Source organism: Acinetobacter sp. WCHA29 (genome assembly GCF_002165335.1).
In the GTDB taxonomy this organism is placed as follows: domain Bacteria; phylum Pseudomonadota; class Gammaproteobacteria; order Pseudomonadales; family Moraxellaceae; genus Acinetobacter.
In genome coordinates this window covers 1-57,671 of the sequence record NZ_NHRQ01000006.1, presented here as the reverse complement: position 1 = coordinate 57,671, position 57,671 = coordinate 1, and the positions used below count along the sequence as shown (strand labels likewise).

Here is a 57,671-nt window from a genome sequence, read left to right as displayed (position 1 = left end):
GTCAAGATCGTGAAGAAGACCGCCGCTACGAAAATCGTCGTTCTTACGATGAGCGCCGTTACGACAACCGTCGTTCTTATGATGATCGTAGATACTATAAATCTCGTCATCATTACCGTCATGATAATGGCTATCACCGTGGTTGGTATAAAGATTAATCATCAAATCCTAACACTTTCTCTTTTGGCGCCTTCGGGCGCTTTTTTGTTTTATCCAATTCGCAACAAATATCGACAATATTCGATATACAAAAACAAGCCAATATCGTATTATTTCGATATATGATTTTGAGAGTTAAAAAATGAAGTCACTACAAGAGATCAAATTTTCAATTTTGGAGTTAGCTCCTGTCAGAGACGATAAAAGTATTGAATTTTCACTTCGTCATGCACTAGAAGTTGCTCAACACGCTGAAAAGCTAGGTTATGAACGTTTCTGGTTAGCTGAACATCACAATATGGATGGAATTGCGAGTTCCGCAACGGCAGTTTTACTAGGATTCATCGCAGCAAATACAGACAAAATTCGCTTAGGTTCTGGTGGCATCATGTTACCTAATCACGCACCATTAGTTGTTGCAGAACAATTCGGGACTTTAGCAACACTTTATCCAAATCGTTTTGAACTTGGTTTGGGGCGTGCTCCAGGAACTGATCCAATGACCATGCGTGCATTACGACGCGGGCATCAAGAAACCGAAGATCAATTTCCTCGGGATGTAATGGAAATTTTGCAATATTTTAAAGACCCACAGCCCAACCAGAAAATTATTGCCACCCCAGGTCAAGGCACTCATGTACCTGTCTGGTTGCTAGGCTCAAGTCTGTTTAGCGCACAGCTTGCTGCAAAGTTGGGACTTCCCTATTCTTTTGCATCACATTTCGCTCCACGTATGTTAGGTCAAGCAATCGAAATTTACCGTGAGAATTTTCAAGCATCTGAATATCTTGATAAACCTTATGTGTCAATGGGCGTACCAACAGTCGTTGCGGCAACTGATGAAGAAGCACAATATTTAGCTACCAGTTCTTATCAGCGTATTTTAAACCTGATTCGGGGGCACAGTCTAAAACTCAAACCGCCAACTGAATCAATACAAGGTCTGGCAAGCAGCGCTGAGCAACTCGCCATCCAGAATTTCTATGCAATGGCTCAAATTGGTTCACAGGAAACTGTCAAAACAGGACTGGAAAAAATTGCCGCGCAATATGATGTAGATGAGTTTATCTTCACCTGTGATATTTACGATACACAAAAACGTCTGGAAAACTTTAGCTTGCTCATGGAGCTAAAAAACCAGTAGGCAATCCTATTTTCAAATAAGCATTGCCTCGTTCCGCAATGCTTATTTCACAACGCCCATGTATTGATAGGAGGTATTTTTCTTGCCGTAACTTAGATACTTTCCTTGAGGTTTATAGTTTTTATCCAGCAACATAATATAAATATTATTCTTCAAGCTTTTGTCTGTACGGATGTCATCAAGTGTCTCATCCGAGCTTTCATGTTTTTTACAGTCAAAATCGACCTGAATGGTATCAAGCGGTGCTTTATGAGGTTCCCAATCTTATTTCTTCAAAATAAAAAAATAAAAAAGCGTAGCCCATCCTCTACGCTTCTCATTTAAAGATACTATTTAGCCAATACGACGTTTTAAACCAGTCAACTGTAAAATACGCGTTGAAATTTCTTCAATCGACATTTCAGTGACGTTCAAATACTTAATACCTTCAGAAATATAAATACCCTCTATGGCACGTAATTCCATTTGGCACTGACTAAAACTTGCATAACGACTATTGGCTTTTCGTTCGCTACGAATAGCGACCAATCGCTCAGCATCAATCATTAAACCAAAGAGCTTATTTTTATGTGCTCGTAGCACAGCAGGTAGACGATTATCATCTAAATCTTCTTCAGTTAAGGGATAGTTCGCAACACGAATTCCAAACTGTAATGATAAATAAATCGAGGTTGGTGTTTTCCCAGATCGAGAAACGCCAACTAAAATCAAGTCAGCTTTATCATAATGACGAGTTCGAGCACCATCATCATTGTCTAATGCAAAATGTACTGCATCAATACGAGCCTTATAAGATTCAGAATCTGTTACAGCATGGGTCTGTCCAACTAAAGTTGTTGGTGGTGTACCCAACTCTTGCTCAAGTTTACTAATTAATCCCTCGAAAACATCCAAATTTACGGCTTTAGCTGTATTAATAATTTCACGAACATGTGGGTCTACCAATGTGTCAAAAACAAGTGGTAAACATCCATCTCTTGATTGGCATCCATTGATGTCAACCACCACATTCATTGCAGCTTCTTCAGTGGTAATATAAGGCATAATATGAATATCAAAATCGACATTCGGAAATTGCGCAAGTAGTGAATGTCCAAGGGTTTCTGCGGTAATTGCAGTACCATCCGAAATAAAAAATACACTCCGTTTAATTTGTTTACTTTCGGGCATCAAAATTCTCCTTAAACATTTGTCTTAGTGCTCTATAATCTTTATAGTAAACTCATCTAACATGACTGTCGCTTAGTAAAATACTAAATCTAAGCACATTCGTATAATTTCATACCAATGATGGTCATTCATACTGCAAAAAAAGTGGAGTAAATACTTTGGAAGCGCGCGTAATCGGTCTGGAAAAATTAGGGAAACACGATGTCGAACTCGTAGGTGGGAAAAACTCATCTTTGGGTGAAATGATCAGCCATTTATCCAATGCTGGTGTATCGGTACCTGGTGGTTTTGCAACAACTGCTGCTGCCTATCGTGAGTTCTTGGATCAAAGCGGCTTAAATGCTCGAATTCAGGCTGAACTTGAGCAGCTAAATGTTGATGATGTAAACGCACTTATAGAGACAGGCGCTAAAATCCGTAAATGGATCGTTGATACCCCACTTACTGCTAATTTAGAACAAGAAATTCGTGACGCATTTACAGCACTTTCAAACGGTAATCCAGACATCGCTGTTGCTGTACGCTCTTCTGCGACTGCTGAAGATTTACCTGATGCTTCTTTTGCAGGACAACAAGAAACTTTCTTAAATATTCGCGGAATTGATAACGTTCTTATCGCGATTAAAGAAGTTTTTGCTTCGCTTTATAATGACCGTGCCATCGCGTACCGTGTACACCAAGGTTTTGAACACAGTGTTGTTGCCCTATCTGCGGGTGTACAACGTATGGTTCGTTCAGAGACTGGTGCTGCAGGTGTAATGTTTACGCTTGACACAGAATCTGGTTTCCGTGATGTGGTATTTATTACCGCATCATACGGTCTGGGTGAAATGGTTGTTCAGGGAGCTGTCAACCCTGACGAATTCTATTTGTCAAAACCATTGTTAAATGCAGGTAAACACTCAGTTTTACGCCGCAATCTCGGTTCTAAACACCAAAAAATGATTTATGGTGAAGAAGGCGCTGCAGGTAAATCCGTTGTTGTGGTTGATGTTGAAAAACCAGAGCGTCAACAATTCGCATTAAATGATCATGAATTACATGAACTTGCTAAACAAGCATTGATTATTGAACAACATTACGGCTCGCCAATGGACATCGAATGGGCGAAAGATGGTGATGATGGTCAAATCTACATCGTTCAAGCACGTCCTGAAACTGTTAAAAGCCGTCAAAATGTCGGCACAATGGAACGTTACCTATTAAAACAACGTGGCACTGTCATCTGTGAAGGTCGTTCAATTGGTCAACGTATCGGTTCGGGTAAAGTTCGTGTCGTCACCTCAATTAAAGAAATGGATAAAGTACAAGACGGTGATGTACTTGTATCAGACATGACTGACCCAGATTGGGAGCCAGTCATGAAACGTGCCGCAGCGATTGTGACCAATCGTGGTGGCCGTACTTGTCACGCTGCAATCATTGCACGTGAGTTAGGTGTACCAGCAATCGTGGGTTGTGGTAATGCAACAGAAGTATTAACCGATGGTCAAGAAGTCACTGTTTCATGTGCTGAAGGTGATACAGGCTTTATCTATGAAGGCGCATTAGATTTTGAGGTGCAACGTAACTCAATTCACTCAATGCCAAAACTTCCATTTAAGATTATGATGAATGTTGGTAATCCAGACCGTGCATTCGACTTTGCTCAAATTCCAAATGAAGGGATTGGTCTTGCACGTCTTGAATTCATCATTAACCGTATGATCGGTGTACATCCTAAAGCGCTTCTCAATATTGACAGCCTACCACGTGAAACGCGTGCTGCTGTAATGACACGTACATCAGGTTATTCTTCGCCAATCGAATTCTATGTAGAAAAGTTAGTTGAAGGTATTTCAACACTTGCAGCTGCATTTGCTGAAAAACCAGTCATCGTTCGTATGTCTGACTTTAAGTCAAATGAATATGCAAACTTAATCGGCGGTAAATTATACGAGCCAGAAGAAGAAAACCCGATGTTGGGTTTCCGAGGTGCAAGTCGTTACGTATCTGACAACTTCCGTGACTGTTTTGAGCTTGAGTGCCGTGCTTTGAAGAAAGCCCGTGATGAAATGGGTTTAACCAATATTCAAATCATGATTCCATTCGTGCGTACAGTGTCTGAAGCAAAACGTGTGATTGAGTTGCTTGCTCAAAATGGTTTAAAACGTGGTGAAAATGGCCTCAAAATCATTATGATGTGTGAGCTTCCAACCAATGCTTTATTGGCTGAACAGTTCCTTGAACATTTTGATGGTTTCTCAATTGGTTCAAATGACTTAACACAATTAACACTTGGTCTTGACCGTGATTCTGGTATCGTATCTCATTTATTTGATGAGCGTGATCCAGCGGTTAAAGCCCTTCTTTCTATGGCAATTCATGCATGCCGTAAAGCAGGAAAATACGTTGGTATTTGTGGTCAAGGTCCTTCAGACCACCCTGACCTTGCTAAATGGCTCATGGAACAAGGTATTGAATCTGTGTCACTTAACCCTGACTCAGTGCTTGATACTTGGTTCTTCCTTGCTGAAGAACAAATCAAGAAAGCCTAGTCTTTTTAAAAAAAGGCCCTTTCGTAGGGTCTTTTTTCATCTTTAGTCATTGAGAATTTTTAATTATGCAAATTTACTTGGCTCGTAATAACCAACAAGCTGGACCTTATAGTTTAGACCAACTGAACCAAATGCTTTCTAGCCAACAAGTATTACTTACAGACTTGGTTTGGCACGAAGGTATGAGTGAATGGAAAACTCTTGGCGAACTCACTCAAGGAAAACTTGTCTACGAACCTGTAGGTTATTCATCATTCAATCATCAAATTAACAATCAAACTGAGCAGTCAACTTTTAAAATAAAAGTTGAACAAAAAACATCTGAACTCGCCTCATTTCATTCTCGTGCACTCGCTAAGGTGATTGACTTAACACTTTGGCTGCCGATGGCTGCTATACCATCTTTTTTCTTTAACGAAAGCCAGTACACAGAATTATTTAAAATTCAAAAGCAATTACAAGCAAGCCAAGTCGCTTCAAGTGAAGCAGCTGAGTTGCAGCATCAACTTATGCAGCTTATTCCAAATGAAGCATGGATGAGTATTTTTGTTTATTTGATCCTAATGTTGATACTGCAAGCTTTTTTAATTGCGAAGTCTGGACAAAGCATTGGTAAAAAAATAACCAAAATTAAAATCGTAGATGCTGAAACACATACGGCAATCAATACGATTAGAGCTTTTTGGTTGAGAAGTGCTTTATTTATCATTCTGAATCTATTGTTTATGCCATTTATTACAATTATCGACTATGCTTTCTTTGCATTTAATAAAAATCGCCAAACTTTGCACGATAAATTGGCAAAAACTAAGGTCGTAAAGCAATAATTTTTAATTAACTAAGCAAAAGAGGATTTATTCCTCTTTTTTGCTCTATAAAATTGATATTTATAGAAAAAATACACATTTCAACAACAATTCCTACAAAATAAATCAGGTTTCAAAACAAGTATTTCTGACTGTGTTAGATGTAGCTTAGTTTTTCAATATGAGGCATAATGCCCAACAACGTAGCGGTGTCGCATGATTGCTAAGCATTTCACAAAAAATTCTTATCAATCATGCGACACTTTAATCGCTATCCCATAATTTAAATTAGGGAATGGGACTCTTCACCGAGGTTGTAAAATGAGACAAACGATTTTAGCTGTATTGTCTTTATCAACGATGGCTGCGCTCTTGACAGGGTGTGGCGGTGATATGGTACTACTAAACAATAAAGGTCCAGTAGGTCAAGGTCAAAGTAGCCTGATGATGACTGCGATCTATCTAATGCTATTGGTGGTGATTCCATCAATTATCATGGCATTATGGTTTGGTTGGCAATATCGCGCATCGAATAAAGATGCAGACTATAAACCTACTTGGGCACACTCTACGACAATTGAGATCGTTGTTTGGGGTGTTCCTGTCATTATTATTGGTATTTTAGCTTGGTTAACTTGGTGGGGTTCCCACAAGTACGACCCTTACCGTCCGTTAGAGTCAGATAAAGCGCCTTTAACTGTTCAAGCCATCGCTGAACAATTTAAATGGATTTTTATCTATCCTGAGCAAAACATTGCAACGGTAAACGAAGTACGCTTCCCAGAAAAAACGCCTGTAAGCTTTAAGATTACTTCTAACTTTACGATGAACTCGTTCTTCATCCCACAGTTAGGTGGTCAGATCTATGCAATGGCGGGTATGCAAACTCATCTTCACCTTTTAGCAGATGAACCAGGTGTATTCCGTGGTTTCTCAGCTAACTATTCAGGTTACGGTTTCTCACAAATGCGCTTCAAGGCACATAGTGTAACTGAACCAGAGTTTGCACAATGGGTAGAAGCTGTTAAAGCGGGTAATGGTACAAGTATCAATGCTGAAGCAATTCAAAAAGGTACACTTGACCAAGCTGAATTAGCGACACTTAAAGATGGCGATCGTTCTAAACATCAGATCGAAATTCTTGTAAACCGTGCTAAGGCTGCTGGTGATGAAGAAGCACTTGCTAAAGCTGAAGCTATGAAACCGTTCCCGAACAAGCCACACCCTGTGACTTATTACTCTTCAGTTGAGCCAAAATTGTTTGAAACAATTATCAACCACTACATGAGTAATTATCACGGTGCTGACCACTCTGCTGCTGGACATGCAACAGCAGAAACTCATGCTGCAGCTGAACACGCTGCTCAAGGGGAATAAGACATGGATATGATTTTTGGCAAATTAGGCTGGGATTCTATTCCAACAGAGCCGATTGTACTCGTTACCATGGTCATGATGGCTCTTGGTGGCATTGCAGTTCTAGGCGGTATTACCTATTTCAAAAAATGGGGATACTTATGGAACGAATGGTTCACATCAGTAGACCATAAGAAAATTGGTATCATGTATATCATCGTATCAGTAGTCATGCTTCTGCGTGGTTTCGCCGATGCGATCATGATGCGTTTACAACTTTTCCTCGCTAAAGGCGGTGGTGAAGGTTACTTACATCCAGACCATTACGATCAGATCTTTACAGCACACGGTGTAATCATGATCTTCTTCGTGGCTATGGGTCTCGTTGTAGGTATGATGAACATTTCTGTTCCATTGCAAATCGGTGCTCGTGACGTAGCATTCCCATTATTGAACTCTTTAAGCTTCTGGTTATTTGCGGGTGCTGCTGGTTTGATGATGGCTTCACTTGTTTTAGGTGAATTCGCTGCGACTGGTTGGATGGCATACCCTCCTCTTTCAGGTATCCAATATTCACCAGGTGTAGGTGTTGACTACTACATTTGGGCACTGCAAGTTTCAGGTTTAGGTACGCTTTTATCTGGTGTTAACTTCTTTGTTACCATCATTAAAATGCGCGCACCTGGCATGAAATTAATGGACATGCCTATTTTCACATGGACTTCACTGTGTACGGCTGTATTAATCATTGCATCATTCCCTGTATTAACAGGTACGCTTGCAATGCTTACTTTAGACCGTTACTTCGGTTTCCATTTCTTCACTAATGAGCTTGGCGGTAGCCCAATGCTTTACGTGAACTTGATCTGGACATGGGGTCACCCTGAAGTATATATCTTGGTATTACCAGCATTTGGTTTATACTCAGAAATCGTTGCAACCTTCTCTCGTAAAGCGTTGTTCGGTTACAAGTCTATGGTGTATGCAACTATCGCGATTACTGTACTTGCGTTCGTTGTATGGCTTCACCACTTCTTCACCATGGGTGCTGGTGCGAACGTTAACGCGTTCTTCGGTATCATGACCATGGTTATTGCGATTCCTACAGGTGTGAAAATCTTCTCTTGGTTATTCACGATGTATAAAGGTCGCATCACCTTTACTACTCCAATGTTATGGACGCTTGGCTTCCTAGTAACATTCGGTATTGGTGGTTTAACTGGTGTACTTATGGCTGTTCCGCCTGCGGACTTCCTTGTACACAACTCACTCTTCTTGATCGCTCACTTCCATAACGTAATTATCGGTGGTGTGGTGTTTGGTATGTTTGCTGGCATCATCTTCTACTGGCCGAAAATGTTTGGTTGGAAGCTCAACGAAGCATGGGGTAAAGCTGCGTTCTGGTTCTGGTTCTTCGGTTTCTATTTTGCATTCATGCCACTTTATATCCTTGGTTTCATGGGTATGACTCGTCGTTTGAATACATATGACAACCCAGAATGGGATCCATACTTAGCGATCGCATTATTTGGTGCCGTTCTTGTTGCTATTGGTATTGCATGTTTCTTAATGCAAATCATCGTTGGTTTCTTACAACGTAAAGACAACATGGACTACACAGGCGACCCTTGGGATAGTCGTACACTTGAATGGTCTACGTCATCTCCTGCTCCATTCTATAACTTTGCACATGTACCAGAAGCTAGCGGCGTTGACCGTTTCTGGACTGACAAAGAAAATGGCGTAGCATATGCACGTAACACTAAATATGAAGACATCCACATGCCGACTGATCGTGCTGCTGGTTTTGTCATTGCAATGTTCATTACTGTTCTTGGTTTTGCATTGATCTGGCATATTTGGTGGCTAGTCGTTGTTTCATTCGTTGCTTCAGTTGTTAGCTTGATCGTAAGCTCATTCACTAAGAATGTTGATTACTACGTACCTGCTGCAGAAGTTGAACGTATTGAAAATGAACGCTATGCGTTACTTGAAAAACACTTGAAGAAGGACTAAGGAAATGGCTGAAGTACTTCATCACGACAACCACGGTCATGACGGTCATCACGAGCACGATGACACAGACTTAACGGTCTTTGGTTTCTGGACATACTTGATGAGTGACTTGATTCTTTTCGGATCACTCTTCATTGCGTTCGCTGTATTAAGCAGTCATATTCCGCCTGGTACTCCAAGTGCGAAAGATCTTTTTGGTGATTCTTTAGGTTTTGTATTAACCGAAACTTTTGCCCTCTTGATCTCTTCGGTAACATTCGGATTTGCAGTTCTTGCATCTTATAAAAAGAATGTAAACCAAGTGATTACTTGGTTATTCATTACTTTCTTATTTGGTGCATCGTTTATTGGTATGGAAATCTATGAATTCCATCACCTTGTACATGCTGGCCACGGTCCGACTCATAGTGCATTCTTATCAGCATTCTTTACTTTAGTTGGTACACACGGTATTCACGTAACTTCTGGTTTAGTGTGGATGTTAGTATTGATGTATCAGATCAAAAAGAATGGTTTGACACTACCGAATACACGTCGTCTTGCTTGCTTAAGCTTGTTCTGGCACTTCCTTGACATCGTTTGGATCTGTGTATTCAGCGTCGTTTACTTACTGGGAGTTCTCTAATGAGTGGTCATGACCATAATGCTGCAGGTGCATCACACGGTAACTTTAAGCAATACACTGTTGGGTTTATCCTATCTGTTATCCTCACCATCATCCCATTCGGGATGGTGATGTCGGGCGGATTTAGCCGTGGCATCTTAGTTACTGTTATTGCAATCGCTGCTGTTGCTCAGGTAATCGTACAACTTGTGTATTTCTTACACATGAATACATCATCTGAACAACGCTGGAACCTTATTGCATTTATCTACACAATCTTATGTATTGCTGTACTTCTAGTCGGCTCTGTGTGGATTATGAATTACCTACACTACAACATGATGATCTAAACTGATTGTCATGTGGAAAAAGTATTTATTCCTGACTAAACCAGGAATTCTCTTTGGTAATTTTATTACCACCTTGGGCGGCTTCTTTTTAGCCGCCCAAGGCTCTATAGACTTCCTCTTATTATTAATTACATTACTTGGAACAACTTTTGTGGTTGCTTCTGGTTGTGTAGTCAATAATGTTATTGATCAAGACATCGATCAAAAAATGCAACGCACAATGAATCGTGCTCTTGTTAAGAAAACCATATCTCCTTCTATTGCAATGTTTTATGCTCTTGTATTAGGTGTGATTGGTTTTAGCATGCTCTGGTTCTATGTGAATGCCTATGCATTTTTATTCGCAGTCATTGGTTTTGTCGTCTATGTCGGTTTTTATAGTTTGTGGACAAAACGTACCACGATCCACCAAACCGTGATTGGTAGTATTTCTGGAGCGAGTCCACCTGTTATTGGTTATACGGCTGTAAGTCATCATTTCGATATGGCTGCTCTTCTCATTTTTATTGCATATGCCTTATGGCAAATGCCGCATTCATGGGCAATTGCGATTTATCGTTTTGAAGATTACAAAAACGCAGGTGTGCCTATTTTACCTGTTGCACGTTCTATTCATAGAACTAAAATCGAATCGCTGATCTATGTGATTTTATTCACTATTGCGATGAATGCTTTGTATATATATGGATATACCAATATTATTTTCTTGGTCATCTGTAATGCACTTTGTATTTACTGGTTTTACATTGGTATTTTAGGATTTAAAGCTGAAGATGATCAGCTTTGGGCAAAACGCTTTTTCCTTTTTTCAGTAATCTTAATTACTGTGATCAGTTTGAGCTTTAGCTTTACATTTAAAAGCCCTGCACCCTTCCTCCCTATTTTTTAAAAAGATAGAGACTTCTCTGTCTTTTTATTCCCCACTTCAGTTGTTATCATTTCGTGCAATAAAAACATTTCACCCTTTATTGCCTAAATGAAACTACAAAATAAATTTATATTCAAATCAATTGTCTATTCTTCGCTTTCACTGGTCATTTACTATAGCCCAATCACCTATGCTGGTGTAGAGCAATTTTGCGAGCCAAACCTTGCCATAAATGACAAAAATTTAAACGGCTGTAGCAATCTTCCTGTGTTATATCCAGCAAATGATAGTCAAACCAATATGACACTATTACTCAGCGACTTAGGGCTTGCAACAATTAAGCCGATGACAGCAGATGGTAATTTATGGGATGCAAACTACGGTACGGTGCCTTTTGATGCCGCAAATATTTCCGCTTTGACTGAAAACAGGATTTTAAATCAGCGAGAAAAATTATCGCAAAAAGATGAAATCATTTTTGATGAACGTTGCTACAGTTTTAATTCTGGCAATGCTGCTTTTATTAGTCAGGTTAAAATCAATAAGAATATTCCAGCAAATGAAAAACAATTGCTGATTAATGAACGTCAAAAAATGAATCAATGTGGTGATAAAATTGCATTGATTGCCGTTGATCCAAATTGGTCAGTCACAACACGTCAATACGCCTCTTACTTAAACGCCAGTATCCTGTTTTATAATGCAAACTACTCTGCCGCGACCAAAATTTATACGGTATTAAGTACTGTTGAGGATACATGGCTAAAAGAAACTGCACTATATATGCTGATTCGTACCAGCCTCAACTCAGCCTATACAACAGGTGTGGATCAATATGGTGATGTATATCTGGACAATATCAATCAAAATTTACTTAAACAATTTTTAGATCATATTACGGTTTATTTAAAAGCTTATCCAAATGGACAATATATCGCGAGTGCGCGTGGTTTTATGCGTCGTGGTTTTTGGCTTTCAAAACGCCAAGATTTATTGGTTAATGAAATTGTCTGGCAACTTAAAAATCCGACATCAAAATTTTATAATTTGGAAATGAGTGAACTTCCCGCCGAAATTGATCGCCGAGTGTTCGATAGCTCAGCTTTTAATCTGAGCAATCTAAAAGACCCTTTCTTTTTGGCAGTATATGATTTGATGCATATGCGTGAATCGAATTCTGAGAATTATCATTCGATTTCTTGGGCACAACTGAATGCACAAAAAGATTTTTTCAGAACCCAGCCTGAATTATTTCAGTATTTACAAGCTGCTCACTTATTTTTTGTTCAAAATAAAGCTCAAGAAGCTCAAAATTACTTAGCTAAAGCAAATGCTAAAAATGGTAGTTATTTGCAGTTAAGCCAAACTTTTTTGAGAGGACAAATTTTAGAAAAAATTGGACAACCTCAAAATGCTGAAGAATATTGGCATCAGGAACTTACACAGGCCAAAGACAGCTATCAACGCAGTTTATTTGAAACAGCATTATCCAACCATTTGGCAATAAAACAGGACTATTCAGCATTTATTGGAAAAAAAGCTCAAATTACTCAGCCGAACCTGCAGAGAAATTTTATTACTCAAATCGCAAATACAAACAGTTTGCAAAAAATTATTCAATCTGATCAAAGCAATATCAATCAAAAACAAGCTGCGATCTACACCCTTTTGAGTAAAAGCTTAGTACATCAACAATTCGAATTGTTTAAACAAAGCTATGCTTTTATGCCCAAAAATGCCATGCAATATCAAGGTTATAACAGTGACAATGAACAATTGAAGAATAAGCCAGATTTTTCTAATTTCATTTGGAATGGAGCACACATTACACCACAACTAAAATGCTCAAATTTAGAGACTTTAGTTAATCAATTGGCTCAAACACCTAAAGATTCATTATTAAATGTTTGCTTAGGAGAATATTTCCGTAGTGAACAAGGATATTCGTTACAGCAACTTTCTTATAATGAAAAACAAACATCAAATTTTTCAGGAAAAATTTTTGCTCGTGGTCAGATTTATCAAGATCTCATCAAATCATCAAGCAAAAGCGATTTACAAGCTTACGCCCTTTATCGCGCAATTCAATGTTATGCGCCAAGTGGTATTAATGATTGTGGTGGTAATGAAGTAAACAAATCTGTCCGAAAACAATGGTTTGATAAAATCAAAACAGATTATCCAAATACCAGTTGGGCAAAATCACTGAAATATTATTGGTAATTGACGATGTTGAAGTGGCTGAAAGCAATCATTTTCACTTTTTTTATTTTTAACTTATTTGCTTGCCAACCTGCACAATCTGCAACGTCAACAATTGATGCCAATCATTTCGATTCTTTTTGGATTTGGGGCAACATTCAATCTGCGCCTTACTTAAGTAAGGCGAAAGAACTGTATATTTTGCAAGGAGAAATTCGATATTCAAAACAAAAACACAGCTCTATATTGATCCCACAAGGTGTTTCTATCCTAAAATTACCCCGTCAGAAAATTTGGTTAGTTTTTCGCACACATCATCTGGCTTGGAACGAACAAAACTATCAAACTGTTTTCAAACGTTTAGAACATTGGAGAAATCAAGGGAATCAAGTTCAGGGAATTCAAATCGATTTCGACAGTCGAACCCATGATTTAAAAGAATATGCCCTTTTTCTAGAAAGTTTCAGAAAAAGACTCCCTCCCTCCTATCAACTTAGCATTACAGGATTACTGGACTGGACAAATTTTAAGGATCAGAAAACTTTAACTATTTTGAGAAATAATATCAGTGAACTTGTGATCCAAACCTATCAAGGTACAACCACCATTCCCAATTACCCACAATATTTAAAACGTATCTCTGCAATGCAACTGCCTTATAAAATCGGTTTTGTACAAAATGGGTTACGTCAAAATAACGCAAACGATTTTAATGACCCTCATTTTAAAGGCTATATCATCTTTTTACTTCGATCTAAAACATGAATTTACTTGCGATTTAAATGAAATGTGTCTAAAATCCCAGCTTCGCAATTTGCGACATAACTTTTTAGTTATGACTCCTTGCTTCTGACTTTTTAGTTGGGGGCTGCTTAAACCGTAAGGAGCTGACAATGCGTCACTACGAAATCGTACTATTGGTACACCCAGACCAAAGCGATCAAGTTGTAGGTATGGTTGAACGCTATATCTCTCAGATCAAAGAAGCTGAAGGTCAAATTCACCGTTTAGAAGATTGGGGCCGTCGCCAATTGGCTTACCCAATCAACAAGATTCACAAAGCACACTACATTCTTATGAATGTTGAATGTGGTCAAACGACTCTTGATGAATTAGAAGAATTGTTCCGTTATAACGATGCAATCATTCGTAACATCATCATCCGTCGTGAACACGCAATTACTGAAGAATCTTTACTTGCTAAAAGTGCTGAAGAGAAACGTGCGCGTAAAGCTCAACGTGAAGAAGCACAACAAGCAATTCAAGAAGCTGAATAAGGAGAACCTCAATGGCACGTTTTTACCGTCGTCGCAAGTTCTGCCGCTTTACAGCTGAGAATGTTGCGTACATCGACTACAAAGATATCGACACTTTAAAACAGTACATCACTGAAAACGGCAAGATTGTTCCTAGCCGTATTACAGGTACTAAAGCTCGTTATCAACGTCAATTAGCGTTAGCTATTAAACAAGCTCGCTATTTGTCTTTGATTCCGTACACTGACAACCATAAGTAAGTGAGGTGAGCTGTGGACGTTATCTTATTACAACGCATTAAGAACCTTGGTAAATTAGGCGACAAAGTATCAGTTAAAGCTGGTTACGGTCGTAACTTCTTGATCCCTCAAGGTAAAGCTGTAGCTGCAACTGAAGCAAATACTGCTGCATTTGAAGCTCGTCGTGCTGAACTTGAGAAACAAGAAGCTGCTATTTTAGCTGCTGCGAATGCACGTGCTGAACAATTGAACGAAGTAAATATCGTTATCACTGCTAAAGCTGGTGATGAAGGTAAACTTTTCGGTTCTATCGGTACTCGTGATATCGCTGACGCTTTAACGAACGCTGGTCTAGCAGTAGACCGTGCAGAAGTTCGTTTACCAAACGGTGCGCTTCGTCACACTGGTGAATTCAACATCGCAATCCAATTGCATCATGATGTTGTTGCTGAAGTTCTCGTTACTATCGTATCTGAGTAATTTCTGCAAAGAAAAGAGCATGTTTTTACATGCTCTTTTTTTATTCCTAAAATTTTATATTTTAGTACACCCTACTTTTCCAGCAATTAAACAATTTTCTTCCAATTAAATTCTCCTGTCTGCGTTCATTTGGATTAAGATAGTCAGTCGTTACAGTTTCATCTTTTTATTAGGTCTTGTTATGTCACAGGCGAATGCCAATTTTACGAAAAATTCTCCAAACACAGAGAGTAAAGTGAGTGACTCAGGTCAATTAAAAGAATTTCGTACACCACCGCACAATCTCGCAATTGAGCAAGCTGTGCTCGCGGCATTAATGACGGTTGCCGAATCATTTGAACAAGTCAGCGATTTACTTAAAGAAAATGATTTTTATGCAACACGTCATAAATATATTTATCGTGCCATCGAAAAACTAGCGCAAGAAAACTCGCCTTATGATGCTGTATTGGTCAATGATTGGTTACTCAAACAAAACCTGCTTGATGCAATTGGTGGTGAAGAATATTTGATGCAATTGATGGCAGATTCACCTTCAAGCTTTTACAATCTTGAAATCTACGCCAATAAAATTAAAGAATTTTCAACACTACGCGCAATGATTAAAGTCAGTAGTGATATTTTGCAAAATGCTTATGACACCAAAGGTCGCCCTGTCAGTGAAATCCTAGATTTAGCCGAAACCAGTATTTTCTCTTTGGCCGAACAACATAACAACAACAAGAAAGATTCAGGGCCAAAATCGATTAGCTCTGTCACTGCTGATGTGATTTCTAAACTCGATGAACTTTCTAAATTAGACGGCAATATTACAGGTTTAACCACAGGTTTCTTAGAGTTAGATAATAAAACCTCAGGTATGCAACCTGGGGATTTGATTATTGTTGCAGCCCGTCCTTCGATGGGTAAAACCACCTTCGCCATGAACTTAGTTGAAAGTGTACTGCAATACAACCGCTTACCTGCTCTCGTATTCTCAATGGAGATGCCAGCAGACTCGATTGCTATGCGTTTGATCTCAGCAATGGGTAAAGTACATCAGGGTCATCTACGTTCAGGTAATCTCGATGCAGATGAATGGACCAAAGTCACAGGAACTATTCTTCAATTACAAGAAATGCACCTCTATATCGATGATTCCTCTGCCCTACCACCAACCGAACTTCGTGCACGTGCGCGACGTATTGCCAAAATGCATGATGGAAAAATCGGCTGTATCATGGTCGACTACTTACAGTTAATGAAAGTGCCGGGTATGGGCGATAACCGTGTAGGTGAGATTTCGGAGATTTCTCGAAGCTTAAAAGCACTAGCTAAAGAAATGCAATGCCCTGTCATTGCACTGTCTCAGCTTAACCGTAGTTTGGAGAACAGACCCAATAAACGCCCTGTCATGTCAGACTTACGTGAATCAGGCGCAATCGAGCAAGATGCCGACTTGATCATGTTTATTTATCGTGATGAAGTCTATAACAAAGAGTCTAAAGAAGCTGGTACAGCCGAAATTATTATCGGTAAACAACGTAATGGTCCAATTGGTTCAGTTCGTCTTGCCTTTGAAGGTCAATACACTCGCTTTAGTAACCTTTCACCTGAGTTCTATGCTCAATACGATGACGAGGAATAATCCCTCGGTTATTGATCTGCCTTAAAAACTTTCCATGTCGACCCAAAGGAGAAATCAGGGTGCGCCAAGCAACAGTTTATATTGATAGTGATGCACTACAATATAATTTAAACCGCGTTAAACAACTTGCTCCACATTCACAAATTGTTAGTATGGTCAAAGCAAATGCTTATGGACATGGAGTTAAAGACTGTTTAGCCGCCTTGGATGCAACAGATGCCTTTGGTGTCGCCTGTTTAGAAGAAGCTTTAGAGATCAGGCAACTGGGATATTCTCAACCCATCACTTTGATTGAGGGCATATTTTCAGAAGACGAAATGCAACAAGTAATTGAGCACAAACTCGAATGCCTGATTCATCAAAGTCAACAAGTTGAATGGTTGATTCAGCATAAACAAGCTTATAATGCTTTGGGCTTAAAAGTGTGGGTCAAACTAAATAGCGGAATGAACCGTTTAGGCTTTAAAGTGACTGAAATTATCGATGTCATTCAACGTTTAAAATCAGAAGGCTTTAGCTGTGTCCTTACCATGCATTTTGCCAATGCAGATGCCGATCACCCTTTAAATGAACAACAAAAGCAGCAATTTCTCCATGTCAAAGAAGCATGTGCCCCTATCTTAGCATCATGTTGTAACTCCGCTGCGATCTATAAATATCCTGAATTACATTTCGATTTTGTTCGCCCAGGTATCATGCTTTATGGTGCAAGTCCATTTGCTGAAAAAAATGTAGATGAACTCGATTTAAAGCCTGTAATGACCTTTAGTGCAGAAATCATTGCGCTTAATCAAATTCAACAAGGTGAATCTGTAGGTTACGGTTCAACGTTTACAGCAACACAGCCTATGAATATTGCCATTGTCTCCATTGGCTATGGTGATGGTTATCCAAGAGCATATATCAAACCAAATTTCGTTGCGATTGATGAACAACTTGTTCCTGTTATTGGTCGTGTCAGTATGGATATGATTGCGATTGACGTTACTCAGGTTAAAGCTGAATTAGGTACTAAAGTAGAACTATGGGGCAAACATCGACTCGTCGATGATGTCGCTGCCGCAAATGGCACGATTGGTTACGAATTATTATGTCGGTTAAGTAATAGACCCATTCGAAAAGTGATTTAAAACAGATAAAAAATCCAAGCCTTTGCTTGGATTTTTTCTTATATGATTACAAACCATAATCAGTCGTAGGCTTTGGTAACTCTTGAAGTCCACGGCGTAAGGTTTCAGACCATTGCTTACTAATCTGAGTAAAATAAGGATCATCTTCTCGGATGCGTTTCCCTTCAGGAATTTTAAAACTATCTTTATGATAAACCAAAGCGTCTAAAGGCAATCCGACAGAAACATTAGACCTTAATGTTGAATCAAAAGAGATCAAACTGCAACGTAACGCATCATCTAATGGCATCGTATAGTGCAGTGCACGATCTAAAATTGGCTTTCCATACTTACTTTCACCAATCTGGAAATATGGGGTATCGGTAGTCGCACAGATAAAATTACCTTGTGGATAGACATTATACAGTTGCATTTCCTCACCCTGTATCTGCCCACACACCAAAATACTACACGAGTAGTTCATCTGTTCCTGAGTATCAGTCGTAACATCCTCGAGTACCTTACGCAAAGTCTTTCCAATTAATTCAGCAACTTCAAACATGGTATTTGCGCTATATAAATTTGGCTCTTGATGTAATGCTAAAGCATTTTGTAAATGACCAATAACAGCTTGTGTTGTTGCTAAATTACCTGCTGTTTGCAATGCAATAAAACGCTCACCTTCAACACCAAAGGTATGTAATTTACGAAATACAGAAATATGATCGACCCCTGCATTAGTTCGAGTATCACTAATCAATACCAAACCTTGCTCTAATCTTAATGCACAACAATAGGTCATCTCTTCTTCTCTTACCTTCAACAAGCCAAAACTTGAACCGTAGATATCATACTTTCCACCCCACCTTGCTCACGGATACCTCGAATTGGTGCAACATCTAGATAATCACGACCAACTGCGACATAAATATGATTTTGGGGGGTAAATATCTGGTTACTTACATCGAAACAATACCACTCATTTTCTACAAAAACCTCAGCCCATGCATGACTGGCTAGGTGCGGTTGATTTGCATCATATATATAGCCAGACACATAACGAGCTGGTAAATGTAATCCACGGCACATTGCAATTAAAATATGTGCATGATCTTGACATACACCTTGTCTTGCATGAAATGCATCAATTGCAGCAGTCGTCACTGAGGTGGTCTCAGGCTGGTACTGAACTTGTTGTAAAATTTTCTCAGATAAAAGTATTAAATGCTTACGATCTTTTACTTTGACCACCGCCTGAGCAAAATCAAGCATACTTAGATCGCAACACGTCATCATGGTACGCTGCAAAAAAAGCATTGGAGAAACATCCGTTTCTACATAGCCGAGTTCTGTTGCATATAAATTAACGACACCTTGCGCCATAATGGTCAAGTAGCGATATTCATGTCTCTGAGTTGCAGTGATCCATAAATTATTAAATGCGTCTCTTTGACATGAATATTGCCCAGGCACACTAATATGCCAGTTTTCTATGCTTTGGTGCATAGAACTCTGCGGCATCATTTTAATCGATTGCACACTATTTCGAGCAACTTGCGTATAACGATAGTGCGTTTGATGATTCACCATGAGTTTCATGAGAATGCCTCAAATTGATTTTCTAAGTTATAGGTAAAGGCATAAAACTGATTTAAATTAGGTTGCTCTTTTAAAATCTGCCAATTTGGCTGCAAGTCATCCCAACCTAGTTCAAATAACTGTTCAATAATCGGATCAATCGAAGCTATAACATCCTGAATATTATGTTGAAAACGGAAATGCGTATCAATTTTTTCAATACATTGTCCAACATGAAAGAATAAGAAAACATCGTTTTGTTCTGTTTTTAAAAGAGCACAACACTTCCCTACGACGGCTTGAATCTCTTCACCATCTGATACTGCATTTTTAATTATATGATTCAGCTCAGCATAGGTTTGAGCTGACAGTAAACCACGTAATTCTTGAATATTATCTCGAGCAATCTCAAGCTGGCTCAATAAAGAATAGGGTTGTTGATGATCTAGCATAAAATTATTCAGATTCTCAGCATCATCGATATGTAAACAAAGCGCTTGAGCAAAATCTGCTGCTTGTTCATCATCACAAAATGGCAAATGGCTAGCAACATGACCAATTCTAAATAAATAACGACCTAACCAATAAATATGATGAGCGCTTGAGCTAAGTAAAAGCATAAATTTCCTCCCTTATATATGATCAAAATCCCCAAAGTACGGCACTAGGCTAGAGACTTTGGACTAAAACTCTTAAGGAAAGCGTTCAAGAATGCAATGTTTCTACAACCCATGTATCTTTGATACCACCGCCTTGAGAGGAATTAACCACTAAAGAACCCGCTTGCATTGCAACTCGAGTCAGACCTCCTGGCACAATCTCAGTACGATAAGGCGAACTCAAAACGAATGGGCGTAAATCGATATGTCGTTCAGCAACCCCTTCGGACGTTAATGTTGGTGCTACAGAAAGTGCCAGAGTGGGTTGTGCAATATACAAATGTGGTGTTTCAATAATTTTTTGTCTAAATAGTTCAATTTGTTGTTGATCTGCTTGTGGTCCAATCAACATCCCATATCCACCCGAACCTTGTGCCTCTTTCACGACCAATTTTTCTAAATTACCAAGTACATAATCCAAGTGTTCCTGATCACGACATTGATATGTCGGAACATTACTTAAAATTGCTGTTTCACCCAAATAAAATTGAATCATTTTATCAACATAAGGATAAATTGATTTATCGTCAGCAACACCTGTACCTGGTGCATTTGCAATCACAACATTTTTTTGCAAATAAGCCGACATCAAGCCTGCTACTCCTAATGTACTATCAGGTCTAAAAGTTAACGGATCAAGAAAGTCATCATCGACACGGCGATAGATCACATCAACTTGCTGACGACCACGAATTGTTTTAACAAAAACTCGATCATTTTCAACAAATAAATCTCGACTCGTGACTAATGGCACATCCATTTCTCGTGCTAAAAATGAATGCTCATAATAAGCACTGTTAAAACGACCTGGTGTTAATACCACAATAAGTGGCTTATCCACATAAGCGTTCTCTTCTAAAATTGTTCTTAATAAAGTTGGGTATTGTTCTATGCCTTGCAAATTGTTACTGATGCACAAATCAGGCATTAGTTTTTGACTAATCTTACGACTCTCAATCATATAAGATACGCCAGACGGTGTTCTTAAGTTATCTTCAAGTACGAAGAAATCACCCTGACCATCACGAATAATATCAATACCGCTAATTTGTGAATAAACCTTCCCTTTAAGATGATGATTTAACATATGTGGCTGAAATGCTTCATGTGCAATCACTTGATCAGCAGGAATAAGCCCCTCTTTTAAAATATGTTGCCCATGATAAATATCATCCAAAAATGAATTGAGTGCTTTCACGCGTTGTGCACAACCTGATGAAATTTTTTCCCATTGTTTCTTTTCAATCACTCTTGGAATCAAATCATAAGGAATGGTTCGCTCAGCACCCTCTTGATCGCCATACACATTGAATGTGATTCCCTGATAAAGGAAATGTTGCTTCGCTTGATTCCCAAGTGTTCGTAACTCATCAAGGCTGCGAATGCTCAACCACTGTTCAATTTTTTTTGAAGCTTCCGCATTAAAACTTTTGTCATCAAGCATCTCGTTAAAAAACTCAGATTTAAGCTGCTCAAACAAGTTTGTACTGACACTAAGCGGTGGGATAAATGTAGACGAATGGACTGATACTGCTGCCGTTTGCTCTTGAGTATAATAATCCGCACTGGCATGTAGGTTGTGTTCTTGTTCTGACATAGAAACCTCGTCTCATCATTTATTTATATCTTAAATAAGCAATTTCAATGCCACCTATATAAAACGATTATTTTTTCATCAGGATTAAGATCATTCAATAAATCGACAGTTGTTTCAGTCGTAAATACGTAATCTCAAGATCTTGGGCTTGCTAAATAGTGCTAGTTTTTTTATTGTGTCTGCTTTAGACCATTAAATTACGTATTTCGCTTATGTCATCCGTACAAGAAAAAGAAACTTCCAATAGCCTTTATCGCCAATGGCAGATATTGTCTCGTCTTTCTACAGGGAAATGGATGGGGACACGTGAATTACAAGAAACATTACAACGTGAAGGAATCGAAATTAGCCTTCGAACCATTCAGCGGGATTTAAATCAGATTGCTCAACGCTTTCCCATTGAAAGCAATAAGACTGTACCGCAAGGTTGGCGTTGGCGTTCAGATGCACCAATCCAAAGCTTGCCACATATGACCAGCTCTCAAGCTGTCACCTTTATGATGGTAGAAGAGCATTTAAGACACTTACTTCCGCCAAGTTTACTTGAAGAAATGACACCTTGGTTTGATCTGGCAAAACGCAGTTTGTCTACACAAAACAATGTCAGACAATGGATCAATCGAGTTCGTATTGTTCCTGCTTCGCAACCATTAATCCCTCCGATGGTTGATAAACAAGCTCAACAAGCAATTTATGAAGGCTTACTACAAGATAAACAAATTGAATGTATATATCGAGCACGGACCAATTCAGGCGAAGATAAATCCTATATTTTAAATCCTTTAGCTTTGGTTCAAAAAGGTGCAGTAATTTATTTAATCTGTACCAGAAATGATAAAACTGAAGTACAAACTTTTGCCCTGCACCGTTTTAAAGCAGCAACTGTACTTGATAACCGTGCTCTACATCCCGTAAATTTTGATATTGATAATTATATCGAATCAGGCGCGTTGGGCTTCCGTGTAGATTACAGCAAACCGACCGAACAAATTCAGCTCAAACTAACGATGACTGAAAGTACAGCAAAAAGCTTTTATGAAAGTCAGTTAAGTAAAGACCAAAAGATTACGCCGTTAGAAGAAAATATTGTTGAGGTTAGTGCAACAGTCGCTTTTACCTCTCAACTAGTTTGGTGGCTCAGAAGCTTTGGCAAGAAACTACTAAATATTGAACCTACTGCTGCTTATAATGCAGTGAAAGAGGTTGAGGAAAATACTGAATAAAAAAAGAGAACCTTTCAGTTCTCTTAAATCTTTTATCAGTCTTATATTTAAGCTTAAGGTTGGTTCTTATTATATTAAACACAGTCAAACCAATTTCTCTCCCCGCCTGATTAAAATTGGTCTGTACCTTTTTGCTCTTTTTGACATGAATTAACATTGGCATGCTAATTCATATCCATTGTAACGGATTCTCTTTTTCGTCATCATTAAAGCCCTCTTTGTTTGAATGTATAGTTAATATAACGAGGATTTTTTAAGCTGTGAAATAATAAAGATTGAAATCAAAAGCTGATTTTTTGCTAGGTCGTTTGAATAACTAAATCTATAAAATAAAAAAGCTCCCATACAGGAGCTTTTCAATCGTCACATCAGCTTATGCTGAAAATGGATGACGTAAAATAATGGTTTCTGCACGGTCTGGACCTGTAGAAACAATATCAATTGGGCATTCAATTAACTGCTCAAGACGTTTTACATAAGCTAACGCATTTGCAGGAAGTTGATCAATTTGAGTTAAGCCTACTGTAGACTCACTCCAACCTGGCATTGTTTCATAGATTGGTTTTAAGCTTTCAAATGAAATTGCATCAGAAGAACCTGCACAACCTGAATCCACATCTTCATAGCCTACACAGATCTTGATTTCTTCTAAACCATCTAATACATCTAGCTTAGTCAAGCAAATACCAGACAATGAGTTCACTTCAACTGAACGACGTAGAATTTCAGCATCGAACCAGCCACAACGACGTTGACGACCTGTAGATGCACCAAATTCGTGACCCACAGTACCTAAATGACGACCAATCGCATCACCTGTATCTGTAGCAGCATCGTAATGCAACTCAGTTGGGAATGGACCAGCGCCTACACGTGTTGTATATGCTTTAGTAATACCTAATACATAATCTAAATGTAATGGCCCCATACCAGAACCAGAACTTACGCCACCAGCGGTTGTATTCGAACTTGTTACAAACGGATAAGTACCATGATCGATGTCAAGTAACGAACCTTGAGCACCTTCAAACATAATTGACTTACCTTCTTTGCGGTAATCATGTAACACTTTGGTCACGTCAATCACTAATGGTGCAAGCACTTCACGCCATTGATTACAAAGCTCAAGTACATCTTCAAACTTCACTTCATCAACACCATAGAATTGAGAAAGTTGGAAGTTATGAAGCTCTAGCATTTCCTTAAGTTTTTCTTCAAGTAATGCGCCACCACGAATCAAATCAGCTACACGTACAGCACGACGAGCAACTTTATCTTCATAAGCTGGACCAATGCCACGACCTGTTGTACCAATTTTGGCATTACCACGTTTTTTCTCACGTGCTTGGTCTAGTGCAATATGGTTAGGCAAAATCAAAGGACAGTTTGGTGAAATACGTAAACGCTCTTTAACAGGTACGCCTTCCGCTTCCAAAATTGCCATTTCTTTGATTAATGCTTCAGGAGAAAGAACAACACCATTCCCGATTAAGCACAATACGTTTTCACGTAAAATACCTGATGGAATGAGGTGTAATACAGTCTTCTTACCACCGACGACAAGTGTGTGACCTGCATTGTGTCCACCTTGATAGCGTACGACCGCAGCCGCCTGATCTGTGAGCAGGTCGACGATCTTACCTTTACCCTCGTCGCCCCATTGGGTACCCAGTACCACAACATTTTTGCCCATAATAGCCTCATTACATCATGCTGTTAAAATTGGAAGCTAAGCTTTTTCAACTTAGCAATTAAATTTTTTCAATTAACCATTGCCCATTTTGCAACACCATTTGATGCGTCGCATAAGGTACAGAGCTTAAATCATCATTACCTAACAATTGCACTACACTTAAACCTTGAGTACGTGCATCAGCAATTGCATTCAATAAATCTTGTTGATTGCCTTTAGGAGCGACAACTGTTTCAATTTCAGTAAATTGTGTAGCACCTAAAGCATATAAATCACAACTAAAACCTGTTGCTGGACGAGCACGACCAAAGTGCTCACCAATACCATCATAACGCCCACCCTGAGCAAGTGGCGCAGCGCGATTTGGCGCGTAAATGGCATACATTAAACCCGTATGATAGTGGTAACTACGCAGCTCAATAACATCTATACCAATATCAAGACTAGACCAACGAGATCTTATTTCTGCAAAAGTTGTTCTCAATGCATCAAACGCATTTTTAAAATCAACATCATTTAAAACATCTGGACTTAAATGTGCTCGCAAAGCTTCTAGATCGCTCGCATAACGACCAAGCGCATAGAAATCTGCACCCATTACCAAGTCTTTGGTAAACGCTTCCAGTTCTGGCAATGCCTTGCGTTGGTATAAATCAGAAAGCTGGCTTTCAGTGTTTTTATTTAAACCAGCACGTTTCACCAGACTGCGGAATAAACCAACATGACCTAAGTCTAAGTGAACACCTTGTAAACTATCTGTTTTTTCCAACAAACCAAGCATAACATCAATCATTTCGACGTCAGCTTCGATGCTGTCATGGCCATAAAGCTCCGCACCCAACTGCAAAGGTGCGCGTGTTGCATTAAAATTCTGTGGTTTTGTATGCAAGACTGTACCAGCATAGCAATAACGAGCAATACCTTCGATCGGACGAACATGCGCATCAATACGAGCAACTTGTGGTGTCATGTCTGCTCGGACACCAAGCAAACGACCTGAAAGTTGATCAATAACTTTAAATGTAACCAAATCTAAATCTTGATTTGATTCTGAAAGTGAAGATAACGATTCGATGTATTCAATAAATGGTGTATATACCAATTGATAACCGCGAACTGCAAGAAAATCTAATGCTTGTCTACGCAAAGCTTCAACAACTTGCGCTTGTTCGGGCAATACATCTGCTACCCCGTCAGGGAGCAACCATGTCTCTGAAATGGTCATGTTCAAACCTAAAATCTGTTCAATGTGGAGGCATCCACACAAAAAGCAACCACATAAAAAAATCGGGTGAATGCCCGATTCAGCGTAGTGTAGCACGAAGATTTATATGATGCACCTGAGAATTTTAGTAAATCCCGCATAAAAATAGGCAACCAAAATGGTTGCCTAAAATCAATTCCAAGTTTTTTAGATTTGATTATGCTGGGCTATACTCGTACTTCACATCATAGGTAACATTAAAACCGTTTGCATTTACTGTCGCATTGATATTACCTACCGTACCATTAAAGCTACAGCTATTAATCTTAAACTGACCATTTGGTAATTGTGCTGTGACATCATTAGAACCACAGAATTCATTTTGATTAGCTGGTTTTGGAACATTCTTCACTGTTACTGTTGCACCTTGCCCCATCACAGAAGTTGTAACATTCAAATTATAATTTCCTGAAGGAATATTTGGATTATTTCCTAGATCAACAACGACATTTAGACCTGTTGTATCAACACTATAATTCCATGCAAAGTTTTGCCCATTGACGACATACTGCACATTACAAGTATATGTGCTACCAATACCCGTACATTTACTATTCAAACCATTAATCTTAACTTGATCCAGAACCTTGTCCAGACCAGTAGAATCTGCATTAAACGCAGTTTTAAAAATGTTTGGATAACCTTTACTCGTATCTATATTTGCATCAAATACGGTCTTTAAGTTCGCAACAACTTCTTTTGCGGCTTTATCAATAGCAGCATTTATTTCATCACTAGTACTGTCTTTAGCCAGTTTTGCCCAATTGGTATAAATTTCTGCCAATGAGTTGTAATCACGTTTTTCATCCGCTTTGTTGGCAGCCAAAATTGCCTGTGTGGTTAATTGGGTTACATTGACATTACCAGCAGCCGAAGCATAAGAATATAGGATAACTTGGGATTCACCAGTACCTTTAGTTGCCTTTAATAAATAAGGTGCTCCCTTTTCAACATCGATACTGAATTTACCATCTGCCCCCGCAACAACTGATTTAGTTGTGCCATTTCTATTGACCACTTCAATATTCGCACCAGCCAGAGCAGCTCCAGTTGCAACAGTCCCTGTCAATTTTTCAGTCGTTGTTTGCTGTTGCCCACCATTATTGTTATTTGAACTATTATCATCATTACAACCTGTGACCATTACAATCGCACTAAATAAGGCTGAGCAGATTGCTGTACGTTTTAAAACTATTTTTTTCATTATCAATTATCCTTATGTGTTTAGTGATCAATGCTTTGTGAAGCACGATTTATAATAAGCAACAGCCAAAACACACTTCAAGTTAGTTTTCAGTCAAAATAATAATTAAAAAATATTTAACCATCTAACAAAAATTAATCATTGTTTTGCATAAATTTTACAATTCTGTATAGAGTCTTTTCTTGTTTTAAATTTGTATCAAAATATTTAACAAAAACAAATGCTTATTAATTTTATTTTGTCAACCCCCTGTTCAGGGGGGCAACTTTAGGGCATATTTTTCCCGTTTTTAACAATCACTTCCAAAACATTGACCAACTCAACATTTTGCTTTTCTAATGCAGCAATATTTGCAACGGTCCGATCCAGCACTTCCTGCTGAACGTGCATTTTCTTTGCCAAATCTTGCATAATCTCCAGACTCTTTTTAAGGTGGGATTCAAGATGCAGGACTTTTTCCTCCAGATAAAATACTTGCGGATCAGCAACAGCTTGCTGTTTATTTTTAAACTGAAACCAAAATAAAAAAGCAACAGCCATCAATAAAACAATCAGAAAACCCCAAATCAACATCAATGTCATTCCGTTCTCCAAAGCCTTTGTTATTTATTTAATATTTTTGAATCAAATGACTCACATAAATCAAGTAGTCGATTCGCATATCCCCACTCATTATCATACCATGCAAACACTTTAGCTTGATGACCCACCACCATGGTTTGAGTTAAATCGACGATTAAAGAATAGGGCGAATGATTAAAATCACTTGAAACCAAATCTTCATCTGTCACTTGCATGATTTGCGCATAATCATATTGAGCTGCTTTACTCAAAACCTCATTGACTTTGTGTACTGTAATGGGTGAATGCGAAACAAAAGTTAAATCAATTGCTGCGACATTAATGGTCGGTACACGAATCGAATAACCATCAATTCGACCTTCCATTTTTGGCATGACTTGTTTTAATGCCCCTAATGCACTCGATGTGGTTGGAATAATATTTTGTCCTGAAGCTCGCGCACGACGTAAATCTCGATGTGCATGGTCTAATACCGATTGATCTGCTGTGACTGCATGGATTTCTGTCATTAAAGCGGTATCAATGCCAAAGGCATCATCAATAATTTTGACCAACGGAACCAAGGCCTGAGTAGTGCAAGATACACTCGAAATAATTTGATCAGTTACTTTCACATCATGGTGATTGACACCATAGACAATTGCAGCATCGACCGAATCAAAAGGTGCAGCCCCAATAATCACGCGCTTTGCCCCTGCTTCGACATGCCGAGTTGCATCAGCACGTGAACGGAATAGACCTGTACATTCCAATACAACATCTATTTTTAAATCTGCCCAAAGGAGTAATTCAGGTTGAGCCTGTTTAAATACCTGTAATTTTAATTGTCGTTGATGGGACTGAATATTTAAAAATATCTGTTCATTTTCAACCTGAATTTCAACTTGACCTGCAAAACGTCCATGCGTGGTATCGTATTTAAACAAATGTACCAAAGTCTGCACATCAGCAATGTCGTTGATAGCAACGATATCAAATTGAAATTGTTTTGGACTCTCAAACCACGCACGTAATACATTTCGACCAATTCGACCAAATCCATTGATAGCGATACGTTGCATGCAGAGCCCTTTCATCAAAACATCATCTTTTCTATGCTATATGGTAAAACATGAACAGCGCTATTGAATATAGATTTTTAGCTTAAACACAGTTTTATATGATATTGCTTGTAAAATCGTTGGTTAGGATCATATTTTCCGTTATAATTTAGCACTTTTAAAAATTATGGACGCTTGGTTGTGAGTACTCGTTTTATGACATCCGCTGAAATCCGTGAAGCATTTTTGCGTTACTTCGAATCGCAAGGGCATACACGTGTTGCTTCGAGTTCTCTCGTTCCTGCCAACGACCCAACTTTACTGTTTACCAATGCTGGTATGAACCAGTTTAAAGATTGTTTCTTAGGTTTAGAAAAGCGTGATTATGTTCGTGCTGTTTCATCTCAAAAATGTGTCCGAGCAGGCGGCAAACACAATGACCTCGACAATGTAGGTTATACCGCACGTCATCACACTTTCTTTGAAATGTTAGGTAACTTTTCTTTCGGTGATTATTTTAAAGAAAATGCACTGAAATTTGCTTGGGAATTTTTAACCAGCGAACAATGGTTAGGCTTACCGAAAGATCGTTTATATGTCACGGTTTATCATACCGATGATGAAGCATTTGATATCTGGAACAAAGAAATCGGAATCGATGCTGAACGTATCATTCGTATTGGCGATAACAAAGGCGGAAAATACGCATCTGATAATTTCTGGGCAATGGGTGATACAGGTCCTTGTGGTCCGTGTTCTGAAATTTTCTATGATCATGGTGATCATATCTGGGGTGGCTTACCAGGCTCACCTGAAGAAGATGGCGACCGTTTCATCGAAATCTGGAACAACGTTTTCATGCAGTTTAACCGTACTGCGGATGGTGTAATGCACCCTCTTCCAGCACCTTCTGTAGATACAGGTATGGGCTTGGAGCGTATTTCTGCAGTTCTGCAACATGTCAATTCGAACTACGAAATTGACCTGTTCCAGCATTTATTAAAAGCAGCAGCTGAAATCATTGGTTTGGATACCACTGCAATTGAAGCTGAAGCGAAAGCTCAAAATAAACCAGTTGAATACCCAGCTTCTTTAAAAGTGATTGCAGATCATGCACGTTCATGCTCATTCTTGATTGCTGACGGTGTTAACCCATCAAATGAAGGTCGTGGTTATGTGTTGCGTCGTATCATTCGTCGTGCAGTGCGTCATGGTAACAAGCTCGGTGCGACTGGTTCATTCTTCTACAAGATGTTGCAACCGCTAATTGAAGTCATGGGTGAAGCATATCCTGAACTTGCAGCACAACAGGCACGCATTGAAGCGCAACTGCTGAAAGAAGAAGAGCAATTTGCGAAAACACTTGAACAAGGCTTGAAATTACTTGAAGGTGAATTGGCTCAGCTAAAAGGCAATGTGATTGCTGGTGAAACTGTATTTAAACTTTACGATACTTACGGTTTCCCGACTGACTTAACTGCTGATATCGCGCGTGAACGTGATCTTACAATTGACGAAGCTGGCTTTGAAGTTGAAATGGCTGCTCAGCGTCAACGTGCACGTGATGCTGGTAAGTTTGCAGTTGATTATAACAGCATTGTAAAAGTTGAAGGCGAAACTCAATTTGACGGTTATGATGCAACTCAAGGTCAAGGTCAAATTGTTGCGATCTATAAAGATGGCGTTCAAGTTGATGAAATCAACGAAGGCGATGAGGCACTGATCGTATTGAACCAAACCCCTTTCTATGCAGAAAGTGGTGGTCAGATTGGTGACACTGGTATTTTCAAAAACGACACCGGTATCTTTGAAGTTCAAGATACCAAAAAATCTGGTGGTGCTTTTGTACACCAAGGTGTCGTGACAATGGGTAGCCTCAAAGCAACTCAAAATGTTGAAGCAACGGTTAAAGCGGATATTCGTGCAGCAACAGCACGCAACCACTCTGCAACTCACCTTCTGCACGCAGCTTTACGTCAAATTCTGGGTGAACATGTTCAACAGAAAGGTTCTTTGGTTGCAAGTGATATTTTGCGTTTCGACTTTGCTAATGACCAACCTGTTTCATTTGAACAATTGCAACAGATTGAGCGTTTGGTCAATGCTGAAGTGATTGCCAATACGACAGTAAGCACTGAATTACTTGATATTGAATCAGCGAAAGCCAAAGGTGCAATGATGCTTTTTGGTGAAAAGTATGGTGAAGAAGTTCGCGTACTTTCTATGGGTTCTATTATTGAAGAGAAAAACTTCTCTATCGAGCTTTGTGGTGGTATTCATGTTAAGCGCACAGGTGATATTGGTTTATTCAAAATCACTTCTGAAGGTGGTGTAGCAGCTGGTGTTCGCCGTATTGAAGCCGTAACGGGTACCAAAGCACTTGAAGTTGTTCAAAAAGCGGAAGCTGATATTCAGACGATCAATGCTTTATTGAAAGCGCAAAAAGATCAAACTGTAGAAAAAGTTGAATCAATTGTTGAAACAGCATCAAGTCTGCAAAAGCAAATTGAACAATTGAATCAAAAATTAGCCAGCTTCCAAGCAGCTGATTTATTAGATCAAGTCAAAGAAATTGCTGGTCGTCAAACGCTTATCACATCAGTAAAAGGTTTAGATGCCAAATCATTACGCAATCTTCATGACAGCGTAAAATCAAAATTGGAAGATGCAGTCATTATTTTAGCTGGTGTTGATGGTGATAAAGTGAGTTTAATCGCCTCCGTCGCTAAACAATACGCTGCAACTCTAAAAGCAGGTGACATCATCAAACATTTAGCTCAAGAGCTTGGTGGCAAAGGTGGTGGTAAACCTGACTTAGCACAAGGTGGCGCGCCACTTAACGAGAAGTTTGATCAAGTAATCGCAGCATTGCCTGCTTGGCTTGAGCAATAATAACAACTTCACTTTTGTGTAACTGACCCTGATGCCTCTCAGGGTCATGGCTTATATGGAACAACTATGGCATTAATCGTTCAAAAATATGGCGGTACCTCTATGGGTACTCCTGAGCGCATTTTAAATGTTGCTCATCGTGTCAAGCGTTGGCATGATCACGGTCACAAAGTGGTCGTGGTTGTATCGGCAATGAGTGGTGAAACCAACCGCTTACTTGCGCTTGCTAAAGCCATTACTAGCACCCCTAACCCACGTGAACTTGATCAAATGGTGTCTACGGGTGAGCAAGTAACGATTTCCATGTTAGCTATGGCACTGAATTCTATTGGTGTAGAAGCTAAATCATACACTGGACGTCAAGTTGGTATTAAAACTGACAGCGCGTTTACGAAAGCGCGTATCGAATCTATTGATACCGATGTCATGACAGCTGATTTAGATGCTGGTCGTGTGATTGTTGTCGCAGGTTTCCAAGGCTTTGATGCTGAAGGAAATATTACAACATTAGGTCGTGGCGGCTCAGATACCTCTGGTGTAGCACTTGCAGCTGCATTAAAAGCAGATGAATGCCAAATTTACACAGATGTGGATGGTGTTTATACCACTGATCCTCGTGTTGCACCTAAAGCGAAAAAAGTTGACCGTATCTCTTTTGAAGAAATGCTTGAAATGGCATCTTTAGGTTCAAAAGTTTTACAAATTCGTTCGGTTGAATTCGCAGGCAAATATCAAGTTCCATTACGTGTATTATCAAGCTTTGATAATGACAATGACGGCGCATTTGATGAAGATTTCAAACAAAACGTAGGCACATTAATCACTACTGAGGCAGAAGACGACATGGAACAACCAATTATTGCAGGCATTGCATTTAACCGTGACGAAGCAAAATTAACGATTTTGGGTGTTCCAGATGAACCGGGCATTGCCTCTAAAATCTTATCACCGATTAGTGATGCTAACATTGAAGTGGATATGATTATCCAAAATGTTGAAGAAGATGGTACTACTGATTTTACCTTTACTGTAAATCGCAATGATCTTGCTAAAGCTAAAGCAATCTTGGACCAAACAGCAAGCAGCATTGAAGGCTGTGAAGTTGTCACTCGCGATGACATCGTAAAAGTGTCTATTGTTGGTGTAGGTATGCGCTCACATGCTGGTGTAGCAAGCAAAATGTTTACAGCTCTTGCAGATGAAAGCATTAATATCCTCATGATTTCTACTTCAGAAATTAAGATTTCTGTCATCATTGAAGAAAACTACTTAGAGCTTGCTGTACGTTGCCTACATACTGCTTTTGGTTTAGACCGTGAACATGGCGAAAGCAGTGCACGTGCTTAATTCATAGTACAATAAACATATTTACTTTCAAGTAAATGGTAAAAAATACAGAGCCACTATAGTTTTTATTACAGTGGCTCTGTTATATTAAGTTGTGAGGTTTTTCAGAAAAACTCGGCAGAACTTACGAAAAAAAGCTGTTTTTTACATATTTCTGTTAAAATTTTCTGTATATTAAGGCTGTGCTTTCAAATAATGAATTCCCTGTCGCAAGTTTAAGCGTTTAGCAAGGAGATAAACATGCTGATTCTGACCCGTCGTGTCGGAGAAACATTAATGATTGGGGATCAAGTCAGTGTTACTGTGCTTGGCGTAAAAGGTAATCAGGTGCGTATTGGTGTAAATGCTCCAAAAGAAGTTTCCGTGCATCGTGAGGAAATTTACCAACGTATCCAACATGAACGTGCTATGCATGAGCATTTACAACATCTTGATCAAGATTATCAACTTTCTTTTGAAGAAGATAATAACGATTTCACTCGACATAATAACTTCAATCGTTAATGTACAGAATTCTTCTCTAACAACTAAAGCGACTAATCATTAGTCGCTTTAGTTGTTTATGGAGACTCATTTATATATTTATAAACCCAGTGCTTTTTTTACTGGCGCATAACTACGACGATGTTGATCAATCACCCCATACGCTGCAATTGCTTCAAAATGTGCTTTGGTTGGATAGCCTTTATGTTTTGCAAAACCGTAATTCGGGTATTTCTGATCTAGTTCATACATTTGACGGTCACGTGTTACTTTAGCCAAGATACTTGCTGCACTAATCTCAGCATGACTCGCATCCCCACCAACAATCGCCTCACACAATATTTCAATTCCTTTCGGAATTTGGTTGCCATCAACAATCACTTTTTCAGGCTGAATGTTTAAGGTATCTACAGCACGACGCATGGCTAAAAAAGTTGCCTGTAAAATATTAATTTCGTCAATTTCTGAGTGGGAAGCTTCTGCAATTGACCAAGCTAAGGCCTTCTCTTGAATTTCTAAGAAAAGTTTTTCACGTTTCTTTTCAGTTAATTTTTTAGAATCATTTAAACCATCAATCGGATTATTGGGATCTAAAATTACCGCAGCAGCAACAACTGAACCGACCAAAGGCCCACGCCCTGCCTCATCTACACCAGCAACAAACATGATATTACTCACAAAGATTAGCTGCTTCAGAGCAACTAATTACAACCTATTTAAACTGTTGTATTTTATCACTTCTGATACGCAAGCGTTCATCGTTTTTGCGACAGCAACTCCTGTTAATGCTGTTCTAGCTTTTGAACCAACTGCCGCTAAAGCAAGCTCTGATGGAGATAATACAGTAGGTGCATTTTTACCAACACATTTACAAATTTGCTTTTTCTTCTGTTGTTTTTGGTTCTTGGTCATTAATTTACTTGCAACTTTCTAAGCCGCGAAATCATCGATATCATGAGTACACTTGGTTTGTGCTGCACATTGTATTGCTGACGTACCCATTTTCAGTTTAGTTGGTTCAGCACTTTGTGCGTCAACACCTACAAATAAGGTAAAGAAAGAGAAAAGAATAAAAAAATTGTTCTTATTCATACAAAACCTATTCTAAACGTAGGTATTTTTACAATTTAATCATATAAGTCTATTAACACGATCTCCAATTACAAGACCATATCAATTTCATGTAAAAAAGCAGAACCAAGTCAAACTTAGCTCTGCTTAGCGTATTTCATCAGAATTATTTCTTCAACACTTCTGCGACACAGGCATTTACTGTTTTAGAAACAACTTGATTTACAATCGTTGCACGCGCTGTAGGATCAATCGCAGCTGTGGCCAATTCAACAGTCGTTACACTATTTGGTGCTTTTTCACTAACACATCCACATACATTCGTTTGAATGTTTTCACGTTGCTCAGATGTCATTAAACGTGTCGCTGTTTTCCATGCTGGTAATGTATTGATCTCATTAATACATTTTGCATTCACAGCAATTTTTAATGCAGCCATACCTAGCTGCTGAGATGTTGTTGCAGTGGAATTATTAGTATTTGGCGCAACACACCCATTTAAAGCAAATAACATAGGTACGATAAAGAATAATTTTTTCACGAACTCAAACCTGTATCCAAAATTTTAGCACGCGTATTGTGCCTAAAGGATGACTTGAAAGAAATGACTGTGTAGATTCTTTACATAATATAACAATCAAGTTGCATTTTACTTACTGCTCTACACGTAAAACGCTCTGTTACATATACACTGTATATGAAGAAAAATGAGCTATTTAAAATCGTAAAACTCATATTCACCGCTAGGATGTTGCGATGTCAACCTCAGCACAATATTACACTCGCACAGCGCAAATTTTACACTGGCTGATGGCGGCTATTTTTATCACAGCTTGGCTGATCGGCTTTTACAGTGGGAATTTTCTCAGCTATGACGTTGATGGAAGCTTCAAAGGCAATGTTATTACACTACATAAAAATATAGCCACCACCATTATCTTTCTGGTTGTGATTCGAATTTTTTGGCGTTATACCCACCCAGTCCCTAAACTACCAAACACCATGTCACCTATGATGAAGACTTTGGCTCATATCGGCCATTTCTTACTGTATCTCATGCTACTTGCGCTACCAATTACCGGCTGTTTATTTAGCTGGAGTGCTGGACATCCAGCTCCTGTTTTATATTTATTTGAAATTCCTCGCCTAGTTCAAGATAATTTTGACCTGCTTGAAATAGTGAAACCATTACACATTTATCTTTCTTGGTTTGCAGGTTTACTTATTGTTGGTCATGCTTTAGCAGCAATAAAACATCACATCATTGATAAAGATAATGTCTTATTGAGTATGTTGCGCCAACCTAAATAAATCCTGACACATAAAAAAACCGCTTAACGCGGTTTTTTTACATTTAAATCTTTTTTACTTCTGCAATCCATTTCTGTTTCTCATCATCAGAAATAAAGGATGCCTCAAAAGAGTTAATTGCAAGTTGCTTAAGCTCCTCATTCGATAAATCTAAAGCCTGCTGAATTGCTACAAAGTTATCATTCATATAACCACCGAAATATGAAGGATCATCCGAGTTTACAGTAACATGCACACCTTTTTGTAATAAACGGCGGATGTTATGCTCGCCCATGTCATTGACAACACAAAGCTTTAAATTACTTAAAGGGCAAACTGTTAATGGCATTTTTTCTGCGATTAAACGTACCATTAACTGCTCATCTTCCTCTGAGCGAACACCATGATCAATACGGTTTACTTTGAGTAAATCCAAAGCTTCCCAGATATATTCTGGTGGGCCTTCTTCACCTGCATGTGCCACAATCAAGAAACCTGCTTCACGTGCTTTAGCAAAAACACGTTCAAATTTCGAAGGAGGATGCCCTACTTCGCTTGAATCTAAACCAATTGCAATAATGTCATCTTTAAATGGCAAGGCTTGCTCAAGTGTTTCAAATGCTTTTTCTTCACTTAAATGACGCAAAAAGCACATGATCAATTGAGAACTAATCCCTAATTTTTCTTGAGCATCTTTACAAGCACGCTTTAAACCTGCCAGTACCGTTGCAAATTCAACCCCACGCTCAGTATGTGTTTGTGGGTCGAAGAACATCTCTGTATGCACGACATGATCTTCAGCACATTTCTCGAAATATGCCCAAGCTAGATCATAAAAATCTTGTTCATGCACCAGCACGTTCGCACCAGCATAATAGATATCAAGAAATGATTGAAGATTATGGAAGTTGTAGGCTTGCTTTACTTCCTCAACTGATTGATACGGAATCTGAATCTGATTACGCTGTGCAATTGCAAACATCAGTTCTGGTTCAAAAGTCCCTTCAATATGCACATGCAATTCGGCTTTGGGTAAAGCACGAATCAGCTCGATTTGATTCATATTAACTCCACGTTTAAATAAAAAAAGGGTGTTGCCTGTTCGGTACACCCTCTAAAGGTTTTATCAATAACTTTTAAATGGCTTAACCACCAAATGCAATAAATTTAAATACCCACAGTGCAGCAATAATCCAAACCATGTAAGGAACTGTTTTTGCTTTGCCTGTAAATAATTTGACTAATGCATAACTAATAAAGCCCATTGCAATACCATCCGCAATTGAATACGTAAATGGCATAAATACAATCGTTAAAAATGCAGGTACTGCTTCTGTAATATCATCCCAATCAATATGTGTGATTCCTTGAATCATCAACACACCGATAAATAATAATGCAGGAGCTGTTGCAAAACTTGGAACAGATTGAGCTAATGGTGCCAAGAATAAGCAGCCAATAAATAAGAATGCAACGACAACGGCAGTCAAACCTGTACGACCACCCGCAGCAACGCCAGATGCAGATTCGATATAAGGTGTGGTTGAAGATGTACCTAATGCTGCGCCTGCAACAATTGCTGTTGAATCAGCAAACAACGCTTTCTTCAAACGAGGTAACTTACCATCTTGTAGTAAACCTGCACGGTGCGATACACCAACTAAAGTCCCTGTACTATCAAATAAATCGACAATAAAGAAGACAAAAATCACACCAACCATACTTGCAGTAAATAAACCTTCAAAGTCCATTTGCATAAAGGTGGGTGCAATCGATGGAATTTGTCCAACAACACCTTTAAATTCATTTAAGCCTAAAGCTGTCGCTATTCCAGTCACAGCAAGAATACTAATGATGATCGCACCACGAACTTTTAACTGGTGTAAAACCACAATCATTAAAAAGCCAAATAAAGCCAGTAAAACCGTAGGTTGCTTGATATTTCCCAGACCAACTAAAGTCGCTGGATTGTCTACAATGATGCCTGCATTTTTAAGCGCAATGAGGGCAAGAAATAAACCAATACCCCCGCCAATCGCAAATTTAAGCGACATAGGAATGGCATTGACAATCGCTTCACGAATTTTAAAAAAGCTGATTGCCAAAAAGATTAAACCTGATACAAAAACAGCCGCAAGCGCCGTCTGCCAAGGTACACCCATGCCTAAACAGACCGAATAGGTAAAGTAGGCATTTAGGCCCATCCCCGGTGCAAGTGCGATTGGATAATTGGCAACAATCCCCATTACCAAGCAACCAATAGCAGCAGCTAAACAGGTTGCAACAAACACGGCACCATGATCCATTCCAGTTTCGGAAAGAATAAGTGGGTTTACAATAATGATGTAACACATCGTCAAAAATGTAGTTACACCCGCTAGAACTTCTGTTCTGAAGTTGGTTTTGTTCTCACTTAATTTAAATAAGCGTTCTAAAACACCAACCGAAGCATTAGGCGTTGTCATAACATAGCACCTGTTAAAATCTGAGATCTTAGGAATTGAAATCTATACACTTGCATTTCAATCTTTTTTGAATTTGCGAAATGGCATACACAACGACAAAGCAATCTCTATGCCAGCCGAATACTTGTGACACCAACAAGATGTATAAATGTGACCCGCTATCAAAATGTAAAAAGCTGCATAACGAGATGCAGCTTTTTATTCAATGGTAAATATTTTAACAGATTTTAAGCAAAACTTGACGGCTTCAAATCAAAAAAAGGCTAGTTATCATACATTCTAGAAAGACACATACACTGAATTGCAATAATTATTGATTAATATCAATGACTATTGATCGTTCTTATACGATGACAAATGTGTATGCTTGGTATAATTAGGATTATTCTGGATCATATGCAAACTCTGTTCCGCATCATTTACAATGTTCGTAAGCTCTTGGTGTCTTTTATCTTGGGCATCTACATATGCAGCGTAACCTAAAACAACAATCGAACAGACAACAAGCAATGGAAGGAATTTCTTCATTATTATTATCTCTATTGTATGCTTTTCTTGAATATTAACAATAATAAACAAAAAAGAGAATTAATTAACATTAAATAATCAAAAATTAGAAATAATTCACAATTATATGATTGTTTATGAATTGATTTTGTATATTTTTCATCCAAATAAATCTTAAATTATTTATATTCTTAATGCAATTGCATTTTATATAATTCAATTAGATAGCTTGAAATTTAAGCATTTTTTATAACATTTGTTAAAATTAAAGAAGGATTATTATCAAAAATCAAATAAAAAAGCATCTTTAGTTTAACTAAAGACGCTTTTACTCATATGCGATCTAAACAAGTTTAAAACTGATAATTCAATCGAACTAGAACATTACGTGGTGTTCCAGGCATTGACTCTGAGCGCCAATAGTCTTTATTAGTTAGGTTATTTACAGCAAGCGTAACGTTCCAAGGATCAGCGCTATAACCAATTGCAGCATCTAAACGCGTGAATCCTTGAAAATCGATAGGCGTATTATCTAAATTGCCATTGGAATATATCTTCGCATCACCAACATAAGTTGCGCCAATTTCACCATAGATCTTCTCGACTGGTAAATAGCGTATAAATAAGTTTCCAGTATGGCATGGAGTATTATTGAGTACTTTACCAACATTGGCCGCTTTATTGTCTTTAGAAATCTCTGTATCCATATAGCTATAGCCTCCCCGTACAAACAAGTTATCTAAAGCACGTCCAATAAAGCTAAACTCCATCCCTTTAGACTGATGCTGGACCCTTCAATATTTCAATGCGCTCAATATTGGCAGTACTACGGCGAACTTGACCACTTTCACGGACACCATCACGATAGATATCGCCAGTATCTGCATTAAATCCGCGCAAGTTGATGCCATCACCACGCATATCATAGCTCGTTGATACCCCAGGTGTTCCCTGTAACATGACACTTAAATCATTTGCACCATAGATTTTATATTTCTGAACATCAATGGTATCAATCGTTTGAGGAATATCTTTTTTCTTTAGCCCATTTCGAGTCACGCTGGCTTGATCATAATCAATATAGCTTTTAATTGGATCAAGCTCACTCATTGCTTCAATTTTAATCGTTGGCATAACCGCAGCCTGAATATTGTTTTCGTTGGCAAGTAGGTACTGCGCTTGTAAGAGCATTAAGCTTAATGCACTAAATCTAAAAATAGGCTTGTGAGAGAGCGTAACATATCGAGATGTCATAAAAATTCCAAACAAAAAATCAGACAAATATTAAGAAAAACTTAAAATATAAAAAACAATACAATATTAATGAAAATAATTCTTATTTTCACCATATTTTGCATAATTTCTTTCTCATAGCTTATTAAGCAGTCAATTTTTACGAAATCATGCTCTTTAATAGCGCATAAATAATTAAAAAATTTTTTTAAATCTGAGGCTTATTTAAGCTAAATTCCATTTTTCTACACAATTTTACATTAGGCTACACAAAATAATTTGATCTTTCTTTTGGGGTACTTGAATGAAATATCCACTCTATTCTGGGAAATTGAGTGTACTTAGCTCGGCATTACTGAGTATCAGCACTTCAGTTTTCGCCGCTGATAGCAACATAACAACACCTACAGAAACAGCAACGCAGGTTTTACCTACCCTATCGTTTAAAGCATCGGCAGAGCCACAGAAACCAAAAGATGATGATATAAGTGCTGTACCTAAAACCATTATCACCCGTGATGAAATGCTACAGTACGGCGATCAATCCGTGATGGATGCATTACGTAGAGCTGCTGGATTTCAACTTCCGACACCTGGACAAGGTCCACGCGGTGGTGGCGGCGCTTCTGGAATGCGTTTCCGTGGTGGAGCTGGTCCAACATTCCTTATCAATGGTGAACCTGTGCAAGGTGGACCACGTGGAGGGATGTCTATTATTGACACGATTACCCCTGAAATGATTGAACGAATTGAAGTCGTGAAGCAGCCAAGTGTTGCTCAAGCGTCTGTTGCATCATCAGCTGTTATCAACATTATTTTGAAAGAACCTCTCGATAGTCGTATCAGTGGCTCGATAAAAGTAGGTTATAGTAAGTATGAGGATTCTGAGAAACAATCAAAGAGCGAACAAAAAATCAGCCTACAAGCAGATGGTCGTGACAACGCATGGTCATATAGCGTTTCTGCAAATCAAATGTGGGTTGATAACACATCCCTAACCAAAACAGAAACATCAGCGGGTACACGTGAACAATCGCGCACGGTCAATCGAAGCATGCAAATGTTTTCACCTCGCTTGCAATACGATCTCGATGATCAACAAAAATTGATTGCCGAATTATTCTATCGCAACATCAAAATGGATGGTTATTCAGGCAATCAAACGCAAGATGATAAAAATGATAGCATTCGTCTAAATACACGTTATGAACGAAAAGACAAAGACTTAAGCGATAAGATTCGGCTATCCGTTGAACGTCAAACCGAAACTCAACTCACCCGCTCACCTCAAAATACCATTTATACCGATGAAACCATTCATGAATATGGCCTCGCTTATGATGGGATGCGTAAATTAGATCCGACTCGTCAAATCAAATTTGGTGTTGATACACGGAGTAGTAATTTAGACAGTAATGTGAGCAATAGTTTAGATGAGCAACGTTATGCTTTATATGCCGAGGGAAGCTGGCGTTTTACAGATCGACAAACCATTACGTTGGGCGCGCGCCAAGAATGGTTAAATCGCTCTGGTCTAGTTGACTATCAAGACCAACATCTTAGCCCTGTACTTGCTTATCGTTTTGATCTAAACGAACAATGGTCGATTCAAACCAACCTGAGCCAAGCATTTAACAGTCCAAAAACTGATCGTCTCATTCCGAATGTCACTGTTTCTACAGATAGCGATGCTGGTTCATTGAATAATCCTGATCGCGGTGGTAATCCTGACTTAAAACCAGAGAAAACAAGCGCTGTAGAATCAACTCTGGCATATGACTCAGCGAATGGTGGTATGAGTTTAACTGCATATCATCGCGAAATTAAAGATTACATCGAAAAGGTGATTGCGCTTGAAGGGTCACGTTATGTTGAACGTCCACAAAACCAAAATCAAGCAACGACCTATGGTGTTGAACTTTCTGGACGTTATGCGCTGAAACAAACGGATGCAGGTCATTCATTTATGCTGAATGGGCAAATATCAACAATTCGTGCAAAAGTTGAAGATGAACAGCACAATGAGCGTTTAGTCAGCGATGTTGCCCCATATAATGCAAGTGCAGGGTTATCTTATAACTTTAAGCCTTGGCAGCTTTCTACCAGTATCAATGTGAGCTATACACCTGAATTTACGCGTGGTTTAGATGGTCAACCTTATGATCGAACCACCAATCAACGTTTTGGATTAGACCTCAGTGCAACCAAGCGTTTCACTGGTGGCTGGGCGGCAAGTTTAAATCTCAACAATCTACTCAGTACAGATTATAAAGAACGACTGACCAATCAATCTGACGGTAGTTTATATCAAGCAAGAACAAATCAAGGTATGGCGAGTTTCCAATTCTCTGTTGAGAAAAAGTTCTAACTTTACTGCCTAGGCTAAATTGATTCATCATTAACAAAAGCCAGTTATGAAAATAGCTGGTTTTTTAGATTTCAAAATAGATATTAAAAATCTAACTATGAAAATTTTCGATATTGGGAATACTATGATCTTCATCCTACTTTCATCAGTGCTTAGAGGATAATATGAGAACCGAACTCAAAGCCAAAATCCTACAGGTCTGCGATGAAAAAATTGCAAAAAAAGGCAGTAACGTCAGACTTTCTTTCTATGCTTTTTTGCCAATAAAAATGGTGATCCTGAACACTTAATGGAAGCTGCCCCATTGGTGGATCATTGAACATCGACTTGATCATTTTGAAAAAGCTGACAAGATCAAAGCACTAGTCTTAGCCCAACCCGATTAATCAAACGTCTTAATACACATCGCGTTGATAACGCTGTTGCTGCTTAAGCTGTTCTACCTGTTCATACCCTAGAATCTCTTTTAGAACTTGATCAACACCGCTCGCCATGCCTTGTAAACTACCACAGACATATATCGCTGCGCCTTGTGCAATCCATGCTTGTAATTGAACCGATTGTTTTCTTAGACGATCTTGAACATAGATTTTTTCAGCTTGATCACGTGAAAAAGCATAATCCACATACTCCAGAAAACTATGCTGCTGCCAATAGCGAATCTCTGTTTGGTACAAATGATCAAACTGCTGCTGTCTTTCACCAAAAATCAACCAATTCCGTCTATATCCCCAATGCTCACGTTGGCGTAAATGTGCAACTAGACCTGCGATTCCCGTACCATTGCCAATTAAAATCAGTGGTCGATCATCATGAACTAAGTGAAAACTTGGATTATGACGTATGTTGGCTTGCAGCGATTGGTCTTGCTCCAACCCCACTGTCAACCAACCTGAGCCTAGTCCTAAACCTGATTCAGTCTGTTGCTGTCTCACCACCAATTCAATTAAACCGTTTTCAGGTAAGCTTGCAATCGAATACTCACGCTGAGCTAAGGATTCAAATTGTGTAATCCATTCAGCAAATGAAAGTGATGCGCGAGGTGGTAATTTTCTTAAATTTAAGCGGCGCAGTTGAGGTATGAAATCCACTGCATCTTCTTGCTGTTGTGCTACTAAAAAATTCTGAATATCAATCGTATTATTTTCACATTGAATTTCTAAAATATCGCCTGATGACCAAACTAAATCTTGTTCAGAAATCAATTGGATTTTATAAATTGCTTCCCCAATACTGCCTTTATTCAGGCATTGGCGATGAGCAAATCTTAATTCCACGCGCTCTTTTTCAATGGATAGCGCAGAAAATTGAGTGGTGGTTAACTGCTCCAAGCTAAGCAACCATTGTTCTAAATCACGACTATTGAGCTGATCCACACAAACTGTTGGAAATAGGGCTTGAGCTTGCTGCTTCAATAACCATTGTTCTAGTGTTTTCCCAAACTGACAAAAATTCGCGTAACGTTGATCACCCAATGCAAGCACTGCAAATGATAAATGCGATAGATCTAAAGATTGGGACAATATTTTATGAACAAATGACTGAGCAGTATCAGGTGCATCCCCTTCTCCATAGGTACTCACCACCCATAAAATACGTTTATGTTGCATTAAATCAGCAATACTCAGTTCTTGAATATTTCGAATTGCAGTGTGATGATCAATTAAACGCAATTGTTCAGCGGTGTGATTTGCCCAAGATTCAGCATGACCTGATTGACTTGCATACACCACTAAATAAGCAGGATGATCTTGCTTGGCTTTTTGCTTCACATGACGTTGTTGCCATAACAACCAAACGATTATAAAGAGATGTAGACTCAATAATATTGCCAATATCACAATAATCGTCAGTACAGCTTGAGTCATCCTTTCACCCTTAAATGGCAGACCAAATGAGCAAAATAATTGCCGATAAACTACATGCCGTTAAAAGCAGATGTGTCACTAAACGGGTTTTAATGGTCAGGAACAGAATATAACCTGCCAAAGATAATAAAATAATGATGATCGCACTAATATCAATCAACCAATGCCAAGCTGTTCCAACATTTTTTCCACGATGCAAATCATTCAATAATGAAACAGTAGTGGCTGGTTTCTGTGTCATTTCAACATCACCATTGTCGAGCAACACCCATAAGTCTGTTGAACCTGCTGGGCTTTCGAGACGAATCATGACCTCACCGTCTAGCACTTCACTACTTTTATAACGACCAATCAAAGGCTGTTTCGAACGAACGTATTCCACAATACTTTGGCTTGGATTCTCTTGTTTTTGCAGAGACACAACCAGTGTTGGCGGTAAAGTGAATGTGGTGGTTTGCTCTTCATTTTTTGATTTAAACCAATCAGGATTATTGAGAAATAAACCTGTAGCAGCAAAGAAGATCAAAACGATAAAGGCAAAGGCAGAAAGCCAACCATGCACATAGCGTGCATGGCGGTAAAAATCACGGCGTTGATACAAGGGACTAGCCTCATAAATGGAGTGATGCTAGAAATTAAGCACCACGTTGGAAATTCAATTTAACTGTACCAATTTCTGCTTGAGCAGGCAGCGTTTGTGTTGCAGCTTTTGGTGTGACATTCAATTCAATAGTTTGATAAGAATGATCACCATGCTCACGCGAGGTTTCAATATGGATAATATATTTACCTGCATTCACTATTTTACCCGCTTCGTCTTTACCATCCCAAGCCAACTTATACTGTCCTGGTTGACGTGAAGGTTTTGCAACAGCATCTAAGTTTGGCATTTGACGACCATATCGACGCCACCAAACATAGTTAGAGTTAATCCACTTCTCATCTTTACCCCAGACAGCCAGTGTACGCACAATTTTTTTATCGCTATCTGTAACCCAAACTGACACATAAGGTGCACGGTAGTTATCTACTGCGATTTTTGGAATATTCACTTCTAACTGAGCTTGGTAGCCTTTTGGCCAAGCTGTTGCTGCGCCATTCGCCGCAACATGACGCATTAGAGCAGGTTGATTGGCATCTAATAATGATGACCAGCCTGAACTTTGATAACGTGTGCCGTCAGTTGCAACAAGTTGAGCTTCATAACCGACGAGTTGTTCAATCAGTTGCATCCCTTCATGCGCAGGCATTGCGGTTAATGCTGTTGCTAAAGCATCTGAATCAGCAGCACATTGTCCAACCACAACACATTGTTCAACGTTTTGAATCGGTTGTCCTGTATGTGGATTTAACAAATGTGATTGATCTGCGAACCCACGATAGCCTTGACCACTAAAAGCTACAGCTTGATCTTTCAGTTTGAGTACCTGAGTTGGTGCAACATTATCAAAACGTTCATTTGGGTCTTGTACACCAACTTTCCAACCCGCTTGTTGAGGTGATTGCCCCCATACACGCATATCGCCACCAATATCGATCAGAATACCTTGTAAATGTGGCACTGCTTGTTTAGCTGCTAACAAAGCACGGTCAATCACATAGCCTTTAGCGTAAGCATCAGGGGCGATTTTAATAGCTGATGCCGTTTTAATTTGTTTGGTTACAGGATTCAGTTCAATACTTTGCGTCTGTAACTGTCGCAATAAAGATTCTTGAGTATTGTCATCCAAGCGTTGGACTTGATTGCTATTTTCCCATAATTGGATCAATTGCCCCAAACGTGCATCAAAACCGCCACACGTTGCACTGCGCCACTGTTCACAAGCTGCGATAACATCATAAAGCTCAGATGAAGCAAAAATTTGCTGCTCACGATTTAATTGGCTGATTTCACTATCATCACGCCAAACAGAAAGAATCTGATCAAGCCTCGCAATTTCTATTTGAATTGCTTGTAAAGCTTTTTCTGCATCTTGTTGCTGAGATGTAGTGACTACAACATCTAAAGATGTGCCTAACACATGATCTTGATGAAAACGATAACTTGGTAATTGGATGGGCGCGGATAATTGATGTGCATCTTTTATATTTATACTTAGTTCATCTGCTTGAGTCGCCGTAAATGGGGACATCAAAACTGTTAACGCAGCCATCAACGGAGATAAACGAAAAATTATCTGTATTGGACGAAAAATTTGTTGAGTTGATGACATACGGGGATTCCATTTTCCAAGATTTACTTAAAATCTACTGGTCGCTCAATTAAAGTAATGCTCTTCTTCTATCTCAATACTTAACTTAGACTACGATATAATTTGATCAAATTTTTCAATAAAATCAATAATATTAATCTGCATAAAAACTTAAGTTAAAAGAAAGGAATAACTTTTTAATCATCAACTTAGTTTTTGAACATGACGATTAAAAATTTATCGAAATAATATTGCAATTGATACTCGTTATCAAGTAGATTGTGGCAAATCTTTTGCATTTTTGTATATTTCTCTTTTAAGGAATTTTTCATGCGTCATTTGATTACGACTGGATTACTCGCGCTGTTACCAACCTTGAGTTTTGCTCATACTGCCAGCCCATTTTTACTGCCTGAAGTCTTCGATAGCAAATCTGACAGTGTAAGCTTTCAAAGTGGTATTACAGTAGAAAAATTCTTTGTCGCAAGTAGAAATTTTAAAACCAGCTATCAAGTCACAACACCTGAAGGTAAAACTGAATCTTTCAATGCAGCAGCTGAACTCAAAAAGTTTAATATCGCTGAATTCAATTTAACCAATGATGGTACCTATCGCATTCGCACAAAAGAAGCGACTGGTAATCCAACCAAATATGCTCAAGTTGATGGGCGTTGGTTACGTGTTCGTCCATCACGACCTGCAAATGCTGCACCTATGCAACCTCAAGCAAATGCTGAACAAAAAGCACCTCAGCAAGCAACCCAACCACCACGTTTTGTGACAGAGGATCAAATCACGGCTAATGCAAAAACACTTCAAACAACAAACTATTATCTTGCTGAAAGCTTTGTGACAAAAGGCAAACCAAGCCCAATTCCACAAGTTGAAAATAAAGGTTTTGAATTTAAGTTTTTAACACACCCAAATGAATTATTTGCTGGTGAATCCCTTAAAGCACAAGTTTTAATGGATGGCAAAGCTGTTCCTAACTTAGAAGTTGATGTCTTTAAAGGTGCGAGCAGCTATCAACCCAATGCTAAACGTGAACAACCGCACGTGAAAACCAATGCAAAAGGTGAAGTCGAGATTAAATTTAGCGAAGCAGGCATTTATTTAATTACCGCGACTTATCCAGAAGCGAATAGTGACAATACCAAACCACCTGTTGCTCAAACATATACGTATAGTGTTACAGTCGAAGTAACTGAATAATTAAAATCTATCTTGGAAATGGTTGTTTTTAAGCGGCCATTTCTAACAAATATTCCCTCAACCTTACTCTCCGAATAAATAGTGTGTTTCATCATAAGCAATAGACTTTAATTCTTTTTACGTGGACAAAAATAAAAAAACAATTACTCGTGGATGAAGAATTGATTGAGGTCTTTACGAAATATAAGATTAACCAGTTTGGCATTTCACCGTACAATAACAATCTAGGCGAATACTATACAGGGAATGAAAAAATACGCAGCCTACGTTTACTATGTAACCTGTCTAGTCTAAAAGCTCTTGCTAGATTTATTTAAAGCCAATTCCTTTCTAATGTTAATCAGGTAAATGGATAGTGGCATCAATAATACATAAAATATATTTGACAGCCTAAAATTAGCTGCTCTCCATTCAAACAAAGCATACTCTTGTGCTCTATACTCATTGAAAGAAATTTCCCCATTCAAAAATGGAATAAACCAACGAATAAAATAAAAATAAGGCGGGAACAACATAAAAATAATATAAATGATCGTTGGTAAAAATAAGTGATTACGAACTTTTCTTAAGTAAAGAGCCAAGCTAAAAAAATAAAATAGTGATAGGAAGAAAGGATCTCCATAAATAGTTCCAGCCAAAGCAGGTACTAATAAAACGATCCAGGCAATAAAAACCACAAATTTAGACATTGCTAAATAGTTTAATAATTTGCTCATTCAACATCCCTCTATGAGGCATTATAAAATAAAAACAGATACTTAAATTGCTTTTATGGGGGTAAAATCCTAGACACCATTAACTAAGTTTGAGATTTTCAGCCTGTAAGAACGAGTTTAAGTATCTTCCCTTTTAGATTTAAACTCAATGCATTTCTATCTTGAAAAGAACAGCGTATATTGTTTTAAAACTCGTTCTTAGCTTTTTGATTATCATAAGGCTTTTGAAACTGTCGCACCTCATGTTTGAATTCGCCATCACATGACTAGCAACCAAAATGCGAATTGGTGTGTCACTAAACCTTGGTTCGATTATATTATGGGAACGCGTGTTTTAAATGATGTATCGCATACGGAAACAAACCCTCTAGCCATCAAAATGCCATTATGGTTAGAAAAAAAAGTGAATCTTCTTACTCGCCGTGTATTACCTAAAGCCTATGGAAAAATTGATGCGAATACTAAACTAGATCAGCAGAATGTAAAACAAGGGATTGAAGTGGCGCTTTAAGAATAAAACCGAACAAGATTTGCGTTCGGTTTTTTATTGCCGCAAATTAATGTGAACTACTTTTCGACAATAAGTTTAAGATCAGCACACCACTCATAATCAGTACAATCCCAATAATTCCCCAAACATCTAACTTCTGATCAAATACAATCCAAGCTACAGTCGTAATGAGGACAATCCCGACACCCGACCATACCGCATAAGCAATACCAACGGGAATTGTTTTCAATGTGAGAGATAAACAACAAAATGCAATCATATAACCGAGTACAACAACAATAGATGCAATCGGCTTTGTAAACCCTTCACTACTTTTTAAAGCAGAAGTAGCAATCACTTCAGCAACAATTGCGATAAATAAAATGAGCCAATTCTTCATTCAATTTCCCATAGATAAATGGTTAAGAACAAAATTTAAAAAAATACCCTCTTATAAAAAGAGGGTATTTTTAACACATAACTTTATACAAGAATTATGCTGATTTCTTCGCCATATTATTTTTACGAATGGTGATCATCAATAATTGTACTGCTGCAGGAGTCACACCTGGGATACGACTCGCTTGTGCCAAAGTTTCTGGACGAACTGTTTTTAACTTCAAGGTGATTTCACGTGACAAACCTGAAATTCCATCATATTCAAAATCAGCAGGAATTCGGGTTTCTTCTAGACGTTTCAATTGTGCAACATCTTCATGTTGACGGTTGATATAACCTTCGTATTTCACCGCAATTTCGATTTGCTCACCCACTTGCTCTGAAACTTCAGAACCCGTTAATTCTGCAATTTGACTGAAATTGATATTTGGACGTTTCAATAAATCAATCGCACTACATTCTTTACTAAGATCAGCACCCGTCATTTCAACGAATTTTTTACCCATTGGATTGTTTGGCGCAGCCCATAAATGTTGTAAACGAGAAGTTTCGCGCTCAACTGCTTCCATTTTTTCGCTATATGCAGCCCAACGCTCATCATCCACTAAGCCAAGCTCACGACCAATAGATGTTAAACGTTGATCAGCATTGTCTTCACGTAACATCAAACGGTATTCCGCACGTGAGGTAAACATACGGTACGGCTCTTTAGTTCCAAGTGTAATCAAATCGTCAACCAATACGCCCATATAAGCTTGATCACGTTTTGGTGTCCATTCCTCTTGTTCCCAAGCACGACGTGCAGCGTTTAAGCCTGCAAGTAAGCCTTGAGCACCCGCTTCTTCATAACCTGTGGTACCGTTGATTTGACCCGCAAAGTACAGATTTTGAATCGCTTTGGTTTCAAGTGTAAATTTCAATGCTTGTGGATTGAAATAGTCATATTCAATCGCATAGCCCGGACGCAAAATATGCGCATTTTCCATACCACGGATCGAACGAACTAAATTGAACTGTACGTCAAATGGTAAAGAAGTCGAAATTCCGTTTGGATAAAGTTCATGGGTATCCAAGCCTTCTGGCTCCAAGAACACTTGATGTGAATCTTTATCAGCAAAACGGTGAATTTTATCTTCAATTGATGGACAATAACGCGGGCCTACGCCTTCAATTACACCCGTATACATAGGTGAACGATCTAGACCACCACGAATAATTTCATGGGTTTTTTCGCTTGTATGGGTAATATAGCAATTCACCTGTTCAGGATGCATAGATGCATCACCCATAAATGACATTACAGGCGATGGGAAATCACCTGGCTGCGGCGTCATAACAGAGAAATCAACTGTACGGGCATCAATACGCGGTGGTGTACCTGTTTTTAAACGACCTACTGGCAATTTAAGTTCACGCAAACGATGAGCTAATGCAATTGACGGTGGATCGCCCGCACGACCACCACTTGAGTTTTGTAGACCAACGTGGATCACACCGCCCAAGAAAGTACCTGTCGTCAATACCACGGTTTTGGTATCAAAACGGATGCCCATTTGGGTTACAACGCCTTTAACGGTATCGCCTTCAACAATCAAATCATCCGCAGCTTGTTGGAAAATATCTAGATTCGCTTGATTTTCTAAAGTATCACGAATTGCAGCTTTATAACGAACACGGTCAGCCTGTGCACGTGTTGCACGAACAGCCGCACCTTTACGAGAGTTTAGAATACGGAACTGAATACCACCTTTATCCGCAGCAAGTGCCATTGCACCACCGAGTGCATCAATCTCGCGGACAAGGTGTGATTTACCAATACCACCGATTGCAGGGTTACAGCTCATCTGCCCCAAAGTTTCAATATTATGCGTCAACAATAATGTTTGTCTTCCCATACGAGCAGCAGCAAGCGCCGCTTCCGTACCAGCGTGACCGCCACCAATTACGATAACGTCGTAAACTTTAGGATAGTGCATAGTGGTAAATGTGTATTCAAAAAATGACAGAGTATTATACAGGATTTTTCATATTAAGTTGACAAAAACCGTCAATATTCTTATTCACTAGAAATCAATGGTCTGTATACAAAACACACAAAAAGAAACTTTCTGTTGCATTTTTCTCCAATGGTTAACAAAGCGCCACACAATCATTAACCTGATCACCACTGTTTTTGTGAATGAATTTCTTATTCTAGTTAATGCATAAAATACTTTAGGAAAATGATATGAACAAAAAGCTTTTAATTTCATCGTTTCTTTGTAGCCTATGTTTAGCTGTAACTGCACAAGTAAATGCTAAATCGACTGTTGATGCTCAAACTCAAAAGTATCAACAAGTTTGTAAAAGCAAAAAACAAGGTGATATGGTTTCTTTTGCTTATAAAGGTGTTGTTTATAACGGTACATGTGAACCGAATGAAGCTGGAAAACTAGCATTCCAGCCACCGATGCCTGCTAACAACGCGACACCTGAAACTCAAAGCAAAATTTCAGAAACTCAGTCTGCACCTCGTCCAGTAAGTTCAGTCCAAACACCATAGACTTATCAAATAGGAAAGTTATAAATATTTAAAATGATAAAAGAATGTGACCTAAGCACATTCTTTTATCCTATTTGATGTGATCAACACACTAAATTCAAAAAAAAGATCTTAAAATTGTAATCTGCCTATTTTATAATCCCTTTAGACTAGCTGAATCTATTACAATAACCCCAAATACATTTACTTAGGTTTTCCTGTGAACTGGCTACAAATTCATATTACCGTTGATCAAGATCAAGTTGAGCTTACTGAAACACTGCTTCTCTCTCTAGGTGCTGTGAGTGTGACTTTGGATGATGCTGAAGATCAGGCACTTCTTGAACCATTACCGGGTGAAACGCCACTATGGAATAAAGTTATTGTTACTGGAATTTATCAACAAGAAGAAGATGATCCTATCGATGTTGATACCTTAGAAGCTTTCCTCAAGGCGCAGCTTCCTAACGTTCCGATGCGTCATGAATATTTAGAAAATCAAGTATGGGAACGCGCATGGATGGACTATTACGAACCAATCCAAATTGGCGAGAAATACTGGATCGTACCTGAGTGGTTAGAACCACCTGAAGCTGATGCAACAAATATTAAACTTGATCCAGGTCTTGCTTTTGGTACAGGTAACCATGCAAGCACTTTCTTATGCCTACAGTGGTTGGGTAAAACCGACGTAAAAGATAAAATCGTCATTGACTATGGCTGTGGTTCGGGCATTTTAGGCGTTGCAGCTTTATTGCTTGGTGCTAAAAAAGTTTATGCCACTGATATCGATCCTCAAGCAGTATTGGCTACAAAACAAAATGCAGAATTAAATGGTGTACTTGAGCGTCTTTATGTAGGATTACCTGAAGAGTTTGAGCAAGAATTCAAACAACAACAAGCGGATATACTTGTCGCGAATATTTTAGCGGCACCGCTCATGGCACTTGCGCCTGAATTCTCAACTTTATTGAAAAATGAGGGTGAATTCGCACTTGCTGGCGTAATCGAAGAGCAAGTTGCTGATGTTTCTAGTGTTTATTCTGAATTTTTTGATATATTACAGATCGAAAAACGTGAAGAGAACTGGTGTCGCATCTCAGGAAAACGTAAAACAACAATTTGAGAAATTTGTTCCTTATGAGTGAAAAACAAACCCGCTGCCCTAAATGCTCAACCGTGTATAAAGTAAGCCTTTCACAACTTAGCGTTGCACAGGGCATGGTTTGTTGCCCAAAATGTATCATTAATTTTAATGCTTTAACGAATCTAATAGATTCTGAAACGGCTGACACGACCTTAACACCACCAAATCGTTCATTATTTTCTTCGATTCAACCCGATAGTTCTTTTGCTGAGAAGCAAATGCAAATTTTGAGTATTTTTGATCAGAAAATTGAAAACTCAAATATTGATTTATTGACTTATTTAAATAATTTAAATTACTTTAATACTGAACCTGTTACGGCATTGCCTAATTTGAACTTATCAGAAGATAACTTATTAATCGTCCATGAACAAAATCATAAACAACATGGCTGGCTTTATTACACATTGTGGGGATTAGGGAATATTGCATTAATTCTAGTTTTTGCTTTTCAGATTTTATGGTTCAATCCAAAACTCATGCATGATAGTCCAGCATTGAATCACATCTTTAACTATGCTTGCAGTGTAGTAACGTGCAAAATAAAGAATGAACAATATAAATTTCTTAGTTTTGAAAAAGTAAAAATTAAACGTGTAGGAAAAGATGAAACAAGCTTCACGGGTGTATTAGTAAACCGTCACAAAGATAGTCTTGTGATCCCCTCTATTAAAGTGATTCTAAAAGAAAATGGAGAAGTCATCACCGATATCACGCTAAAGCCACAGGATTATTTAGTGGATAGTTTAAAAAGCATCCAAAGAATCCCAACGAATAGCCCTTTTAGATTCGAATTTATAGTGCCAAAGAGTAAAAATAGCTTCGATGATTATAGTTTAGAAATTGTACAGCCTTAAAAGCGTAGAAAAATGACAAAAAAATAAAAAAAAGTGCAGTTAATTTGCTCACTTTTTCGCAGACAGTGGTATGATACGCGCCACGAATGCTTAACCCACTTACTCCTCGTTATTTATAGACAATAAAATCGTTAAACGAACTGTGCTTCTAACACATAAGCGCATTGTTGGTTTTTTTGTTTTTGAAAGTAGGCTGTAACAAATATTTAACTATTGTTACGCTTATTTTTTACACAAATCGAGGATTTGTGGCAAGCTAATAGTCCCTTTGTTTTAGAGTCACTGTTTTAGGATCTAAAACAGGACTCAGTAATTTAGACCACATTTACATATCACTTTATCCAAGTGGTATTTTGATTTTTCGGATTAACACGCATGAATAGCAAATCTCCTATTTTTACGGCTCAATCTGATGTCGCTCTTCGCATCCATGTAGATCGCGCAGTTCGTCATTATTTTGCACAATTGCAAGGTGAGCAACCATCTCAAGTTTATGACATGGTTTTAGCAGAAATGGAGAAACCTCTTTTATCTGTGGTCTTAGAATACACTCGTGGCAATCAAACGCGCGCTGCTGAGATTTTAGGCCTTAACCGCGGAACTTTACGTAAAAAGTTAAAAGCTCACGGTTTAATGAGTGAATAATTGATAAAATGCTCACGTTCTCGTGGGCATTTTTTTTGCCTTTTATTTTTAATCTGTAGACTTCAAACTGTTGACTAAAATCATGACTATCAAACGTGCTTTAATCTCTGTTTCCGATAAAACTGGAATCGTTGAATTTGCTCAAAATCTTGCAGCTCTAGGGGTAGAAATTTTATCTACGGGCGGTACATATAAGTTGCTTAAAGACAACAATATCGCTGTAGTAGAAGTTTCTGAACATACAGGTTTCCCTGAAATGATGGATGGTCGTGTTAAGACACTACATCCAAAAATTCATGGTGGTATCTTGGCACGTCGCGGTCTAGACGAAGCTGTGATGCAAGAACACAATATCGATGCAATTGATCTTGTGGTAGTAAACCTTTATCCATTTGCTGCAACAGTTGCTAAACCAAATTGCTCACTTGCAGATGCGATTGAGAACATCGACATCGGTGGTCCAACCATGGTGCGTGCAGCGGCAAAAAACCATGCTTCAGTCGGTATCATCGTCAATGCTGCTGACTACGATGCAGTTGTTGCTGAGTTAAAAGCAAATGGTGGACTTTCCTACGAAACTCGTTTCGACTTAGCGGTAAAAGCGTTTGAACATACTGCTCAATATGATGGCATGATCGCATCTTATTTAGGAGCACGTGTTGGCAAAGCTGAGGGTGAAGCAGATTTATTCCCTCGCACGTTCAACACCCAACTCAATAAAGCTCAAGATTTGCGTTATGGTGAGAACCCTCATCAAAATGCAGCATTCTATGTTGAAGCAAATGCTAAAGAAGCATCAGTTTCAACTGCGAAACAATTACAAGGCAAAGAATTGTCTTATAACAATATTGCAGATACAGATGCAGCACTTGAGTGTGTTAAATCATTTGCAAAACCTGCTTGTGTCATCGTTAAACATGCAAACCCATGTGGTGTTGCAGTTTCATTAGATGGTATCCAAGCGGCTTATGATCTTGCTTATGCAACTGATCCTGAATCTGCATTTGGTGGCATCATTGCATTCAACCGTGAATTAGACGTTGCAACTGCACAGGCCATTGTGGATCGCCAATTTGTTGAAGTGATTATTGCACCAAGTATTGCTGAAGGCGTACTTGAAGTTACTGGCGCGAAAAAGAACGTACGCGTGTTAGTCTGTGGTGAACTTCCTGCAATCGATGCACGTACCGCTCAACTTGACTATAAACGCGTGAATGGTGGTTTGTTAGTTCAAGATCAAGACTTAGGTATGATCACCAAAGATGATCTTAAAGTAGTAACTAAACGCGCACCAACTGAACAAGAAATTGATGATCTTATCTTTGCTTGGAAAGTAGCAAAATATGTGAAATCAAATGCGATTGTTTATGCTAAAAATCGTCAAACGATTGGTGTAGGCGCAGGTCAAATGAGCCGCGTAAATTCTGCTCGTATTGCTGCAATCAAAGCTGAACATGCTGGCTTAGTGGTTGAAGGTGCGGTCATGGCATCTGATGCATTCTTCCCATTCCGTGATGGTATTGATAATGCGGCTAAAGCTGGCATTAAATGTATTATCCAACCGGGTGGTTCTATGCGTGATGAAGAAACAATTGCAGCTGCTGATGAAGCTGGTATTGCAATGGTGTTCACGGGTATGCGTCACTTCCGTCATTAATACCCCTAAGTCCCTCTTTCTTGCGACACCTAAATCGCATCCTAGGGGGACTTTTTTATTCTGAACAGGTATATTCTTAAATACGGAAAAAGGAAATAACTTAATAATGAATATTTTAGTTTTGGGTAGCGGTGGCCGTGAACATGCACTTGCATGGAAAATCGCACAAGATTCAAAAGTAACACAAGTTTTTGTTGCGCCAGGTAATGCAGGCACAGCAACCGAAGATAAGTGTCAAAACGTTGACATCGATATTTTAAATAATCCTGCAATTATCGAATTTGCAAAGGCAAATTATGTGGCATTGGTGATTGTTGGCCCTGAAGCACCTTTAGTAAATGGTGTGGTTGATGCAGCACGTGAAGCAGGTTTAAAAATCTGGGGGCCGACTCAGTACGCTGCACAGCTTGAAGGTTCTAAAGCATTCGCTAAACATTTCTTAAAACGCCATAACATCCCTACAGCATTTTATGATGTATTTACTGAAGTAGATGCTGCAAAAGCTTATATCGAACAGCATGGCGCACCAATCGTGATCAAAGCGGATGGCTTAGCGGCAGGTAAAGGTGTAATCGTTGCAATGACCAACGAAGAAGCTTTTGCTGCGATAGACGATATGCTTGCAGGCAACAAGTTTGGTGACGCTGGTTCACGTGTTGTAATTGAACAATTTCTTGCAGGTGAAGAAGCAAGTTTCATTTGTATGATTGATGGCAACAACATCTTACCGATGGCAACTTCACAAGACCATAAACGTATTTTTGAAGGCGACCAAGGTCCAAATACGGGTGGTATGGGGGCGTACTCTCCTGCTCCAGTTGTTACACCAGAAGTATTTGAACGTGTAATGAATGAAGTTATGCGTCCTACTGTTGATGGTATGGCTGCAGATGGTCATGTTTACACAGGTTTCTTATATGCTGGTTTAATGATTGATGAACAAGGTCAACCACGCGTTATTGAATTTAACTGTCGTTTCGGTGATCCAGAAACTCAACCGATTATGATGCGTTTAAAATCATCTTTAGTAGATTTGGTTGAAGCAGGTATTGCGGGCAATCTTCCAAAAGAAGCTGAATGGGATGATCGCAAATCAATCGGTATCGTACTTGCAGCTGAAGGATATCCTGAAACTGTACGCAAAGGCGATGTGATATCAGGTATTGGTCAATCTCCAGAAGATACTAAGATTTTCCATGCAGGTACTGCAACGACTGAAGATGGTCATGTGATTACTGCTGGTGGTCGCGTTCTTTGCGTGACTGCGCTTGGAGAGACAGTTCTAGAAGCTCAAATCAATGCTCTAGAAGTATGTGGTCAAGTGACATTTACAGGTATGCAGTATCGTAGTGATATTGGTTATCGCGCAATTGCACGTGAAAAAGCAGAATAAGCTTTGGTTAATTAACAAAAGCCTTCTTCGGAAGGCTTTTTATTCTTTAATTAGCATAAAAATCACTTCCTTATTCATTAGACTTCCGTCATAAATCAAAAAACGTACAATTTATTTGATCTTAAATTAATCAGCAAAATTATTTAATTCAAGAG

At 38.7% G+C, this 57,671-nt stretch carries 52 protein-coding genes and 3 pseudogenes (1 of these 55 running past the window's edge); 31 read left to right on the top strand and 24 right to left on the bottom strand.

Annotated elements, in window-relative coordinates:
- Together CDG59_RS06340 and CDG59_RS06335 are read left to right on the top strand one after the other, a co-directional pair.
- Window positions 1-158 carry the 3' end of a glycine zipper domain-containing protein gene (locus tag CDG59_RS06340; protein WP_087544278.1) on the top strand. It extends 358 nt beyond the left edge of the window, so 158 of the gene's 516 nt are visible here — the last part of the coding sequence; its start codon lies off the left edge, out of view; the stop codon is at window positions 156-158.
- Window positions 159-301: 143 nt separating this feature from the next.
- Entirely contained in the window at window positions 302-1,303 is a 1,002-nt protein-coding gene (locus CDG59_RS06335) for an LLM class flavin-dependent oxidoreductase (RefSeq protein ID WP_087544277.1), read from the top strand.
- 333 nt (window positions 1,304-1,636) lie between these two features.
- Here the strand turns inward: CDG59_RS06335 and CDG59_RS06330 are convergent, their stop codons facing one another.
- Window positions 1,637-2,473, bottom strand: coding sequence for a pyruvate, water dikinase regulatory protein (locus CDG59_RS06330; RefSeq protein ID WP_004661375.1), 837 nt, complete (start codon window positions 2,471-2,473; stop codon window positions 1,637-1,639).
- A 158-nt stretch (window positions 2,474-2,631) separates the two neighbouring features.
- Here CDG59_RS06330 and ppsA point away from each other — a divergent pair, with 158 nt between their 5' ends.
- From ppsA to alr, 14 genes are all read left to right on the top strand, one after another.
- Entirely contained in the window at window positions 2,632-5,010 is a 2,379-nt protein-coding gene (gene ppsA, locus CDG59_RS06325; RefSeq protein ID WP_004661374.1) for a phosphoenolpyruvate synthase, read from the top strand.
- A gap of 65 nt (window positions 5,011-5,075) precedes the next feature.
- Window positions 5,076-5,837, top strand: a complete 762-nt coding sequence (locus tag CDG59_RS06320; protein ID WP_087544276.1) for an RDD family protein — start codon at window positions 5,076-5,078, stop codon at window positions 5,835-5,837.
- 300 nt (window positions 5,838-6,137) lie between these two features.
- Complete coding sequence (cyoA, locus tag CDG59_RS06315) at window positions 6,138-7,193, top strand: ubiquinol oxidase subunit II (RefSeq protein ID WP_087536105.1); 1,056 nt, start codon at window positions 6,138-6,140, stop codon at window positions 7,191-7,193.
- A 3-nt stretch (window positions 7,194-7,196) separates the two neighbouring features.
- Entirely contained in the window at window positions 7,197-9,188 is a 1,992-nt protein-coding gene (gene cyoB, locus CDG59_RS06310; RefSeq protein ID WP_087544275.1) for a cytochrome o ubiquinol oxidase subunit I, read from the top strand.
- A gap of 4 nt (window positions 9,189-9,192) precedes the next feature.
- Entirely contained in the window at window positions 9,193-9,813 is a 621-nt protein-coding gene (cyoC, locus tag CDG59_RS06305; RefSeq protein WP_087544273.1) for a cytochrome o ubiquinol oxidase subunit III, read from the top strand.
- The gene (locus CDG59_RS06300) at window positions 9,813-10,142 is read left to right on the top strand and encodes a cytochrome o ubiquinol oxidase subunit IV (protein ID WP_087536102.1); all 330 of its coding nucleotides are present in this window, start codon (window positions 9,813-9,815) and stop codon (window positions 10,140-10,142) included. Before cyoC ends, CDG59_RS06300 begins: the two co-directional genes overlap by 1 nt.
- Before the next feature lie 10 nt (window positions 10,143-10,152).
- Window positions 10,153-11,031, top strand: a complete 879-nt coding sequence (cyoE, locus tag CDG59_RS06295) for a heme o synthase (protein ID WP_087544272.1) — start codon at window positions 10,153-10,155, stop codon at window positions 11,029-11,031.
- 87 nt (window positions 11,032-11,118) lie between these two features.
- Window positions 11,119-13,233 (top strand): hypothetical protein, encoded by a 2,115-nt coding sequence (locus tag CDG59_RS06290; protein WP_087544271.1) that lies wholly within the window; start codon window positions 11,119-11,121, stop codon window positions 13,231-13,233.
- 6 nt (window positions 13,234-13,239) lie between these two features.
- Window positions 13,240-13,977 (top strand): DUF3142 domain-containing protein, encoded by a 738-nt coding sequence (locus CDG59_RS06285; protein ID WP_087544270.1) that lies wholly within the window; start codon window positions 13,240-13,242, stop codon window positions 13,975-13,977.
- Between the two features lie 128 nt (window positions 13,978-14,105).
- Window positions 14,106-14,489: a 30S ribosomal protein S6 gene (rpsF, locus tag CDG59_RS06280; RefSeq protein WP_004654408.1), complete on the top strand. Its 384-nt coding sequence runs from the start codon at window positions 14,106-14,108 to the stop codon at window positions 14,487-14,489.
- An 11-nt stretch (window positions 14,490-14,500) separates the two neighbouring features.
- Entirely contained in the window at window positions 14,501-14,728 is a 228-nt protein-coding gene (gene rpsR, locus CDG59_RS06275; protein WP_000090661.1) for a 30S ribosomal protein S18, read from the top strand.
- Window positions 14,729-14,740: 12 nt separating this feature from the next.
- Complete coding sequence (gene rplI / locus CDG59_RS06270; protein ID WP_004912185.1) at window positions 14,741-15,187, top strand: 50S ribosomal protein L9; 447 nt, start codon at window positions 14,741-14,743, stop codon at window positions 15,185-15,187.
- 181 nt (window positions 15,188-15,368) lie between these two features.
- Window positions 15,369-16,814, top strand: coding sequence for a replicative DNA helicase (dnaB, locus tag CDG59_RS06265; RefSeq protein ID WP_087536098.1), 1,446 nt, complete (start codon window positions 15,369-15,371; stop codon window positions 16,812-16,814).
- 59 nt (window positions 16,815-16,873) lie between these two features.
- Complete coding sequence (gene alr / locus CDG59_RS06260; protein WP_087544268.1) at window positions 16,874-17,944, top strand: alanine racemase; 1,071 nt, start codon at window positions 16,874-16,876, stop codon at window positions 17,942-17,944.
- Window positions 17,945-17,990: 46 nt separating this feature from the next.
- On the opposite strand, the gene CDG59_RS06255 is transcribed toward alr, so the two are convergent.
- The 4 genes from CDG59_RS06255 to CDG59_RS06240 form a co-directional block, all read right to left on the bottom strand.
- Window positions 17,991-18,725: a proteasome-type protease gene (locus CDG59_RS06255; protein WP_005160957.1), complete on the bottom strand. Its 735-nt coding sequence runs from the start codon at window positions 18,723-18,725 to the stop codon at window positions 17,991-17,993.
- A gap of 17 nt (window positions 18,726-18,742) precedes the next feature.
- Entirely contained in the window at window positions 18,743-19,522 is a 780-nt protein-coding gene (locus CDG59_RS06250; protein ID WP_087544266.1) for a transglutaminase family protein, read from the bottom strand.
- On the bottom strand, window positions 19,519-20,121 hold the full coding sequence (locus CDG59_RS06245; RefSeq protein ID WP_005160963.1) for an alpha-E domain-containing protein: 603 nt from the start codon (window positions 20,119-20,121) through the stop codon (window positions 19,519-19,521). The genes CDG59_RS06250 and CDG59_RS06245 overlap by 4 nt, the downstream gene beginning before the upstream one ends.
- Before the next feature lie 85 nt (window positions 20,122-20,206).
- Window positions 20,207-21,757: a circularly permuted type 2 ATP-grasp protein gene (locus CDG59_RS06240; protein WP_087544264.1), complete on the bottom strand. Its 1,551-nt coding sequence runs from the start codon at window positions 21,755-21,757 to the stop codon at window positions 20,207-20,209.
- Between the two features lie 212 nt (window positions 21,758-21,969).
- Here CDG59_RS06240 and CDG59_RS15360 point away from each other — a divergent pair, with 212 nt between their 5' ends.
- Window positions 21,970-22,980 carry a helix-turn-helix transcriptional regulator gene (locus CDG59_RS15360; RefSeq protein ID WP_087544262.1) on the top strand — a complete coding sequence of 337 codons (1,011 nt, stop codon included), beginning with the start codon at window positions 21,970-21,972 and terminating at the stop codon, window positions 22,978-22,980.
- Window positions 22,981-23,353: 373 nt separating this feature from the next.
- Here CDG59_RS15360 and CDG59_RS06230 read toward each other — a convergent pair whose 3' ends face one another.
- From CDG59_RS06230 to CDG59_RS06210, 5 genes are all read right to left on the bottom strand, one after another.
- Complete coding sequence (locus CDG59_RS06230; protein WP_005160977.1) at window positions 23,354-24,673, bottom strand: adenylosuccinate synthase; 1,320 nt, start codon at window positions 24,671-24,673, stop codon at window positions 23,354-23,356.
- A gap of 58 nt (window positions 24,674-24,731) precedes the next feature.
- Window positions 24,732-25,898, bottom strand: a complete 1,167-nt coding sequence (locus tag CDG59_RS06225) for an ATP phosphoribosyltransferase regulatory subunit (RefSeq protein WP_087544260.1) — start codon at window positions 25,896-25,898, stop codon at window positions 24,732-24,734.
- Window positions 25,899-26,094: 196 nt separating this feature from the next.
- Window positions 26,095-27,141: a carboxypeptidase-like regulatory domain-containing protein gene (locus CDG59_RS06220; protein WP_087544258.1), complete on the bottom strand. Its 1,047-nt coding sequence runs from the start codon at window positions 27,139-27,141 to the stop codon at window positions 26,095-26,097.
- A 267-nt stretch (window positions 27,142-27,408) separates the two neighbouring features.
- The gene (locus CDG59_RS06215) at window positions 27,409-27,723 is read right to left on the bottom strand and encodes a hypothetical protein (RefSeq protein ID WP_087544256.1); all 315 of its coding nucleotides are present in this window, start codon (window positions 27,721-27,723) and stop codon (window positions 27,409-27,411) included.
- Between the two features lie 20 nt (window positions 27,724-27,743).
- Complete coding sequence (locus CDG59_RS06210; RefSeq protein WP_087544254.1) at window positions 27,744-28,784, bottom strand: type I glyceraldehyde-3-phosphate dehydrogenase; 1,041 nt, start codon at window positions 28,782-28,784, stop codon at window positions 27,744-27,746.
- A 180-nt stretch (window positions 28,785-28,964) separates the two neighbouring features.
- On the opposite strand from CDG59_RS06210, the gene alaS reads away from it, so the two are divergent.
- The 3 genes from alaS (at window position 28,965) to csrA (ending at window position 33,506) form a co-directional block, all read left to right on the top strand.
- A complete protein-coding gene (gene alaS, locus CDG59_RS06205; protein ID WP_171294998.1) occupies window positions 28,965-31,655 on the top strand; it encodes an alanine--tRNA ligase in 2,691 nt (896 codons plus the stop codon).
- A gap of 66 nt (window positions 31,656-31,721) precedes the next feature.
- Window positions 31,722-33,002: an aspartate kinase gene (locus CDG59_RS06200; protein ID WP_004661340.1), complete on the top strand. Its 1,281-nt coding sequence runs from the start codon at window positions 31,722-31,724 to the stop codon at window positions 33,000-33,002.
- Window positions 33,003-33,242: 240 nt separating this feature from the next.
- The gene (gene csrA, locus CDG59_RS06195) at window positions 33,243-33,506 is read left to right on the top strand and encodes a carbon storage regulator CsrA (protein ID WP_004661337.1); all 264 of its coding nucleotides are present in this window, start codon (window positions 33,243-33,245) and stop codon (window positions 33,504-33,506) included.
- Window positions 33,507-33,584: 78 nt separating this feature from the next.
- On the opposite strand, the gene rnhB is transcribed toward csrA, so the two are convergent.
- The 4 genes from rnhB to CDG59_RS06180 form a co-directional block, all read right to left on the bottom strand.
- Window positions 33,585-34,151 (bottom strand): ribonuclease HII, encoded by a 567-nt coding sequence (gene rnhB / locus CDG59_RS06190; RefSeq protein ID WP_005160993.1) that lies wholly within the window; start codon window positions 34,149-34,151, stop codon window positions 33,585-33,587.
- Window positions 34,152-34,190: 39 nt separating this feature from the next.
- A complete protein-coding gene (locus CDG59_RS15475; protein WP_005160996.1) occupies window positions 34,191-34,397 on the bottom strand; it encodes a hypothetical protein in 207 nt (68 codons plus the stop codon).
- An 18-nt stretch (window positions 34,398-34,415) separates the two neighbouring features.
- Entirely contained in the window at window positions 34,416-34,577 is a 162-nt protein-coding gene (locus tag CDG59_RS15470) for a hypothetical protein (protein WP_227519111.1), read from the bottom strand.
- A 145-nt stretch (window positions 34,578-34,722) separates the two neighbouring features.
- Window positions 34,723-35,097 carry a hypothetical protein gene (locus tag CDG59_RS06180; protein WP_005161007.1) on the bottom strand — a complete coding sequence of 125 codons (375 nt, stop codon included), beginning with the start codon at window positions 35,095-35,097 and terminating at the stop codon, window positions 34,723-34,725.
- Window positions 35,098-35,312: 215 nt separating this feature from the next.
- On the opposite strand from CDG59_RS06180, the gene CDG59_RS06175 reads away from it, so the two are divergent.
- Window positions 35,313-35,867 carry a cytochrome b gene (locus CDG59_RS06175; RefSeq protein WP_087544250.1) on the top strand — a complete coding sequence of 185 codons (555 nt, stop codon included), beginning with the start codon at window positions 35,313-35,315 and terminating at the stop codon, window positions 35,865-35,867.
- Window positions 35,868-35,910: 43 nt separating this feature from the next.
- Here the strand turns inward: CDG59_RS06175 and CDG59_RS06170 are convergent, their stop codons facing one another.
- The 4 genes and pseudogenes from CDG59_RS06170 to CDG59_RS15355 all read right to left on the bottom strand — a co-directional run bounded on the left by CDG59_RS06170 (window position 35,911) and on the right by CDG59_RS15355 (window position 40,072).
- The gene (locus CDG59_RS06170) at window positions 35,911-36,909 is read right to left on the bottom strand and encodes an adenosine deaminase (RefSeq protein ID WP_087544248.1); all 999 of its coding nucleotides are present in this window, start codon (window positions 36,907-36,909) and stop codon (window positions 35,911-35,913) included.
- A gap of 82 nt (window positions 36,910-36,991) precedes the next feature.
- Window positions 36,992-38,311 carry an NCS2 family permease gene (locus CDG59_RS06165; RefSeq protein WP_005161017.1) on the bottom strand — a complete coding sequence of 440 codons (1,320 nt, stop codon included), beginning with the start codon at window positions 38,309-38,311 and terminating at the stop codon, window positions 36,992-36,994.
- 330 nt (window positions 38,312-38,641) lie between these two features.
- Entirely contained in the window at window positions 38,642-38,839 is a 198-nt protein-coding gene (locus CDG59_RS06160) for a hypothetical protein (protein ID WP_087544398.1), read from the bottom strand.
- A 332-nt stretch (window positions 38,840-39,171) separates the two neighbouring features.
- Window positions 39,172-40,072: pseudogene (locus CDG59_RS15355) on the bottom strand (TonB-dependent receptor domain-containing protein).
- 283 nt (window positions 40,073-40,355) lie between these two features.
- Here CDG59_RS15355 and CDG59_RS06150 point away from each other — a divergent pair.
- The gene (locus CDG59_RS06150; protein WP_087544246.1) at window positions 40,356-42,419 is read left to right on the top strand and encodes a TonB-dependent receptor plug domain-containing protein; all 2,064 of its coding nucleotides are present in this window, start codon (window positions 40,356-40,358) and stop codon (window positions 42,417-42,419) included.
- 164 nt (window positions 42,420-42,583) lie between these two features.
- A pseudogene (locus tag CDG59_RS15465) lies at window positions 42,584-42,805 on the top strand (DUF6500 family protein).
- A 9-nt stretch (window positions 42,806-42,814) separates the two neighbouring features.
- On the opposite strand, the gene CDG59_RS06140 reads toward CDG59_RS15465, so the two are convergent.
- Genes CDG59_RS06140 through CDG59_RS06130 form a run of 3 tightly spaced genes read right to left on the bottom strand, consistent with a single transcriptional unit; the run spans window position 42,815 to window position 46,500 of the window.
- Window positions 42,815-44,287 carry a sulfite reductase subunit alpha gene (locus CDG59_RS06140; protein WP_087544244.1) on the bottom strand — a complete coding sequence of 491 codons (1,473 nt, stop codon included), beginning with the start codon at window positions 44,285-44,287 and terminating at the stop codon, window positions 42,815-42,817.
- 10 nt (window positions 44,288-44,297) lie between these two features.
- A complete protein-coding gene (locus CDG59_RS06135) occupies window positions 44,298-44,888 on the bottom strand; it encodes a PepSY-associated TM helix domain-containing protein (RefSeq protein ID WP_087544243.1) in 591 nt (196 codons plus the stop codon).
- Window positions 44,889-44,922: 34 nt separating this feature from the next.
- Complete coding sequence (locus CDG59_RS06130; protein ID WP_087544242.1) at window positions 44,923-46,500, bottom strand: DUF2271 domain-containing protein; 1,578 nt, start codon at window positions 46,498-46,500, stop codon at window positions 44,923-44,925.
- Window positions 46,501-46,809: 309 nt separating this feature from the next.
- Between CDG59_RS06130 and CDG59_RS06125 the strand changes: the two genes are divergently transcribed.
- Window positions 46,810-47,691, top strand: a complete 882-nt coding sequence (locus tag CDG59_RS06125; RefSeq protein WP_087544240.1) for a DUF4198 domain-containing protein — start codon at window positions 46,810-46,812, stop codon at window positions 47,689-47,691.
- A 290-nt stretch (window positions 47,692-47,981) separates the two neighbouring features.
- Here the strand turns inward: CDG59_RS06125 and CDG59_RS06120 are convergent, their stop codons facing one another.
- Window positions 47,982-48,407, bottom strand: coding sequence for a hypothetical protein (locus tag CDG59_RS06120; protein WP_087544239.1), 426 nt, complete (start codon window positions 48,405-48,407; stop codon window positions 47,982-47,984).
- A gap of 256 nt (window positions 48,408-48,663) precedes the next feature.
- On the opposite strand from CDG59_RS06120, the pseudogene CDG59_RS06115 reads away from it, so the two are divergent.
- Window positions 48,664-48,918 (top strand): annotated as a pseudogene (locus tag CDG59_RS06115) (hypothetical protein); the annotation flags it as partial.
- A 46-nt stretch (window positions 48,919-48,964) separates the two neighbouring features.
- Here CDG59_RS06115 and CDG59_RS06110 read toward each other — a convergent pair.
- Together CDG59_RS06110 and mnmG are read right to left on the bottom strand one after the other, a co-directional pair.
- Window positions 48,965-49,297 (bottom strand): DMT family transporter, encoded by a 333-nt coding sequence (locus CDG59_RS06110; protein ID WP_087544238.1) that lies wholly within the window; start codon window positions 49,295-49,297, stop codon window positions 48,965-48,967.
- A gap of 94 nt (window positions 49,298-49,391) precedes the next feature.
- Entirely contained in the window at window positions 49,392-51,272 is a 1,881-nt protein-coding gene (gene mnmG, locus CDG59_RS06105) for a tRNA uridine-5-carboxymethylaminomethyl(34) synthesis enzyme MnmG (protein WP_046738718.1), read from the bottom strand.
- A gap of 251 nt (window positions 51,273-51,523) precedes the next feature.
- Here mnmG and CDG59_RS06100 point away from each other — a divergent pair, with 251 nt between their 5' ends.
- The 6 genes from CDG59_RS06100 (at window position 51,524) to purD (ending at window position 57,516) form a co-directional block, all read left to right on the top strand.
- Window positions 51,524-51,838, top strand: a complete 315-nt coding sequence (locus tag CDG59_RS06100; protein ID WP_005215318.1) for a hypothetical protein — start codon at window positions 51,524-51,526, stop codon at window positions 51,836-51,838.
- A gap of 199 nt (window positions 51,839-52,037) precedes the next feature.
- On the top strand, window positions 52,038-52,943 hold the full coding sequence (prmA, locus tag CDG59_RS06095) for a 50S ribosomal protein L11 methyltransferase (RefSeq protein ID WP_050041886.1): 906 nt from the start codon (window positions 52,038-52,040) through the stop codon (window positions 52,941-52,943).
- Window positions 52,944-52,957: 14 nt separating this feature from the next.
- Window positions 52,958-53,821 carry a DUF3426 domain-containing protein gene (locus tag CDG59_RS06090; protein WP_087544236.1) on the top strand — a complete coding sequence of 288 codons (864 nt, stop codon included), beginning with the start codon at window positions 52,958-52,960 and terminating at the stop codon, window positions 53,819-53,821.
- A 375-nt stretch (window positions 53,822-54,196) separates the two neighbouring features.
- Window positions 54,197-54,466 (top strand): DNA-binding transcriptional regulator Fis, encoded by a 270-nt coding sequence (gene fis, locus CDG59_RS06085; RefSeq protein ID WP_001086304.1) that lies wholly within the window; start codon window positions 54,197-54,199, stop codon window positions 54,464-54,466.
- Between the two features lie 82 nt (window positions 54,467-54,548).
- Window positions 54,549-56,123 carry a bifunctional phosphoribosylaminoimidazolecarboxamide formyltransferase/IMP cyclohydrolase gene (gene purH, locus CDG59_RS06080; RefSeq protein ID WP_087544235.1) on the top strand — a complete coding sequence of 525 codons (1,575 nt, stop codon included), beginning with the start codon at window positions 54,549-54,551 and terminating at the stop codon, window positions 56,121-56,123.
- A 106-nt stretch (window positions 56,124-56,229) separates the two neighbouring features.
- Complete coding sequence (gene purD / locus CDG59_RS06075) at window positions 56,230-57,516, top strand: phosphoribosylamine--glycine ligase (RefSeq protein ID WP_087544234.1); 1,287 nt, start codon at window positions 56,230-56,232, stop codon at window positions 57,514-57,516.
- Window positions 57,517-57,671: the final 155 nt, after the last annotated feature.

Coding starts and splice junctions, on each gene's coding strand:
- CDG59_RS06230 (WP_005160977.1), bottom strand. CDS start 24,673: ATGGGCAAAAATGTTGTGGTACTGGGTACCCAATGGGGCGACGAGGGT.
- CDG59_RS06225 (WP_087544260.1), bottom strand. CDS start 25,898: ATGACCATTTCAGAGACATGGTTGCTCCCTGACGGGGTAGCAGATGTA.
- purD (WP_087544234.1), top strand. CDS start 56,230: ATGAATATTTTAGTTTTGGGTAGCGGTGGCCGTGAACATGCACTTGCA.
- CDG59_RS06150 (WP_087544246.1), top strand. CDS start 40,356: ATGAAATATCCACTCTATTCTGGGAAATTGAGTGTACTTAGCTCGGCA.
- cyoB (WP_087544275.1), top strand. CDS start 7,197: ATGGATATGATTTTTGGCAAATTAGGCTGGGATTCTATTCCAACAGAG.
- CDG59_RS06175 (WP_087544250.1), top strand. CDS start 35,313: ATGTCAACCTCAGCACAATATTACACTCGCACAGCGCAAATTTTACAC.
- CDG59_RS06300 (WP_087536102.1), top strand. CDS start 9,813: ATGAGTGGTCATGACCATAATGCTGCAGGTGCATCACACGGTAACTTT.
- CDG59_RS06250 (WP_087544266.1), bottom strand. CDS start 19,522: ATGAAACTCATGGTGAATCATCAAACGCACTATCGTTATACGCAAGTT.
- CDG59_RS15475 (WP_005160996.1), bottom strand. CDS start 34,397: ATGACCAAGAACCAAAAACAACAGAAGAAAAAGCAAATTTGTAAATGT.
- CDG59_RS06110 (WP_087544238.1), bottom strand. CDS start 49,297: ATGAAGAATTGGCTCATTTTATTTATCGCAATTGTTGCTGAAGTGATT.
- csrA (WP_004661337.1), top strand. CDS start 33,243: ATGCTGATTCTGACCCGTCGTGTCGGAGAAACATTAATGATTGGGGAT.
- CDG59_RS06140 (WP_087544244.1), bottom strand. CDS start 44,287: ATGACTCAAGCTGTACTGACGATTATTGTGATATTGGCAATATTATTG.
- mnmG (WP_046738718.1), bottom strand. CDS start 51,272: ATGCACTATCCTAAAGTTTACGACGTTATCGTAATTGGTGGCGGTCAC.
- CDG59_RS06285 (WP_087544270.1), top strand. CDS start 13,240: ATGTTGAAGTGGCTGAAAGCAATCATTTTCACTTTTTTTATTTTTAAC.
- CDG59_RS06170 (WP_087544248.1), bottom strand. CDS start 36,909: ATGAATCAAATCGAGCTGATTCGTGCTTTACCCAAAGCCGAATTGCAT.
- CDG59_RS06215 (WP_087544256.1), bottom strand. CDS start 27,723: ATGACATTGATGTTGATTTGGGGTTTTCTGATTGTTTTATTGATGGCT.
- CDG59_RS06245 (WP_005160963.1), bottom strand. CDS start 20,121: ATGCTTTTACTTAGCTCAAGCGCTCATCATATTTATTGGTTAGGTCGT.
- dnaB (WP_087536098.1), top strand. CDS start 15,369: ATGTCACAGGCGAATGCCAATTTTACGAAAAATTCTCCAAACACAGAG.
- CDG59_RS06120 (WP_087544239.1), bottom strand. CDS start 48,407: ATGAGCAAATTATTAAACTATTTAGCAATGTCTAAATTTGTGGTTTTT.
- CDG59_RS06160 (WP_087544398.1), bottom strand. CDS start 38,839: ATGAAGAAATTCCTTCCATTGCTTGTTGTCTGTTCGATTGTTGTTTTA.
- rnhB (WP_005160993.1), bottom strand. CDS start 34,151: ATGTTTGTTGCTGGTGTAGATGAGGCAGGGCGTGGGCCTTTGGTCGGT.
- CDG59_RS06125 (WP_087544240.1), top strand. CDS start 46,810: ATGCGTCATTTGATTACGACTGGATTACTCGCGCTGTTACCAACCTTG.
- CDG59_RS06220 (WP_087544258.1), bottom strand. CDS start 27,141: ATGAAAAAAATAGTTTTAAAACGTACAGCAATCTGCTCAGCCTTATTT.
- cyoC (WP_087544273.1), top strand. CDS start 9,193: ATGGCTGAAGTACTTCATCACGACAACCACGGTCATGACGGTCATCAC.
- cyoE (WP_087544272.1), top strand. CDS start 10,153: ATGTGGAAAAAGTATTTATTCCTGACTAAACCAGGAATTCTCTTTGGT.
- CDG59_RS15360 (WP_087544262.1), top strand. CDS start 21,970: ATGTCATCCGTACAAGAAAAAGAAACTTCCAATAGCCTTTATCGCCAA.
- CDG59_RS06255 (WP_005160957.1), bottom strand. CDS start 18,725: ATGACCTATTGTTGTGCATTAAGATTAGAGCAAGGTTTGGTATTGATT.
- CDG59_RS06210 (WP_087544254.1), bottom strand. CDS start 28,784: ATGCAACGTATCGCTATCAATGGATTTGGTCGAATTGGTCGAAATGTA.
- CDG59_RS06330 (WP_004661375.1), bottom strand. CDS start 2,473: ATGCCCGAAAGTAAACAAATTAAACGGAGTGTATTTTTTATTTCGGAT.
- CDG59_RS06130 (WP_087544242.1), bottom strand. CDS start 46,500: ATGTCATCAACTCAACAAATTTTTCGTCCAATACAGATAATTTTTCGT.
- CDG59_RS06090 (WP_087544236.1), top strand. CDS start 52,958: ATGAGTGAAAAACAAACCCGCTGCCCTAAATGCTCAACCGTGTATAAA.
- CDG59_RS06200 (WP_004661340.1), top strand. CDS start 31,722: ATGGCATTAATCGTTCAAAAATATGGCGGTACCTCTATGGGTACTCCT.
- CDG59_RS06290 (WP_087544271.1), top strand. CDS start 11,119: ATGAAACTACAAAATAAATTTATATTCAAATCAATTGTCTATTCTTCG.
- CDG59_RS06100 (WP_005215318.1), top strand. CDS start 51,524: ATGAACAAAAAGCTTTTAATTTCATCGTTTCTTTGTAGCCTATGTTTA.
- rpsR (WP_000090661.1), top strand. CDS start 14,501: ATGGCACGTTTTTACCGTCGTCGCAAGTTCTGCCGCTTTACAGCTGAG.
- fis (WP_001086304.1), top strand. CDS start 54,197: ATGAATAGCAAATCTCCTATTTTTACGGCTCAATCTGATGTCGCTCTT.
- rpsF (WP_004654408.1), top strand. CDS start 14,106: ATGCGTCACTACGAAATCGTACTATTGGTACACCCAGACCAAAGCGAT.
- CDG59_RS06165 (WP_005161017.1), bottom strand. CDS start 38,311: ATGACAACGCCTAATGCTTCGGTTGGTGTTTTAGAACGCTTATTTAAA.
- CDG59_RS06335 (WP_087544277.1), top strand. CDS start 302: ATGAAGTCACTACAAGAGATCAAATTTTCAATTTTGGAGTTAGCTCCT.
- CDG59_RS06320 (WP_087544276.1), top strand. CDS start 5,076: ATGCAAATTTACTTGGCTCGTAATAACCAACAAGCTGGACCTTATAGT.
- CDG59_RS15470 (WP_227519111.1), bottom strand. CDS start 34,577: ATGAATAAGAACAATTTTTTTATTCTTTTCTCTTTCTTTACCTTATTT.
- CDG59_RS06240 (WP_087544264.1), bottom strand. CDS start 21,757: ATGTCAGAACAAGAACACAACCTACATGCCAGTGCGGATTATTATACT.
- purH (WP_087544235.1), top strand. CDS start 54,549: ATGACTATCAAACGTGCTTTAATCTCTGTTTCCGATAAAACTGGAATC.
- cyoA (WP_087536105.1), top strand. CDS start 6,138: ATGAGACAAACGATTTTAGCTGTATTGTCTTTATCAACGATGGCTGCG.